Source organism: Aquimarina mycalae, assembly GCF_029906345.1.
Taxonomy (GTDB): Bacteria; Bacteroidota; Bacteroidia; order Flavobacteriales; family Flavobacteriaceae; genus Aquimarina.
The window spans coordinates 98,851-156,521 of record NZ_JARYGY010000001.1 but is presented as its reverse complement, the minus strand read 5'-3'; the positions used below and the strand labels follow the sequence as shown (position 1 = coordinate 156,521).

Genomic DNA, 57,671 nt, shown 5'->3' with positions numbered 1-57,671 from the left:
GCAAAAAATTCACATTCAAAAGGAATGAGCATTAATAAATACAGTAAACAAGTAACACAAGACGATACACAACCAGCAGCGCAAGCAATGCTTCATGCGATTGGTTTAACAGATGAAGATTTTAAAAAACCATTAGTAGGTATTGCAAGTACAGGTTATGAAGGTAATCCTTGTAATATGCATCTTAATGATTTGGCAAAGTTAGTAAAGCAAGGAACAAAAGAAGAGGATGTTGTAGGTCTTATTTTTAATACAATTGGTGTAAGTGATGGTATTTCTATGGGAACACCAGGAATGCGTTTTTCATTACCATCTAGAGATGTGATTGCAGATTCAATGGAAACTGTAGTCCAGGCTATGTCTTATGATGGAATGGTAACTGTGGTGGGATGTGATAAGAATATGCCAGGAGCATTAATGGCAATGATACGATTAAATCGACCTTCAATTTTGGTATATGGAGGAACAATTGCTTCAGGATGTCACGAAGGAAAAAAATTAGATGTAGTTTCTGCTTTCGAAGCTTGGGGAGAAAAAGTAGCAGGATCTATTACTCAGAAAGAATATAAAAGTGTAATAGAAAAAGCATGTCCTGGAGCAGGTGCTTGTGGTGGTATGTATACTGCCAATACCATGGCTTCTGCAATAGAAGCTTTAGGAATGTCTTTACCTTATAATTCATCAAACCCTGCAATTAGTAAAAATAAAGAAGAAGAAAGTATTGCAGCGGGTAGAGCGATGAGAACACTTTTAGAAAAAGATATTAAACCACTGGATATTGTAACCAAAAAATCATTAGAAAATGCAATTCGATTGGTAACAGTGTTAGGCGGTTCTACGAATGCAGTATTACACTTTCTGGCAATTGCAAGAGCAGCTGATGTAGAGTTTACGCTTGCAGATTTTCAGAGAGTAAGTGATGAAACACCTTTTTTGGCAGATTTAAAACCTAGCGGAAAATACTTGATGGAAGATGTACATGAAGTAGGAGGTATTCCAGCAGTGCTAAAATATTTATTAAAGAAAGGATTGCTTCACGGAGATTGTTTGACTGTTACAGGAAAAACACTTGCAGAAAATTTACTGGATGTGCCAGATCTTACAGAAGGACAAGATGTAATTAAATCTCTAGAAAATCCGATTAAGCCAACGGGACACCTTAGAATATTGTTTGGCAATCTCGCAGAAGAAGGGTGTGTTGCCAAGATAACAGGTAAAGAAGGGCTTCGTTTTCAAGGAAAAGCAAAAGTATTTAATAGTGAATATGATGCAAACGACGGAATAAGAGATGGTAAAGTAGAAAAAGGGAATGTAGTCGTCATTCGGTACGAAGGCCCTAAAGGAGGTCCTGGAATGCCAGAAATGTTAAAACCTACAGCGGCAATCATGGGAGCGGGTCTTGGTAAGGATGTAGCACTTATAACAGATGGAAGATTCTCGGGAGGAACACATGGATTTGTAGTAGGACATATAACTCCAGAGGCACAAGAAGGTGGTTTAATAGCATTGGTTGAAGATGGAGATGTTATTACTATCGATGCAGAAACTAATGCAATTACAGTTGCTATAGAGGATGAAGAAATCAAAAGAAGAAAAGCTTCTTGGGTGCAACCACCATTGAAGTTCAAAAAAGGAGTTTTATATAAATATGCCAATACAGTTTCATCTGCATCACAAGGCTGTGTGACAGATGAATTCTAAAAACATTCTGGGATAAAAACTAGAATCTAAAAAGATATAGCGTAATGGAGACACAAACGCAAATAGAAAAAAAAGAAACTAAAGTAACTACTGGTCACATGACGGGAGCAGAAGCTGTAATACATTGCCTGCTTGCAGAAGGTGTGGATTTGATTTATGGATATCCTGGTGGTGCCATCATGCCAGTGTATGATGAGTTGTATAAGTTTCAGGACAAATTACATCACGTACTTACCAGGCATGAACAGGGAGCAACGCATGCAGCTCAAGGATATGCCAGAACCAGTGGAAAGGTAGGAGTAGCCATTGCTACATCAGGTCCTGGAGCTACAAACTTTGTTACAGGAATAGCAGATGCTCAAATAGATTCTACACCAATGGTTTGTATCACTGGTCAAGTAGGTTCTCATTTATTGGGGTCTGATGCTTTTCAAGAAACAGATATTATTGGAATTTCTACTCCAATCACCAAATGGAATCATCAGGTAACTAAGGCAGAAGATATTCCTTCTGTATTAGCTAAAGCTTTTTATATAGCACGTTCTGGAAGGCCAGGACCAGTTTTAATTGATATTACCAAAGATGCTCAGTTTGGAGAACTGGATTTTAAATATTCAACGTGTAAGGGAGTACGCAGTTATAAACCAGTTCCAGAAACTGATCCTACAACATTAAATCAGGCAGCTGACTTAATCAATAAAGCTAAAAAGCCTCTTATCGTTTTTGGACAAGGAGTAATTCTTGGAGAAGCAGAGGAAGAGTTAAAGAATTTTATAGAAAAATCTGGAATCCCAGCAGCTTGGACAATTTTGGGATTGTCTGCGTTACCAACAAAACATCCACTTAATGTGGGTATGGTAGGTATGCACGGTAATTACGGACCTAATAAACTTACGAATGAATGCGATCTGTTATTGGCTGTAGGAATGCGTTTTGATGATAGAGTAACAGGTAATTTAGAAACGTATGCTAAACAAGCAAAAGTTATTCATTTCGAAATTGATCCAGCAGAAATAAATAAAAATGTGAAAGCCGATGTTGCAGTAATGGGTAATGTGAAAAATACCCTTGCAGAAATACTTCCGATGGTAAAACCTGGTATTCATGATGCTTGGTTGCAAGAATTTAAAGATTATGACTCCATAGAGTATGATAAAGTCATCAAAGAAGAACTGTATCCTTCTAAAGATGGACTTTCTATGGGAGAGGTCTTAAGAGGGATCAATGAAGAAACTAAAGGAGATGCGGTTATAGTGTCGGATGTGGGGCAACACCAAATGATTGCTTGTAGATATGCAGAGTTTGTAAAATCCAAAAGTAATGTTACTTCTGGAGGTTTGGGTACAATGGGATTTGCATTACCAGCAGCTATCGGAGCCAAAATGGGAGCTCCAGAAAGAGAAGTTGTAGCAATTATCGGAGATGGAGGATATCAAATGACAATACAAGAATTGGGAACCATTTTTCAAACTAAAGTTCCAGTGAAAATTGTGGTGCTTAATAATGATTTCCTTGGAATGGTGCGTCAATGGCAACAATTGTTTTTTGATAAACGATACGCATCTACAGAAATGGTTAATCCAGATTTCATAACAATCGCTAAAGGATACCATATAGAAGCTAAAAGAGTAACCAAAAGAGAAGATTTGCAATCGGCTATTAAAGATATGATTGCTTCAACAGAGCCTTACTTTTTAGAAGTATGTGTAGAAAAAGAGAATAATGTATTTCCTATGATACCTACTGGTGCATCGGTTTCAGATATAAGATTATGCTAATTATGGAGAGAGAGAGCTATACAATATCAGTGTATACTGAAAATAATATAGGATTGTTGAATAGGATATCAGCAATCTTTTTGAAACGTCATATCAATTTAGATAGCATGACGGCTTCTGTTTCAGAAATAAAAGATGTATTTCGTTTTACTATTGTAGTAAAAATTACAGAAGAACAAGTGAAGAAATTGGTAGGCCAAATAGAAAAGCAAATCGAGGTTATTAAAGCGTTTTATCATAAAGATGATGAAACAATTTATCAAGAAACTGCACTATTTAAGATCGCTTCAAAATTATTGTTTGAAGAGCGACAAATACAAAATGTTATTAAAGAAAGCAATGCCAATATTGTCACTGTAACTCCAGAGTTTTTTGTATTAGAAAAAACAGGAAGACGTAAAGAGGTAGAGAAGTTATATGATAAGTTAGAACCATATGGTTTGATGCAGTTTGTGCGTTCTGGTAGAATAGCAGTAACAAAGGAAAAGATGCATATTTCCAAAATAATAGAAAGTTTCGGAATAGAAGCATTATGATAATTATCAAAGAGTAAACAACTAGAAATCAAAATTAAATAGATTTCCGTACACACGGAAGTAATCACAAATTAAGAAGGAAATGGCAAATTATTTTAATACGCTATCATTAAGAGATCAATTAACCCAATTAGGAAAATGTAGATTTATGGACTCCTCAGAATTTAAGGATGGAGTTGATGCGCTTAAAGGAAAAAAAGTAGTAATAGTAGGATGTGGAGCACAAGGACTAAATCAAGGGCTAAACATGAGAGATTCGGGATTAGATATTTCATATACACTTCGTGAAGCTGCTATCAAAGAAAAAAGACAATCTTATAAGAATGCCACGGATAATGGCTTTGCTGTAGGTACTTATGAAGAACTGGTTCCAAACGCAGATGTAGTGATCAATTTAACACCAGATAAGCAGCATACGCAGGTGGTTAACACGGTAATGCCACTTATGAAAAAAGGAGCTACTTTATCCTATTCTCATGGATTTAATATTGTAGAAGAAGGGATGCAGGTAAGAGAAGATTTAACCGTGATTATGGTAGCGCCAAAATGCCCTGGTTCTGAAGTTAGAGAAGAATATAAAAGAGGATTCGGAGTACCTACTTTGATTGCGGTACACCCTGAAAATGATCCTCAAGGACATGGATTGGCACAAGCTAAGGCATATGCAGTAGGAACAGGTGGTGATAGAGCGGGTGTATTAGAATCTTCTTTTGTTGCAGAGGTGAAATCAGATCTTATGGGTGAGCAAACCATCCTTTGTGGGTTATTACAGACTGGATCTATCCTTTGTTTTGATAAAATGATAGAAAAAGGAATTGATGCTGGGTATGCTTCCAAATTAATTCAATATGGTTGGGAAACTATTACAGAAGGAATGAAGTATGGAGGAATCACCAATATGATGGATAGACTTTCTAATGTTGCTAAAATTAAAGCTTTTGATTTATCAGAAGAGTTAAAAGAAATTATGCGTCCATTATTCGAAAAACATATGGATGATATTATGAAAGGTCATTTTTCTAAAACGATGATGGAAGATTGGAAGAATGATGATAAAAACCTATTGTCCTGGAGAGCTGCGACAGGCGAAACAGCATTCGAGAAAACACCTGCGGGAGATGTTGAGATTTCAGAACAAGAATTTTATGACAATGGAGTATTGATGGTTGCTATGGTTAGAGCAGGAGTGGAGTTAGCATTTGAAGCAATGACATCATCTGGTATTATTGAAGAATCCGCATATTACGAATCGTTACATGAAACTCCACTTATAGCAAATACAATTGCGCGTAAGAAATTGTTCGAGATGAATAGCGTGATATCTGACACAGCAGAATACGGTTGTTATTTATTTGATCATGCCTGTAAACCTTTATTAGCAGATTTTATGAAAAAGATCGATACGGATGTCATAGGTAAAGCATATGATAATGGCAAAAGTAATGAAGTTGATAATGCTAAGCTGATAGAAGTAAACGCTACATTAAGAAACCATCCAATAGAAGTTGTAGGTAATAGATTAAGGGCTTCTATGACGGCTATGAAGCCGATAGTATAGTAAAAAACATAAAAGTTTATAATGAAATTTGAATAGTTTATTTGTTTAGGCTGGGTCTGTCGAAGTTTTTTGAGATGTGTATTGTGTAACCTTTGATGGGCTCAGACTTGCAAATATTTGAAATAACATTTTAGAATTAGTGAACTCAACAGTAACCACATATTTTCCAGAATTAGAAGATATACAAGAAGCAGCTTCTGTAATCAAGGAGGTTTCCATGGTTACACCTCTCATGAATAGTATTCGATATTCTAGAAAATACGATGCTAATGTGCTAATGAAACGAGAAGATCTTCAACGAGTTCGGTCATATAAGATCAGAGGGGCTTTTAATAAGATCAATGCTCTTAATAAAGAACAATTAGCTAAAGGTGTAGTTTGTGCGAGTGCAGGTAATCATGCGCAAGGAGTAGCTTTTGCATGTCATCATTTGAAAATCCAAGGTACCATCTATATGCCTACGGTAACGCCTAAACAAAAGGTTGAGCAAACCCAAATGTTCGGTGGATCTCATGTTACAATTGTGTTAGAAGGTGATACTTTTGATGATGCCTCTAAAGCTGCCAAAGAAGTATGTATTTCTGAAGGTAAAACATTTATACATCCTTTTGATGACCCAAAAACAATCGAAGGGCAAGGCACTATAGGGCTAGAGATTTTTAAACAAGCAGATGTTCCAATTGATTATGTATTTGTAGCTGTAGGTGGTGGTGGTTTGGCCTCTGGTTTATGTGGAGCAATGAAAGCATTATCTCCCAAGACCAAAATTGTAGGTATAGAACCCGAAGGAGCGCCTTCTATGTTAACCTCTATTCAAAATAATAAGAATACAGAGATTTTCGATATTGATAAATTTATTGATGGAGCAGCAGTGCAAAAAGTAGGAGATCTTAACTTTGAGATATGTAAGTCTTATTTGTCGGATATGATAACCATTCCAGAAGGTTATGTATGTCAGACTATTTTGGATCTGTATAATAGAGATGCAATTGTTGTAGAACCTGCAGGAGCGTTGACATTGGCAGCATTAGAATTTTATAAAGATAGAATAAAAGGCAAGAATGTAGTTTGTATTATTAGCGGAAGTAATAATGATATTACCCGTACTGCAGAAATAAAAGAACGTGCATTATTGTTTGCAGATCTTAAGCATTATTTTATTGTACGTTTTCCTCAAAGGGCTGGAGCTCTGAAACAGTTTGTTGGAGAAATTCTAGGACCTAATGATGATATCACACATTTTGAATACTCTAAAAAATCAAGCAGAGAAAACGGACCAGCAGTAGTTGGGATAGAACTTAAAGATAAAAATGATTTACAGCCGTTGATTTCTCGAATGAAGAAGCATAATTTCTTTGGAGATTATCTCAATGACAAACCAGATCTTTTTCAGTTTTTGGTGTAGTTTTCCTATCGTTTACGGAAATAAAAATATTTATAAAAATACTTCTATTGCTCTAAAAGTCCGTCTGCAATCCAATCCTCAACAATATCAATAGTAGCTTGAGGCATTCTTCCTCCTTCATCAGATGGCGGCATTACATTAAATGCATTATTAGTGGCTATAAAACTGAACAAGTTCCTATCGGTCACAGCATTTTTTACTTCCTGAAAAGTTTCAAGCGCCATCGGAGCAGAATTTTGAAGAGGAGTTCCATGACATTCAATACAATTAGTATCAATGATAGTTTTTACATGATCAATATATGTAGAGGTCTGTCCTGGAATTGGATCAGGATCGATTGGAATTTCTGGTATACTAGTAGTGCCATCATCACTGCTTCCACAACTTATTAAAGTAATTAAACATAAGAGCAACAATAATCGAAATGGGGTTTTCATAGCTTTTTATTTTTCTTCAATATAGCAAATTTAAGTATCAAACACTTAAAGTGATATTATAGGATTATAACGTAAAGATTATTGATAAATTATAAGTCTATTTTTACATTGTATTCTTTTAATAATTCTAAATGATCTTCGAGTTTAAATTCTGAAGCTTTAAACCGATCTCGTCTTGCTTTGGCATCATCTTTACGAATAATACTTCTTACGAAACGACGCACTGCTGTTTCGTTTTCCATAATCAAACCTGGAACAGCGATGCTTTTTCCTTCATTATTTTTAGCGACCATGGTAAAATAGCTAGAGTTACAATGTTTCACTTTGCCAGTCATAATATTCTCTGATTCTACTCGAACTCCAACAACCATAGAAGTTTTTCCTACATTGTTTACAGAAGCTTTCATGGTTACAAGCTCACCGACTTCGATAGGTTTTAGAAAATCCACTTTATCTACGCTAGCGGTTACACAATAAGCTTCTGAGTGCTTAGATCCGCAAGCAAAAGCAATTTGATCCATAAGAGATAGGATGTATCCACCGTGAATTTTTCCACTAAAATTTGAGTGAGACGGAAGCATTAATTCCGAAATTACTACTCTGGATTCTCGTGCTGTTTTATATTTTTTCATGAATTAATTTCTTTGATTATTTTCTGAAATGTGGAGATTCTTCTTCTTCCACATCGATAACGAAATATTTTGAATCTCCTAACCAGGAAATGGTAGCAAACCGTTCTTTGTATTTTAGTTTTACATATCTACCTTGAAATTTTTCTAATTTTTTAATAACGGTTTCGTTTTTACCTTCTACAGAAAAACTAAATATCTGTGCACCAGAAATCCCTTGACTGATTTCTCCTTCCCAGGTTTTAAACAGTATGCCTTTATTGCTAAATTTAATCAGTTCACCACTTCTAACACCTTCACTATACGTCGCAAAATATACAGTAGCATACCAAGAGGCAAAAAGAAGAACAATGACTAAAATTATAATTGCTAATATTTTTTTCATAAATATTTACTTAATGATTTTAGAGTGCTTCGTATACTTTAGCAACAAACTCATCAATTTGGCTAGGTTCTAACCATCGTGTTACGATTACTATGTTTTGCTTTTGATCTATAATGATGAAATTACCTCCAAAACCTGCAGCATAAAATAAATGTTCAGGTAAACCTTTCCAATGTCGAGGTCCTTTTTTGTTTAGCCACCACATAAATCCATAATTAGGATTAGCCACCGAAGGTGAAATAGCTTCTTTAATCCAGTTTTTTGAAATTAATTGTTGATCATTCCAGGCACCGTTATTTAGAAATAATAACCCAAAACGTGCGTGATCGGTAGTATTTATAAATAAACCACCTCCAGAATGACCACCACCACTTACAGATTGCATTTTGATTCCATCAATGGGAACCCAAGAATTTTTATATCCATACCATCTCCAAGTTGTAGATCCTCCTATCGGATCCATGATTTTTTCTTTGAGTATTTGCGGTAATGGTTTTCTCCAGATGTTTAACAGGGAGTAGGCTAATACATTTACCCGAACATCGTTATACTCAAAAACGGTTCCTGGCTCGTTTAATTTTCTAAATTTCCAATCATCAATATCTCCTGTTGTTGGTGGGCGATCTGCCCAGTCATAACCACCCCATAATTGACCTGACCAATCAGAGGATTGTGTGAGTAAATGTCTCCAGCTAATTTTTTTGTTATGTATTCCATCATAGGTGTGATCCCATACATAATTGTATGCTAAATCATCTACAGCCTGAATCAACTTTGCATCAATCGCTAATCCAGCCATGGTGGATAAATAGCTTTTGGTAACGCTAAAAGTCATATCTACACGATTTACATCTCCCCATTTAGCAATAATATATCCATCTTTTAGAATCAAACCTGCGGGAGCACCTCTTTTTTTAGTAGGACCTAAGATTTTATGATAAGGCTCTCTTTCAAAACCTTTTAGAATTGCCTGACGTAAATCTTTAGAACCAACATATTCATGGTTCTTAGCATATTGCACGGCTTCAGTAAGTTTTTCTGTATTGATATTAAATACAGATGGGTTTTTCTCTTCCCAATTTCCGCGTTCTGGGAAATATATTTGCTGAGCGATTCCAAATTCTGTAATAAGTACAGTACACAATAGAAGTGTATATGTGAGTATGTTTTTCATTACATTAAAGATTTTGTTTTAATCACTTTTCTTATTAACAGAAACGTTCCAACGACAAACAAAATAGATCCTATGAAAGATAACGCGCTAATGCCAGTGGATAGATAGGAGTATGTTTCACCTTCCCATTTTTGATATACTGCAAGCTGAATAAATAATATTCTACCAAGAACAATAGAAAGAAAAATAATGATGTTGCCGATCAGGATCAAAATTCCGTCGGTTTTAGTTCCTGTTTTTAGTAAGTAATAAATACTAATAACAATAAATGCTATGGTTGGTAATGCATAAAATAACCCAGTTAATAACTGGATTAGTACTTGCGATATATTTGATTCCATATTTCGTGGTATTGAGATTATATGTCGTTATCTTCTTCAGCACGTTTTATAATTGCTTCCGGAAGTGATTTTTTGGCTTTGGCTCCCATTTTCTTCAATTTTTCTACACTAGTAATTAGATTTCCACGTCCGTCCACCAATTTGTTCATAGCAGCTGAGTAATCTTTTTTAGCGTCATCTATCTTTTTACCAACTCCAGTAAGATCTTTAACCAATCCTTCAAATTTATCATACAATGCACCAGCCTGCCTTGCTATTTCAATTGCATTACGCTGCTGTTTTTCATTATTCCACATGGTATCAATGGTTCGTAAAGTGGCCAAAAGTGTGGATGGAGTTACAATTACGATATTCTTTTCAAATGCTTGATTGTATAATTTGCTATCTTCATTAATTGCAATGGCAAAAGCAGGTTCGATAGGAACAAAAAGTAACACGAAATCAGGAGACTCTATATCATAAAGGTCTTGATAGTTTTTTTCAGAAAGTTGATCAATATGACGCCTTAATGATGTGATATGTTCTTTTAGATAGGTTGCTCTAAGGTTTTCATCATCTTCATTCACATAACGTTCATAAGCGGTTAACGTAACTTTAGAATCAATGACCATTTTTTTATTATCTGGCAAATGAATAACAACATCAGGTAATACGCGCTGCCCATCATTTGTAGTAAAGCTTTGCTGTACAAAATATTCTCGATCTTTTTCTAGTCCAGACTTTTCTAATACACGTTCTAAAACCAATTCACCCCAATTTCCTTGCATTTTACTATCACCTTTTAGCGCTTTTGTTAGGTTTGTAGCCTCTTTACTCATCTGTTCGTTGAGATCCTTAAGACCTACTATTTGCTGACGTAAAGCCGCGTGATAGTCTATACTTTCTTTATGTGTTTGTTCTACTTTTTTCTCGAAAGTATTGATTTTCTCTTGCAGAGGATTTAGGATGTTTTTTATGTTTTCTTTATTCTGTTCTGTAAACTTATTAGACTTCTCATCAAGAATTTTATTCGCCAGATTTTCGAATTCTTTGGTGAATTTTTCTTGTAATTTTTCTACTTCATCCTTTTGTTCATTGTTTTTGAGTTGCAAATTTTCGAATTCGGCATTACGACGAGTAAGTTCTGTATTTAGAAAATCTTTTTCTCTACGGATTTCTTCTCGCTCTTTAGATATTTCGGCAAGCTGTTTTTCTAAGGATTGCTTATGTACTTCTTGTTGTTGTTTTGTGTACTCTAATTGCTGATCAGCAGTTTTTTTTGCTTCGTCAAACTGTAATTGTAATTGATTGGCTCTTTCAGTAAGTGTAGTCTGATCACTCTTGTTTTTAAGAGAAGCAACGTATTTACCTATAAAAAAACCAACTATAATCGCGGCAACTGCCACAATGAGCAATATGTATTCTGACATGTAATTTTTTGTTTATCCAAAGATAAAAATTTAGCTAGTATAAGCCGAGAAGAAGTATAGTTAAATAATCAAATTATAATTGTTCTTCTATATCCTTTAAAGTCTTTAAAATATTTACAATATGCCTTTCAGAATGATTACGCATAATAAACTCAAAATACCAAACCGCATCTACTGCACTCGTATTTTGGAACCTCCATTGTACTTCCATCAAATCTTTGATAATATCAGATAAATCATCATTAGCATCACCAAGAATAGTATCTGGTTTCTCTAGATCAAAAGGGTCTGCAACGTTTTGGTAAAATCCTAATTCTGGAAAATTAGATCGAATCGTATTTGAGATTTTTTCGAAGTTAAATTCTGGAGCTTCAGGATAATCGTTCTCATCATCTGTAACCTTTCCTTCTAAGATAAGATATTCCTGATACAATAGTATTAATGATTTTTTTAAAAGAAGCTCTTTGTTTTCAATAGGAAGTTTTGGAGTTATTCCCCATTGAATAATAGATTCGATAATGTTTGGTAGATGATTCAAAGATTAGTTTTTTTGATGCATCTAAAATATTGAATTATTAGGTATATGAAAACTATAGTTTGTAAAAACTTATACATCCGCAAGCAATCCCTATTCCTAATGGTGTTGGAGCACTTCCAGAACCAGTTATAGATCTGGATTGGAATGCGCCTAGAGGACTTGTACTGGTAAATAAATAATTATAGGTTCCATCACCGTTGTTTATAGTATTTAATGTGTGATTTATCAAGCTCAATCCTGGGATTGATGCATAAGGAACATTTTGTATCCATATTTGATAGCTAAATCCAATTGCTGTATTGTTTTGTACTTGAAGTTGATACGGGTTACCAACTCCGTTTTGTCCATCATCGAAAAAGTTAACGATCATATCTGTCGTTAAAGCGCCAGATGGACCAATAACTCCTGAATGTACTCTAAAGGTGATTCTCCTATTAGTAATAACTTTACAAGATTTATTAGATAAAATAACACCTATTCTGCTAATACTAATACATCCTGTTGTTGTATTTCTTGCCTCTGCATAATAACTACCAGCAACTGCGGTTGAATAACTAGTATTACCAGTTAATAAAGGGGTTCCTCCAGAAGCTGTATTATACCAATCTATGGTTTCACCGACATTTACAGTAGCGGTTAAAGTACCAGTAATTCCTCTGCAAACAATTTGGTTGCCATTACTTACTGGTGCATTGGGAGCATTATTAACTATTACATCAATAGTATTCGTATTCGTGTTTCCATTACCATCGCCATCGGTTATGGTTACCGTATATGTGTAGGTTCCACTTATAGTTATACTACTTTCTGTTGGGTTTTGTGCGGTAGCATTAAATGAGTATCCTCCTGGTCCTGTTCCCAACCAACTAAATGTTGCACCAGTACTTCCAGCTCCTGCAGGGTTTGCAAAAAGAGTTAGCGTTTGTCCTGAACATATTGGGGCATTCGAACTCGGAGCAACACTAAGTGTTCCTCCGCCAGTATTAATATCATCAAAATCATAATTTACACCGCCACCGCCACCATTACAGGATGCATAAACAGTACCACCAATAGTTATTGTTTTAGTAGCATTACATGGATTGTCTTCTACTAAATTACCACCATCAATTATTATAGATGCATTAGCAGGAAGCGATAAGTCGGTGTTGTTACTTGTCCATTCTGCTTCACCTCCTGTGATTAGTGTAATTAATGGAGTATCAAGACTAGAATCTGCGCTAACAAATAAAATACCAGGTCCTATAGTAAGCGAAATAAAACTGTTAGGTATATTAGAATTTATAGTTATTTCAGAGTTACCTTCTATTGATACAGCATTAGTACCTGCGATTTGCCCTGGATAGTTCGTTGCAGCTACCCAAACTGTTCCATTATATACTTCCCAAATAGATACGTTTGTCCAATTACCATTACTTCCATTCGTTCTGTAATCATTTACCGATTGTGCAGATAATGTTAAAAATGATAAAGAAAAAATAACAGCACAAAGTAAAAATCTAAGCATATTATATTTATAGGTATTGGTTGTTATTATAACAACTAACTTTTAATAAATCCTTTAAAATAATTAATTTGTGAGGTAGAGAAATACTAGTATTAATATTACTTTTTATGATGTAAATATATATATAAGTTTTAAGTATTTGTTATGATAAAACATCATTTTTTCAAGGGTTTTTTTGTGATTTTTTTCTATGATTTATTGAATTAGTCTTGATGTTTTTTTTCTTTATTGATATTTCATCCATAATTTTCACTGTAATTGATGGGTATTGTTTTTCTAGTTCTTTTTTAATTCCTAATACGTGACCAGCACCTACAATTACAATTGAATTTTGATGGTTGTGTTGTAATACCTGTTCACCAATGTTTTTTGCCATTCCTGCATTTCTGCGATCCCATACTGCTGCGGCTTCTATACAAGGAGTGCAATCTGTTTTCCTGAAAGTAAAACGATTAGAAATCTCATAATTTTTAATGGTCTTTTGTTTATTGGTATAAAACCCAAGTCTTCCAAAAAGAGCTGGTAAGATGGCACTTTGGTAATCTCTTTTATTACGTTTTTTTAGATATCGTACTTGATCATCTTCTTGACTTTGCTTAATACAGGCTTTGGAAAGCTTCGTGTATTGTTGTGTTTCATGTTGATAATCCATCGCATGGATATAATTCAGATTCATCGTAATGGCTAGTTTAGCTGTAAGATCACCATTTTCATTTCTTACAGGTTTTTTGCTACCCTTTATTCCGTATTTGTATAAATACGCATAATAATACCAATTCGCTTTATCTCTTATTGTAGCATAGTATTGTTTTAGATATTTAAAATCATCTGATTTCATAGAATGTACACTCAGGTCTTGTAATCGCAACGTGCGCTTAACATCATTTTTGAAAATAGTAGCAATACTATCCCCATAAGGTATAAACCAACTACTTTCATAATTTTTTAAACTCAATGTGTCATTAGGCCTTTGACGCTCTACATAAATTGCATCAGGCTTGTATGATTTTGCAATTTTAAGAAGTGGACGATAGCTGTGTTTTACAATTTTAGGTACGTTGTGCATAGTGCCTATTATAAATATTTCAGGCTGTTTTTTCGGTTGTGAAAATATCGTGCCAACACATATACTAAAAAGTACTATTATTGAAATTAAGGTTTTCATATCTGAATAAGATTTTGACATTTATTGAATGTCAAAACTATGAAGTGAACACGATTCAAGTGTATAGAAATAGGTGCTTGTGGCGAGTTGTAACTATTTTGTGGTAGAATGCAGGTGCTCTTTTACTTGTGTTTGAAAAGTCCTGGAAATTGGTATTGCTATATCAAAAGCTAAAATGATTATAAGTTTACTTTTTTCGGTTTTCCATTGTTTAAAATGATATGGGTTTATGAGAAAAGAACGATGTGTTTGTAGCAATTGCGGAAAACTAGCACCTATAGTTGAAAGAGTATTGCGAATTAAATGTTTTTTTAACTGTCCATTATCCAAATAAGAAACCTCTACATAGTTATCCGAGGATTGAATACAGAGAATATCATTAAAAAAAAGCCTTAAGTTTTCGTAAGTTCCTACTCCTTTAATTTCGACTTTTTGATCTTCCAGTTTCTTATTATTATATTTTCCGAAAGACCATCTTCCAATAATTACAATAGGTAAAATTGTTAGTATTGCTGGAGCGTAAATATTCTTAATATAGTACCCTAAAGTATATGGATTAGGTTCTCCTTTCATAACAATGTAGAGATAAAAACTTCTACTTAGTAGCAAGCCTAATAACATAAATAGTAAAAGGAAAATAGTCTCGGTTGTAAAATACCATTGCTTTTTATTTTTTGTATACAAGAAACTTTGTACTGGAAGCATGGAGATATAACACATAGCGCCAACCAAACCATAGATAGGAAGATACATGAGTTTTTCTGTATTGGTAAGCTCATTAACATCCAGAGGTTCCGTAAAGTATAAAAAGATAAATATCCAAACTGCTAGTCCTAACCCAACAAATAGGTGATGTTTTTTAGAAGGATCAAAAGAATACTTTACGGGCATTAGGAATATAGATTTCAGTGGTCTAAAGTAGATAAAGCATAGCAAAAGATCAATTCCTTGTTTTATTTTTTGTAGAATAAGTATTTGAAACAAAAAATGCTACCTTTTTTCTATAAATTGTAGAGTTATTCAATCCATGATAAATAGAAGCGGGGCATTTAATCAAAAAAGCTTTGAAAAAGACCTTAGCTTCGCACTCTATAACTTTTGGTTGCTTCATCAAAGATGATAAGGTCTTCCGGAAATAAAGAAGAAAAAGCGCGACATTGGATCAATTCTTTAGGACGACCAAATTCAAAACCATCTTCATTCATAACTATCATTTTATCACATAATTGAATTGCAAAATCAATTTCATGCGTAGAGAATAAAATAGTTTTTTGAGTTTCGAAGGCTAAACGTTTTAATAGTTTTAAGATATATGCTTTATGATATACATCTAAATGTGTGGTAGGCTCGTCTAACATTATAAAAGGTGTATCCTGAGCAATGGCGCGGGCAATTAGAACCTTTTGTAGTTGCCCATCACTTAATTCATAACATCGTCGTTCTACCAATTCAGTAATATGTGTAACTTCTATAGCTTTACGTACTTTTTCAATATCTTCTTCAGCTAATTTACCAACCCAATTGGTATATGGTTGTCTTCCTAATGCAACTAACTCCTGCACTGTTAGGTTTTTAGTAGCAATTTGTTCTGTTAGCACAATACTTAATTGAGAAGCTAATTCAGAAGTTTTATATGTCTTAAGTTCTTTGTCTGATAAATATATGTCACCATGAAGTGCAGGTTGAACCTTAGACAAGGTACGAAGCAAGGTAGATTTGCCGATACCATTAGCACCTACTAAACCTACTAACTCTCCTTCATAAAGCTTTAGATTAATATCTGCAGCAACTACCTCCAAATTGTTTTTATGGCGATAACCGATTGAAAGATCTTCAGTTTTAAGGACGATATTTTGATTTTCAGGATTCAATGAATCTATTGTAATTGTTTTTTGATTTTTTAGTGCTAAAATAGCATCTTTCGTTTTCGAACTAATAACCATATTACTACTGGAGCTCCGATTAATGATGTAATAGCATTTATGGGTAACGTATATTCTGTTCCTGGTAATTGGGCAATAGCATCACATACTAACATAATAATACTACCAAATAACATAACGGCTGGAATTAGTGTTTTGTGATCAGATGTATGAAATAATTGCCTTGTTAAGTGAGGTACCGCTAATCCAATAAATGCAATGGGTCCAGCAAAAGCGGTAATACTTCCTGCTAATAATCCTGTAGCAATAATAACTAAAAAACGACTTTTTTTGATGTTTAGTCCAAGACTACGAGCATAATTTTCACCTAGTAGTAATGTGTTTAATGGTTTTATTGCTATAATAGCTAATACCATTCCTATAATTCCTATTGCAGAGAAAATTAATAGGTCCAACCAGGATAAATTACCCAGACTACCAAAACCCCAAAAGATATATCTTTGTAATTGTTCTGCAGGAGCAAAGTAGGAGAGTACACTAACAATTGCAGCAGTGATACTTCCAAACATTAATCCAATGATCAGAATTGCCATGGTATCCCGAACTCTCATCGAAACGAGCATTACAATAAATAGGACTAATATACTTCCAAGACTTGCTGCGGCAACTAATCCCCAGTTTGATACTAAAAATAATCCTGCAGAACCTCCGATAAAAGCACTTCCTAAGATTAACAAAGCCACACCAAGACTAGCTCCAGAACTAATACCTAAAACAAATGGTCCAGCTAAAGGATTTCTAAATAGCGTTTGCATCAATAATCCAGAGACTCCTAATCCACTTCCTACAATTACAGCAGTTATTGCTTTAGGAAGTCGATAATCTATAATAATATGTCTCCAGGATTCTTTTTCTACTGTGCCACCTATTAAGCTATGTAAGGTATCCAACCAAGGAATAAGTACAGAGCCTAAACTAATATTAGTCACAAAACACAGTAATAATACTATGATTATGATACTAAAAACACCTTTATATGATTTGTTTGGGGTCAACTAGTTCAGTTTTTCGAAAAAATAAGGTTCGTAATCTGTTAATAGTTCAGGATGTGCTATTTGGATAATATCCTTAAGAATTAAATCTGGCCGCATTGGGCCTAATTCGTAATATACCAATCCTCCTTTTGCGCCTGTTTTTAACGTTGAAGAATATACGGCTTTATTTTTAAACGCTTCAAAAAAAGTATATCGATTGTTCTTTTCCTGAAGTTCTGCCAATGATCTAGAAGTTCCCGAACCTATCCATATTGCTGCATTTTGAGCTTTTTCTAATACACTTTCAAAATTGAGTGCTATGCTTCCTGTTTTTTGTGTTTCTGCCCACAAATAGTTCGTGTTTGCATCTTTTAAGAATTTAGCTACATAACTATTTCCTCCAGGAACATGCCAAACATCTTTAAACATATTACCAGACAAGACAGTAGGAGAACCTGAAGCATTTTTAGCTAAGGTAACGGCTTCTTTATAGTCTTTTTCAATATTTCTAAAAATTGAGTCCGCCTCTTTTTCTTTATTATAAAAAGCAGCTACAAATTTTATCCATTCTGCTCGACCAAGAGGGTGTTGTTCCATCCAAGAACCATTCATTACCACAGGAATCCCTGTTTTTTCTAATAGATCATACGCCTTAGTATCTCCAGTGGCAGAATATCCTATGACAAGCTCTGGAGCTAGTTCTAAAGTGAGTTCAGTATTTAAATGACCATTGTTTCCTAATTCTACAATACTGTCTTTCTCAACTAAACTTCTTGTTTTTTCTGAAGAAATATAATCAGTATGGGGAAAACCTATTAATTTATTTTCTAATTCTAAATACTCTAGCATAGGTATGTCGGTAGTAGATGTCACAATTGTTTTATCTACTGGGATTTCGATAAATTTAGCTTCTTTATTTACAGACAGTTTTGGTTTTTCGGTTCCTTTGGTATAAAGAATATAGGTAAATGTGCCTTTAGCATCTGGCCAAGGCGAAGTAATATTTATTTCTTTGTAATTGTCGTGATTCTGAATTGTAAAACCAGTTGCATATCCGATTTCTTGTTCAATCAGTTCTTGAACAATATTACTGGTAGGTGTTTTCTGTTCTTTTTTGCAGGATAAAAAAGAAAGAATTAAAAAAAGTAAGGTTATATAATGCTTCATTTGATGTGTAAATATTTGTCAAACTTCGATATTTTTTTGAAAATCTTACTATGATTTACCGTTAATTTGTGTTTTAAAATATAAAAATATGTCATTTGTATGCTCTTGGAGTGGAGGAAAGGATAGTTGTTATGCAATGCATAAGGCAATTGAAAAAGGAAATACGGCATCTGTTTTATTTAATGTATTAAATGAATATGGAGATCGATCTAGATCTCACGGCATTCCAAAAGAAATATTAGAAGCTCAAGCAAGATCTCTTCATTTACCTATTCATTTTTTTGAGAGTACTTGGAACGATTATGAGCGATTATATATTGATAACCTAAAATCATTAACCGATACCTATAAATTAGAATCAGCGGTTTTTGGAGATATAGATATAGTGTCACATAGACAATGGGAAGAAAAAGTATCTGGTGCTGCAAATTTAAAAGCAATATTACCAATATGGCAACAACCCAGAAAACAATTAGTATTAGATATGATTGATTTTGGTGTTGAAGCGATGATAGTATCCTGCAATAAAGATTTAGGCCCCAATTTCTTGGGAAGAATTATCGATAAGGAACTGATTAAAGAATTAGAAACTTTATCTGTGGATGTTTGCGGTGAAAATGGAGAATATCATACACTGGTTACCAATGCACCTCTTTTTAAAGAAAAACTACAAGTAAAAGTAGTAGATAAGGAAATATCGTCTAATTACAACTTTGCAAAATTAGTATTGGATTAGATTTTAATAACATCGCCATAGTTTATTTTAATGCTAAAAGAATCTTTAAGTGCTATTTGCTGAATATATGCAAGTAAAGCTCTCATTGGACCTGCATGGGTAACAATAACTATTTTTTCTGTAGAAGTATGATTTAAAGAATTATAAAACGCAAGTATCCTTTCCTGAAGCATAATATATGATTCTCCATTGGGCACTTTTACATTTACAAAATCTTCCATCCAAGGATTAATTTCTGAAGGTGAAATACTATCCCAAGGTTGTAGTTCCCAATCACCAAAATCCAATTCTTTAAGTCGGTTATCAAAAATCGTTGGGATATCAAATGTCTTAGCTAATAATTTACAACGCTGTAACGGGCTAGCGTAGATATTTGAAATTTCCTTAATCGGAATTTGCTGATGAATTGTTAGCGCTTCGGCGTCAAAAGATTCTGTTACACCCAGATCGCTTTGACCATAACAAATTCCTTTTTCGATATTAGGAGTGGTATGCCTTACCAAATATATTTCCATAGCGCTATTACAGTAAGATAAAAAATCACTTCGCTAAGCTGTTGTGCAGCTCCTGCACAATCTCCAGTTTGTCCTCCAATCCACTTCTTAAACTTTGAAGCCAGAAACATTTTGGATAGATACATCGGTATCAATGTTACAAATATAAAAGGATTAAAAAACAGTAGTAATGGAGCTATTCCAAAAAAACCACTGATAAAAAGCATAGGTATACTCATACTTTTTGCAGCAGGTTTAGCTTTACTATCTTCAGTATCTCTTACATATGGATGTGTAAAAATCAATGTTGTTGCAATAAAACGACTTAAACTGTGTCCAGAAATTAACAGTAACGGAATATGATAATCTTCTAGAACTCTTAAGGCAGAAAACTTTATCCCTAAGATTAGAAGAATTCCAATAGTACCATAGGTTCCTAATCTAGAATCTTTCATAATCAAAAGAATCTTATCCTTAGTCCAACCACCACCAAAACCATCACAAACATCAGCAAATCCATCCTCATGAAAAGCTCCTGTAGCATATATTGTAGCAAACATAGAAAGGAGGATAGAAATTTCTTTAGGAAAAATAAAAGAAGTACCATAAAAAACTATCCCTCCAATGGCTCCAACAATGATACCGACTAAAGGAAAGTATTTAGAGCTTTTACGTAAATATTCAGGATCGTGATTTACCCATTTAGGGCAAGGAATCCTTGTAAAAAACATAAGAGCAGTAAAAAAAATATGAATCTCTTTTTTCATTCTACTACTGAAAATTTATATCGCTAAGATATGCTTCTACTGCATATTCTAAAAACGGAAATACGCATGATAATAGTAAGGTTAATGCTAAAATAATTCCTATAAGCCCAATTTTGTGTTTTTTTAAAAAGGAAATAATAGCAAAGTATAAACTTAGCAGTCCTAAACTAAATACAATAATTTTATAAGTCTTTTTAAAAACTGATAGGTCTGATATGATTTCAGAATTTGTTCCTTGTTGTGTTATGGTTAGGTTTTCATGATACAATTGTACATTAAATCTATAAATACAGTAAAAACCGATTATAGCCACGACTATTGATAAAACACCTTTTTTCATATGTTAGGCAATACTATTCATTAGTAGAAACTTCAGCTTCTTCAAAACTAGCCATATTATTTAAGAAAGTTACTGCAGATTGTATGATTGGGTATGCTACCGCCACTCCAGTACCTTCACCTAATCTCATATTAAGAGAGATTAAAGGTTTTTTTCCTAAAAAACGCAACATTTTTTCATGCCCTTGTTCATTAGAAGTGTGAGCAAAAATACAATAGTCTAATACATTTTGATTCAGTGCATAAGCAACTAATAATGCAGCTGTTGCAATAAAACCATCGATAACAATTGTCATTTTTAATTCAGCAGCTTTTAGTATAGCTCCTGTAATCATTGCAATTTCAAAACCACCAAAAGTAGCAAGAGCTTCAATAGGAGAAGTTGGAGCATATTTTTTAAAAACTTCTTCTAGAATAGTTCTTTTAAGCTTCATAGCTTCCATCTGGAGACCTGTGCCAGCTCCAACACATTCTTTTACTGGAATTTCACAAAAATATGACATGAGTAATGCTGCTGCAGAAGAATTACTAATACCCATTTCCCCAAAACCAATAATATTACTACCATTCTCATAAGTTTCAGAAACGATCGCAGCGCCATTATGAATAGCAGTACTACATTGATCAGCAGACATAGCAGGTTCTATCTGATAGTTTTTTGTACCATATGCTACTTTAGCGTGTATAAGGCCAGAGATGTTATCGAAATTATGATTGACTCCAGCGTCAATTATTTTTAAATCGATATTATTTTGATTGCAAAAGGAATTAATAGCAGCACCTCCATTAAGAAAGTTATAGACCATTTGTTGGGTTACTGCCTGCGGATATGGATTGACTTCTCCTTTTTCTGCAATTCCATGATCTCCAGCAAAAACTAATATCGTTGGCTTTTCTAAAGAAGGGCTTTTAGTACTTTGGATCAAACTTATTTGTAGAGCAATACGTTCCAATATGCCTAAAGAACCTACTGGTTTGGTTTTTAGGTTAATTTTATGCTGAATACTATTTTCTAGAGATTTGTCTAAAGGTGAGATGTTGAAATTCATTTATTTAATTGTTACTGGTATTCCAGACACCATTAGTATTGCTTTATCTGCGTGTTTAGCTATATGTTGATTCATCCAGCCTTGTAATTCTGTAAATTTTCTTCCTATTTCTGTTGAAGCATGAACACCCATACCGATTTCATTGGATATCATTATAATAGTCGTATTAATCTTTAAAAGCTTATCAAATTCTGTTTTTGCTTGGGATAAAGATAATTCTATATCGTTTTTGGTATCAACAAAAAAATTAGTTAGCCAGAGTGTTACACAATCAATTACTACAACAGTATCTTCGGTAATTACTTTGGAGAGTTGTTTTTCTTCTTCTATAGAAGTCCATCGTTCATCTCGATCGGCAATATGCCTATCAATTCGTTCGCGATGATTACCATCCCAAACTCTTGATGTAGCAAGGTATATTGGAGTGTTTGAGAGTTCTAAAGCTAGGTTTTGAGCATAACTACTTTTGCCTGAACGCTCTCCACCTGTGATGTAATACAACATTTAATTCGGTTTTTAGAGAGCGCAAAGGTAATGGTAATACTAATTTATTTTACAAATTGAAGGCATTTTCAAAGAAATATAATACATTCGCGCAGAATTTTGGTTCTGATACCTTATGCATAAGGTTGATGATTAAAAGGGAATCAGGTGAAATAAAGTACAGTAGTACGGTTATGAATTAGGATTTTTTAAACCCTGAATCTAGTATCTAATATTGTATATTAATATTCCTGAGCTGTTCCCGCAACTGTAAGCTTTGCCGAGTCGATATTGAAAAATGATGTTTTCAGATCGTAGTAGGTGTTTGTTGTTAATTCTTTATAACCACTGCTTGTGTCGAACTTGTTTCGACATCTTTTAAAATTATTTTAAAAAGAAACTGAAAGAAGTTCAGTTCAGGTGGGAAGGTAAACAACAAGACGCAAGCCAGGAGACCTGCCTAAATTCGTAATGTCAAACTTTCGGGATAGAAGTTTAGGTATGGGTAAACTGCATACTTTTTTCCGGTAATTGTAAAATTAAGTCATTTAGGAAATGAACAAAAAAATGTTTTTTGGGGCAGCATTATTAATGCTTGGATCTCAGGTTGTTTCAGCGCAAGAAATAACTCCAGACGAAAAAGTCAATGAATTAGAAGAAGTGATAATTTCTGATTCTAAATTTAAACTAAAAAGAGAACAGAGTGGTAAGGTAATTACTAAAATCACTTCAAAAGAATTAGAACGTAGCCAAGGACAATCGGTTGCAACTGTATTGAGCAGAGTTGCAGGTGTGTATGTAAACGGTAGTAACAATGCTGCTGGAGAACCATTAGGAGTATATATTCGTGGAGGTCGTAACCGTCAGGTTGTAATAAGAGTTGATGGTGTGACAGTTAGTGATCCATCTTCTTCGGCTGGGGATTTTGATTTAAGATTGTTATCTGTAAATCAGATAGAATCAATAGAAATCCTTAAAGGGGCATCGAGTACATTATATGGTTCTGGTGCAGCAACTGCAGTGATCAATATTACTACAAAATCAGAAAGTAAAAAGAAAATAGCAGCACAGTTTTCTTCCAGTATCGGAACCAATCAATCTCAGGATGATCAGGATTATGATATTAATGAGTTTGTAAACCTGGCATCTATAAATGGTACGATAGGTAAGGTAAGTTATGTAGGTAGTTTTTCTAATCAGTTTACAGATGGATTATCTGCTGCAGAGGCAGAAGGAGCAGAAAGTGATGCTTATTCTAAGTTTAATGTATATGCTAAACTTGGATACCAGTGGAGTAAGAATTTTAAATTTCACTTTTTTGGAAATCTGGATCAGTATAAAACGGATTTTGATGGTGGAGCAGGATTTGATGCAGATAATCAATTTGATAGCCGTCAATTACGTGGAGGTACGTTTTGGGAAGCAAAATACCCTAATGGTAGCTTTACCTTTGTAGATAGTTATTCTTTATTAGAACGAGAATTTACATCTAGTTTCCCTTCGAGATATGAGAGTAAGATATATACTTTTGATGCCTATAATAAATATAATTTCAATAATACCTTATATACAGTAATCGGAGCAAATGGTTCTTATAGTGATTTTAACCTTTTTAGTGTTCCATTCGGAAGCAATGATCTAGAGCAAACAATAAATGATAATGAGGCAGATTTTGATATTATTGATCCTTATGTAAACTTGGTGTATGTATCAAAATTTGGATTGAACGTTAATGCAGGAGCGCGATTAAATATCCATAGTACCTATGGAAATCATTTAGTATATAGTGTTAATCCATCTTTTACGCATACTTTTGGTAGTAATTATATTAAAGGATTAGCATCGTATAGTACAGCCTATATCACACCATCATTGTTTCAATTATTTGATACTGCATTTTTTACAGGAAACCCTGATCTAGAACCAGAAGAAAGTACTACAATAGAAGCAGGAGTTGAATTCTCGCATGAAAAAAGAGCTACTATGAGTGTGGTTTACTTTAATCGTACTTCTGAAAATTTCATCACTTTTGATCCTAATACCTTTGTGAATTTTAACTCACCTAATGATATTGAAGTTGATGGATTGGAAGTAGAGGTTGGGGCAAAACTTATAGATGATAAGTTGTCTGTAAATGCAAACTATACGTATACTAATATATCGAAGTTAGAAAATGATATTCGTATTCCAGAACATGCATTACAGGCTAGTATAGGATATCAATTAAGTGGTAAAACATATACTTCTTTGAGTTATCAATTTAACGGAGAAAGAACAGATACTAACTTTGATCCAGTAACATTTGCTCCAACACCAGTACCATTAGATAGTTATGGGATATTGGATTTTTATATAAGTCATCAGCTTTTAGATAATATGAGTGTCTTTGCGGCGATGAATAATATTACGAATGAAGAGTATCAAGAGATTTTTGGGTTTAGTACCAGAGGTAGAAACGCCAGAATAGGATTTAATCTTACGTTTTAAAAATTACATTTTAAGGCATAAAAAAAAACCTCAAGCCAATAAGCTTGAGGTTTTTTAATATTTATATCAGATATTAGTCGAAACTTGTTGTTCTGTGTTTTGGGGCTTCAATATTTTTATACATTCTCTGAAAAGTAGGAAGTACCATTTTACTTTCTCCTACGGTTTCTAATTGTAATCCATTGTATTTGGAAGAAGATTTATTACCTAATATATCATCAATTGCAGCTTTTAATAATGGTTCATTAGGATCACCTAATACACCTAGATTAGAGAAATCCTCGTCTATCTCTATTTCTGGAGTAAATCCACCAAAATAATCTGTAAAACCAACAGAATTTATAGATCTAAGCACTAAAGGTTGCATGGCATACGTATGTCCAGGATTTGCACCAGTACGACCAAAGTTATCAGAATCATATAGTGTTACAGATGCCTGAAATTTACCTCTACTGGCAGATCCAACCTGTATTACGTTAATATATGGGTCGAGACCATTAATCACTAACTCACTTGCAGAAGCAGAACTTCTGGTGGTTAATATGTATACTCTATTAAGATTGAGGCTATTAATGCCAGCGCCTGTTCTTATTTGGTTATCAAAAAGATTAGTATCACCGAATTGCGCTTGTCGATCCTCATTCCATTCTTCTGTAGTAAATACTTGCCCATTAAACTGGCCTGTAATCATACTGGATAAATCGATTGCAGATGTAACAGAACCACCTCCATTATAACGTAAGTCTAATATTAGATCGGTTACGTTATCAGAAGCAAATTGTCCAAATGCTGCGTTTAATTGAGCATCAAAATCTGCAGTAAATGAATTGTACATTAAATACCCAACTGGATTACCACCAACATCAATGGTACTAGAAAGAAAAACCGGGTTTTCTGTGTATTGTACTTTAGTAAGTGGGATTGAAGTTCCTGTTGGAGTGACATCATTACCATCAAACGTTGCAAGACCAATGGTGTATGTGTCTGGAGCCAGTAGGCTGCTGAAATTTTGATCCGTAATTTGGGTGCCATCGATGGTATTAAAAATATTTCCTCTTAAAACTCCTTTGGTTTCTGCATCGGTTCCAGGTAACACATAACGAACATATCCGAACACATTAGAGGCGTCATTTGGATATCGCACTAATCCAAACTCCATTCCATTATTTCTGGTAATGCCATCAAAAGCTTGTTCTAAGGCGATATAGTCATCTACTAAAAAACTAAATTCATCTACATCCAGTCCGCTTGCAGGATCAACTTCTTTTGTTCGAAGTGCAAGAAAAATAGATTCTGGAGATGAAAAGTCATTTAAGAAATCATTATATTCCTGATCAGAAGAAAATCGATCATTTGCTAAATCCGCTACATCAGCTTTGTAAACATAAAAAGCATTCATACCTTTCCATATAAAATCATTAATCTCTAATACGCTAGCAACACTAGGGACATCATCATTATCATTAAAACAACTGGTAAGAATACTTCCCGAAAAAAGAAGTAGGGCAAAATACTTTAGAAATTTCATAGATTTTTTTATTTATATAACCCTAAAAATAGGGACTTTATTATAATTTCAAAAAAATGTGTAACAAATTATAGGTATAGTCGTCTCCCTTATATAAAGCTAACAAGTTTAGATTTATACCAACCAACCAAAGAATATGAAAGAAAGAGCATTTATAACGCTAACCAATGGATTTAAGGATAAGCTATATAGGTTGGCTAAGAGATTACTGGTAAGTAATGAAGAAGCAGAAGATGCGACACAAGAAGTGTTATTAAAGTTATGGAGAAACAAAGCCAAAATGGCAGAGTATAAAAATGTAGAAGCTTTTGCAATGACAATGACAAAGAATTACTGCTATGATAAGTTAAAAGCTAAAGAAACTGGGAACTTAAAAATAGTACACAGTAATTATAAAGATGAAAGACCTTCTTTGCAGAGAGAAGTAGAAGCAAAGGATAGTTTGGAGTGGGTAGGTAAAATTATGGATGGATTACCAGAACAACAACGAATGATTATCCAGCTTAGAGATATAGAACAATACGATAATGCAGAGATAGCAGAAATGTTAGAAATGAACGAGACAGCAGTGCGAGTTGCATTATCAAGAGGAAGAAAAACAATACGACAAGAATTATTAAAAAAACACAATTATGGAGTTGTCTAACATAGAAAAATTACTGGAGAAGTATTTTGAAGGAGAAACGACCCTTTCTGAAGAAAAAGAATTAAAGGTTTATTTTACCGGAGAAAGCGTGCCGTCACACCTGGAGAGATACAAAGATCTATTTCAGTTTTTTTCTAATGAAAGCCACGTAACCGCTGCTTCAGAAGTTAAATTAAGTACCAATCGAGTGCCTTGGTATACCTGGATAGGTGTAGCTGCATCAATAGCTTTAATTGTGGGGCTGTTTATAAAAGATGTTCCTCTAGGAGCTGATCCAGAAGGAGTGTATGGTACTTACGATGACCCTGAAATAGCATTACAAAAAACCAAAGAAGCCCTTGATTTGGTTGCTAGATTAATGAATGAGGGCAAAAAGGACTTGGTGTACCTGAATGAGTTTGATACCGCAAAAAAAGAACTAGTGTATCTTAATGAATTCGAAAACGCTAAAAACAAATTGATAAAATAAATACGAATACTATTTCCTATATATAGGAATACTTAAAATGAGTTAATTATGAAAAAGTTTGCAATCATACTATTAATAGCATTAGTACCATACTTATCTGTTGCACAAAGCAATTTTGATAAATACGAAGATATGAATGATGTATCATCTGTAGTGGTGACTAGTAAAATGTTTAAACTGCTAAGCAAGTTAGATTTAGAAAGTAGTGATCCTGAAGTGAAGGAATATATTAATCTGGTAGAAAATATTAAAAACATTAAAGTGTTTGCTACAGAAAATAAGGATATCGGTCAGAAAATGAAATCTGATGTACAAAAGTATCTTAGTAACACATCATTAGATGAATTAATGCGTGTAAAAAGTGATGGAAAAAACGTAAAGTTTTATTCTAAACCAGGTAAGAACGATAATTTTGTAACAGAGTTGTTTATGTTTATGGAAGGAATGGAAAATGATGGAGGACCTAATACAGTTGTGCTAACAATTACAGGTGATATCGATCTAAGACAAGTATCTAAAATAGCAGATCACTTGAATGTTCCAGGAGGCGAAGAGCTTAAAAAAGTGAAAAAGAAAAATTAAGCTTATATATTTAGTTTAAGTTACACCCAAGCTTCTTCAGGATGTGATGTCTTGAAGAAGCTTATCATCATCAATCAATCAACCTTATCCGTTTTTCACGGATTAAAAACCAATTAAAATGAAACATATAATTAAAATAGTAAGTGTTGCATGTGTAATGCTACTCATGAGTTGTAATAGCGGGACTTCATTGCAACGATATTTTGTAGATCATCAAGGAGATGCAGACTTTGTGGCTGTAGATCTTGCTACTAGTTTGTTAGATACTGATAAGATAGAGTTTAGCGAAGAAGAAAAAGAGGCACTGGAGAGTATTAAGAAAGTTAATTTTTTAGCGTTACCACTTAAAGAAAAAACCAAAACCAGATATGAAGAAGAAAAGGCAGTTATTAAGACTATTCTAAGTGAGGATAAGTACGAAACCTTGATGAGGTTTGGTTCTAATGGTACAAAAGCAGTGTTAAAATATCAAGGTGATGGTAGTAATATCGATGAAGTTATTGTATTTGCATCTAATCAGGAAAAAGGATTAGCTTTAGTACGAGTTTTAGGCGATGATATGAAACCAAAAAACATAGCCAAATTAATGAACGCAATTGATAAAGGAGATGTGGATATGGATGTGTTTAAGAATTTAATAGGCGATATTGATATAGATTAATGCTTCTATATTTATAAAAATAAAAAAGCTTCGGTTATTTAATAGTCGAAGCTTTTTTATTCTCTGGATTTTAAAAATATTCTATAACAATAGCAGCCTGATCATATCAAACTGCTATTATATATTATTTCTGTTTAATCTCTAATTTACCTTGGTTAAAGTCATTAAATATGGTGTCTTATATGGATACACCAAAACACCATTTTCATTGGGTTCCATAGCTGCACTGACATACCATTTTAATTTTTGGGTTACTGGATTATAGGTAAGCTCTAGATAGTTTGAACCTGTAAACCTAATATCAGGTTCATCAAATTGCAATTGTATTTTATTTAAATCAGATTTTTTAATCTTACTTCCAAAAACATTATAATTAGGGTATGAATCTGCTTGCTGCAACATAGCCATCGTATCATAAATTACCTCTCCATTTTTAATATATTTGTAACGACTGGTTAATTGATCTTCATAATAATTTCCGCTATCTTCTTTAGTAATTTTAGTAAAGGTAATTTCAAATAATTCATTAGATGTTTGATATCTCCAAGTACCAATAAACTTATTAAATACACCGTTTACATCTTTATAATAAGGTTTGTCTTCTCTAGATAGGTCAAGATGGCCTATCATGTTTTCTATAGGTATGATTTCTTGACCATAACTTTGTATCGCAAAAAGTACCAATAATATCTTTAGTATTGCTTTCATTTGCTATAACAATAGCAGGCTGATCATATCAAACTGCTATTATATATTATTCCTGTTTAATCTCTAATTTATTTTAGTCAGAATCATTTTATAAGGAATCTTATAACCAGAAGTAAGTTCTCCAGGATTATCTGGATCATCATACAATACTGCATCCACATACCAATCTAATTTTTGAATACCAGAAATATATTTTAGATATAATAATTGTCCATAATCTCCATAATCTCCTGGTTCATCGTATGTTAAAACAATACTATTAAAATCGGTTTTTTTTATTGCTCTACCTGAAATATATTGTAAGGTTGCACTACCTGAAGGCTGTATAGGTGAATAGGTGTCAAATATTATCTCTCCATTTTCTATATATTTATAACGACTATTAAGCTCATCTATATAGTAACCCATTCCTGTTCTAATTCTCTCTACTTTTGTAAATGTAATCTCGAATAACTCATTAGAAGTCTGATATCTCCAAGTCCCTAAAAACTTATCGAGTAATCCATTTGTATCTTTATAATAGTAATCACTTGTTGTATTCTCTCCCGAAACTAACTCCTCTAATGGGATAATTGTTTGCGAATATGTTTGTACAACAAAAAGTACAAACAATAATTTTATTATTATTTTCATTGATTTAGCTTTTACGGTTTAACCCAATTCGTTATTTCTCCAAAAGTTTCAATAGCTACGTAAATACTAATACCAAAACCCTTGCCATTATCATAATTTTCTAAAAAATCTGCAAATTCTCCTAGGTAACAACCATTGTCACCAAATGAACAAACAGAATTTAAAATTTGTTCAAAATATAGTTTTTTAAAAGCTGCTAACTCTGTTTCAGTATTAAATCTTTCCTTTAATTCTTTTACACGATCTGGGTCACTAATTTTTAATGCATATATACCAGATGTTTGTATGTTTTCTTCTTCATTTAATATTGCTGGTTCTGCAACAAGAATAGAACTAATATCTTCATTATTTACTCTTTCTTCATTTGTAATATTTAAAGCTTCTCTTCTATTAAAAAAACCAATAAAAGATGCAATATCGTCACTAGAAAACAAAGGTACTGTAATTTTAGTTTGTTTTACTGCTCCAGATTGTTCTCTTCTATTATTAAACTTATTATGTAAATGTACCTTTATCAAGGTGTTAAAGTCTATTGGAGGAAATTTGACACTCTTTTTGCGTATACTTTGGGGCATAATTTCTGTCGCGTTTAATGTCCTTGTTCCGTTGTTGGTAGTAATATCCACATTATACATTCGTCCATCTTCCTTAAATCGATTAGTAACTTCATTTTTTAGATCCTTAATCAAATCCTTTACTTCTGGTATACGTACTTGTTCCATCAATGTCTCCACATTATAGTCAACATCTTGACTAGGAGGTATAAACGGGATCACACCGATCTGACCGATATTATCATCTGTAAGATCTGGGTCACTTGGGTCATTTGGAGTACCTGATCCTCCTGTTCCGCCTGTACCAGTTTGATCAGACCCATCACCACCACTGCTACTATCTCCCGCATCTAAACAATTGGTAACCCATCCACCAACACAAATTGTTGTAGGACCATATTGTGTGCCTAATTCATCTAATGAACAACTATCCGTTTGTGATGATCCTGAGTGTTGTCCTGATCCACATTCATAATCCACACAATCTTCTGACCAACTTGTAATAGGAATTTGACTCGCTCCACAGGTATTCTTTTGCACTAATGCTTCGCCAGTAATTTGTGTAGCAATGGCATTATCGATATCATAGGTAACCGTTTCTTCATCTACCAATATTGGATAGCTTACATACATCTGATGAAAACTGTCATCATTATAGATCGTTAGTACATAGTTATCCAGATAGTTTTCATCTACTGGATTGCGATTAGCCTTAAAGGTATAACTAACATATCGTTCTGCCTCTAAAATCTGCACGATACTGGTATCGATCACAAAGGTGTGATCTTCCGTGCCCGATTTGGCCATAATAGCATTACGAGATTGCATCTTCTGTACCTGATCTTGCAGCGTTTTACTTTTGTGTAGTTTGTGAAAATTGTGATACGAATATCCTTTTAAGGTAGACGCTGGTGGTAGTTCTAAGTCGTCATCCTTAGAACAACTGCTCATTAATACACCGCCAATGAGTAGGCAAACGAGCCATCGTATAGCATGTTGTAATCTGTGTTTCATAAATTCTCTCTTTTTTTTGTTTCCGAAAGCAAATGTAGGAGAATTCCCCAGTGCGTAATTACGTAAATGTGTAATTGTTTAAAAAAAGGATGCTAAGAGTTTATTTTTTTTTTTCTTTATCAATATTTTTCCTATTTGTATTCTTTTTAGGAGATTGTAAGTTTACATAAAAAAGTCCAATAATAAAGAACAAGAATAAACCGCCTAAAATAATTTGTATCAAAAGATATTTTAGAATACCTAGAATTCCACATAGGATAAAACCAATGCAGATAATACCCGATAGGGTAATCATTAGCTTGTTATTTAGCATATAAGCTAAGGTATTATAATTCTAATTAAATCCCAGTATAATTAGATGGAGTAATGGCTTTTAGTTCTGATTTTATATCCTCAGAAACTTCTAATGTTTCTATAAAATCGGCAATAGAATTTTGGTTAATCGCAGCATTCGTTCTGGTTAATCCTTTTAAGGCTTCATAAGGATTAGGATATCCTTCTCTTCTTAGAATCGTTTGTATGGCCTCTGCCACAACAGCCCAATTGTTTTCGAGATCCTGAGCGAATTTCTCTTCGTTTAATAATAACTTGTTTAGTCCTTTTAAGGTAGCCTGAAATGCGATTACAGTATGTCCAAAAGGAACTCCTACATTTCTAAGTACTGTACTATCTGTAAGATCACGTTGCAGTCGACTTACTGGTAACTTTGCCGATAAATGTTCAAAAATAGCATTGGCAATACCAATATTACCTTCACTATTTTCAAAATCAATTGGATTTACTTTATGTGGCATAGCTGAAGATCCAACTTCTCCTTTTTTGATCTTTTGCTTAAAGTAATCCATAGATACATAGGTCCATACATCACGATCTAAGTCCAGGATGATAGTATTAATACGCTTCAGTCCATCAAACAGAGCCGCCATATGATCATAGTGCTCAATCTGAGTGGTTGGAAAAGAATGATGTAATCCTAGTTTTTCTTGTACAAAACGAGTTCCAAAAGCTTTCCAGTCAATAGAAGGATAAGCAACTTTATGTGCATTATAATTTCCTGTAGCTCCACCAAACTTAGCAGCACTTGGGATGTCATTTAATAAGTCGAACTGAGCTTCGAGTCTGGTAACGTATACCTGAAACTCTTTTCCTAATCGAGTAGGAGAAGCTGGTTGTCCATGCGTACGAGCTAACATAGAAACATCAGACCATTCAGTAACTAATGATTTTAGTTTGTCTTTTAAAGCTAAGTATTCGGGAATATACACGTCACCAATAGCTTCTTTAATACTAAGTGGTATTGCGGTGTTATTAATATCCTGAGATGTCAATCCAAAATGAATAAACTCCTTATATGCTTGTAAGCCAAGATTATCAAACTTTTCTTTGATAAAGTACTCAACCGCTTTTACATCGTGATTGGTAACTTTTTCTATGTCTTTTATAGCTTGTGCATCTTCTGTAGAGAATTGTGTATAGATCTCTCGTAACTTTTCAAAAATAGCTACATCAATATCTTGTAACTGTGGTAATGGTATTTCGCATAAAGCGATAAAATACTCGATTTCTACCAATACACGATACCTTATTAATGCTTCTTCACTAAAATAAGTACTTAATGATTGTGTTTTAGACGCATAACGACCATCGATAGGAGAGATGGCTTGCAAAGGAGATAATGACATAACATTGTTTTTTTGAAAGGTGCAAAGATAATTTATTTAATCCCTAATTACGAAGTACTAAGAATGATTTTTTGATGGATATTGATGATGTATAAAAAGAAAAGATTTTCTGAGGATTTAATAATGTATTGGCTGTGTATTCTGAATAGTTTACAGTTTCTTCAAAATCATTCGCGATCTTGCTTTGTAAGCAGCACTACCAATACTATAATTGTTTTCTAATGTGATTTTAAGTTCTGGATGTACCCAGTCAAACTCTGTGCCTAATAAGTATAAGCTGGTCATAGAATATGCTTTGGGTGCAACTTTTTGATCAGAGATAAGCCAATCAAAGCAGGCTTCGGTAATTTTTTCTCTGTGTGTAGAGGTGAGCTGTTTTCTTACTTCAGGGTTTTTACTTTTGTAATAAGCAAGCGTCAGGTATTCACATATTTTTGCAATAGGCCTCACGGCAGGATCCTGATATACTGTAGGTAAAATAGGCATTAAAGAATCCAGATATGGAAGTATTGCTTCAATGTTATTTTTAGATAAAAATTCTAATCCCCAAGAGGCTTTACAGGATATTTCATCATCTACTTGACTACAAATCTCTAACAATTGAGGAAGTAATTTTGGATTTTGTAGAATAAGGTTAGCAAATTCGTTTCGTTTTTCCCGAGAATGATTGGTTCTTTTTATTTCCTCTTTCAGATTGATCATGATATATGTTATATTTTTTTGAAAAGAAAAACTACGATAGCAAAGATTGTGTTTTTAATTAGTATTTTGAACCCTATAAATGTAATAGATACAAAATGATTAAAAAAATTGGAATCTCGTTGATAGTACTTTTAGTAATTGCACAGTTTTTTAGACCTGATAAAAATGAATCTGGATATGAAACTGTTGTTGCTTTTGAATCAGAAACATCACCTTCACCAGAAATCAAGGCAATGTTGCGTGCTAATTGTTATGATTGTCATAGTGCACAGACACAATATCCGTGGTATGCAGCGATTACACCTGTGTCATATTGGTTAGCGGATCATATCGAACACGGAAAAGGACATTTTGATGTTTCGGTTTGGGATACCTATACTAATAAAAAGAAAGATCACAAGTTAGAAGAGCTTATAGAGATGGTTGAAGATAAAACAATGCCATTGGATTCATACACCTGGATTCATGGAGATTTATCAGAAGAGGATGCTCAAAAATTGATTGATTGGGCAAAGAAAGTTAGAAGTACTTTGAAGTAAGTACTATGGGTGTATCTTTTTTATTACAAAATAGCTTCCATGAGTTCTTGTACTATTTCAGGAACACCCACTGTTGCTTTTTCTGCTAGGATCGTTAGGTTTTCCTGAGGAGCGATTGCAGGTTTAGGGTCTATAAAATATATAGGAGTATTATGTGGGGCAAATTGTAACAAGCTAGCAGCAGGATATACTTGCATAGAGGTTCCTATAATCATGAGTATATCTGCTTGCTCTGTAATTTGTATTGCCTGTTCGAGCATAGGTACTTCTTCTCCAAACCAAACAATATGAGGGCGCAACTGCGAATTGTGCTCACAGAAATCCCCAATAATAAGATCCGTTTTCCAATCTAATACTAAATTTTCATCAAATTGACTTCTTACCTTTAGTAATTCTCCGTGTAAATGTACCACGTGACTGCTGCCAGCACGTTCATGTAGGTCATCCACGTTTTGAGTAACAATAGTAACCTGATGTGTTTTTTCTAGATCTACCAATGCTTTGTGGGCCTGGTTAGGAGTTACCTGTTGTAATTGACTACGTCTTTTGTTGTAGAAATCTAATACCAACGATGGATTCTTATCCCACCCAATAGGAGAAGCAACTTCCATGATATCATGACCTTCCCATAATCCATCGGCGTCCCTAAAAGTTTTGATGCCGCTTTCTGCACTGATTCCTGCTCCTGTAAGTACTACAACTTTTTTCATGGATTGGTGTTTTCTTGACGTAATGATATTGATAACTCAGGTTAAAACTATCAAAAATGGTTTAATTAACTTGAATTCGTTGTGAGAAAATTTACATCTATCAGAGTAATTTTCAATAGAACATTGTAACATGGATAAGTTAATTTTTGATCAAAAGCCCTGTCATCCTGATCTTGTCGAAGGATCAATGCAATTTTTTTTGTTTCGATATGAAAATCAATTTAGCAGTTTTTTTAACCAAATAGTTATATCCAACAGAGGTTATTTAATAAATAAGTGACTAACAGTTTCTTTTTTGATTGGCCTTCCTTTATTGTTTTAAAAAGGTTTTGTAACAGATTTACTTGCCTAGCCGTTTTTATAGCTTTAAAAGTGCCGTAAACTGTTAATTTTTTTAAAGGACATACTAAAATATGCTGTTTTTCGTTTTAGAGAATCTAAACCCCAAAAACCGATGACATGCATATTATCCCGATCAATGATACATTGCAAACCCCTGTAAATAGTACATCTCCGTATTAATATTGTGGTTTTACCGTAACCAGATTATTACTAAAAAACATACCTTGTAGTCAGTAAATGTGTACAATTTTTTTTTTGAATACTAATAGTATTTAATAACCAACGCTAACCTTTAATTGTTTACCTCATGAAATACCCTTATATCATTATTGATAATGATCAGAATTCTGCACGCACGATTCAGATCGCATTAGAAGATCACAATGATTATATCTGTACAGGAATTGCTTCAAATGAGCAAGAGGCGTTGGACTTGATTCTAGAAAGAAAACCCCGTTTAGTTTTTCTAGAACCCGAAGTGCCGGGAACTCAATCGTCCAAAACCCAGTATAGTTTATTATCAGAACTCCCTAAGTACATGGTTAACCTGCCAGAATTTGTAATTATTACTAAAACAACTGACTATGCCATAGAAGGTATACGTAATAGTGTATTAGATTACATTCTTAAGCCGTTGTCAAAAAGCCAACTAATCAAGACACTTCATAGATTCGAAAGAGACTTTGATGAAGTTATGGACAATACTTTATGTTTTAAGTCTTATGGAGATTATCGTTTTGTTAATATCGATGAAGTATTGTATCTAAAAGCAGACAATAATACTACAGATTTTATCATGAGTAACGGTAATAAAGTAGAAGCTTTTAAGACATTAAAACATTTCCAGAACTTGTTGCCAGATCACTTTGTACGTATTCATAACAGCTACATTATCAACACTAAATATGTGTCTAGAATACATTTTGGTAAAGCAAAATGTGCGATTAAGAATACTACAGATATGATTCCGTTTTCTAAATCATACAAAACAAACGTAGAAGAAATTAAAGATACGTTGGCAAAAAATAGCTTCTTGTATGTATAAATATATATGTAGTGTTTAAAAGTTGTTATGATTAGGTTCAGATAATATATTGTACTGTTTTTCAGAGCTGTATCTGTGCTTTTGTTAACACTATATGTGATGATCATGTTTTAAAAAAGAAACACTTGTGTAATAGTTTCTAAAGATAACCGATAAACATATCATACAAAATATATGATTACTATTTTTCCTTTCACACAGGTCATTAATAGATATGTTGCAAATCCCTCTGATTTTTCAGGGGGATTTTGTTTTGATATAGGGTGTTGGATTTTGTTATATATATAAGGAGTGTTTTTTCCCTTTTTAATTACAGTGTTCTTGTGTGTGGGTATCCATTATATCTTTTTTAAAATCACATGCTTATTTGTAATATTTACATAAGATGTAAAATTCCCCGTAATAATATTTCAACTTTTTGGGCAATGTATTGATAGGTTATATGTTATATATGGTATAATGAAATAAATATTTTATGCTATCGACAAAAAGAAGTATTAAATCTTTGTAAGTTATTTTTCCCCGTTTTGCAGGATAGCGTGTAGATGATTTGACGATGTAGATCACAGGGATTTTTGCTAATTGCTGTATAATGAAATGTTTACAGTTGTTACAGGGAATTTTTTTATTAATATTTGGGGAATATTTATTATTCTGTATTATTGGCTGTCACAGGCCGCAATGACACAAAAGAGTTTGTAGGAGGTTTTTTGTACGATTTTTATTTTTTTTTAAGTTTTTTTTATGGTTTATTTACGGTAAATGCTCAAGTAATCTAATTCCTACGAAAATAGCTGTTTTTTAAAATCGGTCCATCCACTCGTATAACCCACCCATCCACCTCTTATAGGTATCCATCTACTAAACGCACCTTAATATATTAGGCGCGAGGGTACAATCTGGCTACATTTGTAGTGTACAATTAAGGTTATCAACCTATTACACATTTACTAAAGGATATACAAAGAGCAATCGGAGTATTCTTGCTGGCCAGCAAAAATCCTTACAATGAGAAACTGGATAAACGAATGTTTATGCATACTGGACAAAAAAAGTCTTGAAAAAGGAAAATTATAATAAAAAAACATAATACAATACAACCAAAATAATAAAAAGATATAATCAAAAAAATATACCGTTATGAAAGCTATAAAAACTATTTTCGCAATATTATTCGTAAGTTCAATGTTTATCGCTTGTGAGGCTGATACAATTAATGAAGAAGTAGGATTAGAGGAAGAGATTGAATTGTTAGGTGAAGAAGATGATACTGAAGAAGTGGAACGTCCAGAATAAAATAACAAGAAATAACAAAAAAAAACCGTCTAATACAATAGACGGTTTTTTTTTGTTATTTCTTTATACTTATAGATCTATTTACTAAATTAGAGTTGTAAATTATATTAGTAAAATGCTAAATTATCATAATAATAAAATATTCTTTTTTGTTATTTCAGCCTTGATTATGATAGGTTGTGATAAACAGGATACTGTGCCCGATAATATTGAACTGAAGTATAGTCTTATCGATGATCATATAAAAGATTCCAAAGATAAAAATAAATCAAAAGACGAAAGAAGAAAAAGTGTTGACAAAGCCTATAGCTTGTATTCAACATTAAGTCAGGATAATAAATCAAAATTAAAACGAATTCAAGAAATTTCTGGAAGTTATTATGATTTAGGAGAGTATGAGATTTCTTCTGATATGGATAGTAAAATGCTATTTTTAGCAATTTCGATAAAAGATTCATTAGGAATGGCTAAATCTTACGGGTATAGAGGACTTTATTTTAGAGATAGGATAATTGATAGTGCGTACAAAAATTTTTATGAAGCGGACAAGTTATATAGAGCTTTGGAAAAGAGGGATAATTATAGTATTAGTGAAAACGCATTTGTTCATGGGACAGTTCTGATTGATTTAGCAAAACTTTCTCTTAAGGTTAAAGATTATAGTGAAAGCGAACATCTAGTAATAAGAGCTATTGAAAAATTTGAATTATCTGATGATTTAACATATTTACCTTTATGCTATTCTACTTTAGGTACGGTTGCTAAATATTTGGAAAGATATGATGATGCTATTACCTATCATGAAAAAGCAATTGAGAATGCTAAAAATACAAGCAAAGAAATTCTTTATGCGGTAATTAGTAATAATAATATAGGTACTGTTTATAAATCGAAAAAAGATTATAAAAAAGCTAATGAATATTATACCAAAGCTTTATCTTATAAAGATTTTTTGAGCAAAAGACCCAAAAGATATGCACGCTACCTTGATAATCTTGCATATGTTAACTTTTTAGAAAATAAGGATAATGAAGAGACTTTTAAATTGTTTAATAAAGCGCTTCGGATTCGAGATAGTGTAAATGATGTTGTTGGACTATCCACGAATAATCTTCATTTAGCGGAATATTTTAAGGCAAAAGGAGAAGATAGTCTTGCTAAATTATATGCATTAAAAGTTAAGGAAGCTGCTCCTCTAGTTAATAGTAATGTAGAATTACTGCAATCATATCAATTGTTGTCTGAAGTTTCAGATAGTGAAACTGGACTAGCTTATGCACAAAACTATATTAAACTAAATGATAGTTTGATAAAAGAAGAGAGAGCTTATGTAAATAAATTTGCTCGTATCCAATTTGAAACCGAAGAAAAAGAAGAGCAGATTACCCAAATCAGTCGTGAAAAACAATATTTGATGTTTGCCATACTGGGGCTATCGGTCTTGTTTTTATTAGGATATGTGATTTTTAGACAGCAACAGAGTAATAAAGAGTTATTATTCGAGCAAAAACAACAGCAATCCAATCAAGAAATCTATCGATTACTATTAAGTCAGCAACTTAAGCTGGAAGAAGGTCGTAAACTAGAACAACATCGTATGTCTGAAGAATTGCATGATGGTGTGCTAGGTAGATTGTTTGGGGTACGATTAAGTCTGGATGGTATCAACCAGCGCGCTAATGATGGATTTACAGATGCTCGTAATAAATATATAGATGAGCTTAAATCCATAGAAAAAGAAATCAGATTGATATCGCATGATCTGGGTACAGAAACCTTATCACCAGATATTGCCTATGTAGATGTAGTAGAAAGTTTGGTAAGTGATCTATGCACTGTACATAAAGTAGATTTTGCATTTACTAATGATGAAAACATCGATTGGGAGACCATTGATGATCAGAAAAAAGTAAACTTGTTCCGTATTATACAAGAATCCTTACAGAATATATTTAAACACGCACAGGCAAAAAGCGTAAAAATAAACTTCGATTATGTGGATGATAAAATAAATCTTACTATTTTAGATGATGGAATAGGATTTAAAAGTAGTAAGGTAAAAAGAGGAATTGGATTAAAAAATATTACATCAAGAGTTACCCAAATGGATGGTGTAGTAGATTTTATTAGTAATCAGGATGCAGGTACGAAGGTATCTGTTGGTATACCAATTTAATAAATGTAAAAAGTTGTCAAATTCGTTCCTTATTATAATAAATATACAATCCTTATAGTTATTATGGTAGAATGATATGATAACAACCGAACCACACAAATTTTAAAAAATGAAGAAAAAGCTAAAAGTTCTTATGATTGATGATCATCCAATGATTATTGAAGGATACAAGAACACCTTATTAGGAGAAAATCAAAAAGAATACCAGATTAAGATTGATATTGCATCTAATTGCGATGATGCATATGAGAGTATTCAAAAATCTTCTAAGACCACTCCTTATGATATGCTTTTTGTAGATATTAAACTGCCACCTTCTTCTGATGGTACAATTACTTCTGGAGAGGATTTGGCAAAGCATGCAAAGGAACTATTGCCTAAGGCTAAGATTATTATCCTTACAATGCATAGAGAAGATCATAGAATCCATAATATATTAAAGAATATCAATCCATCAGGATTTTTAATAAAAAGTGACCTTACTTCTAGCGAGTTATTGTTAGCGTTTAATAATATTGTGAGTGGTACTCCGTATTATAGTGCTACGGTAAATAATCATTTTAGAAAAATGATGACAAATAACTTCTCACTAGATGAAAAAAATCTAAAGATTTTATATCACTTATCCAGAGGTGTAAAAACTAAGAATTTACCTAATTATGTGAGCTTATCACTAAGTGCGATTGAGAAGCGTAAGAACCAGATCAAGGAGATGTTTTCTATCGCTAAGGCAGATGATCAAAAATTATTAGAAGAAGCTCGTAAAAGAGGTTTTGTATAGGATATAATTTTATCTCGATATATATTAAAAAAAGATGGCAAATGACCATCTTTTTTTTTACCTAAAAATCAGTTTTTGAGAACCTTAAAAATCTATTAAATAATATCTTACATATTTTAAAAATTTACACATACGGCATAACAATAATTATGTTACGGGGAAAATTACGTCTTTTTTTTAAATCTGTTTTTTGTCTCAAAAATGTTAAATTGTAATGATTTTACTAAATTTTTATAGATTTCTACATGAATTAGTGTTCATTTTTTTTACATTATTCTTAAAGCGTGAAGTTGTAAATAGTGTTTGGTTATGATATTCTTGGTAAAATTAGTTATATGCTAAGAATTGTGCCGTTTTATTGCATTCAGTGTATTACAAAAAATACACTACGGTTTAACCATAATAATTATATGTTTTTAACACGTTGTTTGTCAGTGGTTTATGTGTATATTTATAATGTTTTAAAAACATAACGTAAATAATAATAATTAAATAGCCGATTTATAGAACAAAAATACTTTTAGACTTCCTGATATAATACTCCACAAAATTAGTCTTTCTGTTTTAGAATGTTTTTGGCTATGTATGCTTTCCTAAAGAAGCCAATTTATTAAAATTGTCACTATTGAGCAGTTGATCTTCATATGCCCTATGAAGATGCAAATTGATAAACTGATTGTTTAATTAAAAATACCTGCTTATGAGTAATTTTACTTTCTCTTTTTTACTGAACCTAGTAAAAAAACTATTCTTATTACCTACTATTTTTATTGTACTTATATCCTCGACAAGTTTTGATGCTACATTTTTTGTTGGCGTCATATTTAAATCGATGGGTTAAGACATGATATTTTTCAATAACAAAATATAAACTAAAAATAAACAACGCTGTATTTGTACAACTTTGGCGAGCTAGCAAATATAGCGTGTGAATAATGATTAATTTTTTAATAACTAAATCAACCAACTATGAAAATGTCTTCTAACGAATGGAGGAGAGTACATGTGCTTACCAAAATGTTGTTACCTCAAATTCGCATACCAAATTCTTTTTTTCAATTTTCAAATACTTCATGAATCAACTTTCAAGCGCGATGTAGGCTTTTATGTAGCTGTTTGTATGTGAGATAAAAGAGACTATGTCGTATAGGTTTATAATTATAAATTTTAAAAAACTTAATACCATATATATGAAAAAGAATACTCAAATATTACTATTACTTCTTGCAGTTGTAATCAGTAGTACAATGTATGCTCAATCACCCAATGTTGTGGTGATTATAGCAGATGATATGGGATGGTCTCAGACCAGTTCTAATGAAACCAGTATGAACAATCCCAGTGATTTTTACGAAACTCCACGAATAGCTACTCTGGCAGCAGAAGGAATTGCTTTTCCTAATTCTTATGTAAACGGAGCAAATTGTGCTCCTACAAGAGCAGCAATTCTGAGTGGACAATGGGCATCCAGACCTACCAATAATGTATTTGCGGTAAATGGGTTAAATAGAGGAGATAGTAATTCCTTATTGGTTGGACCGAGTCAAGGACTTTCTAACGGAGAGGATGAAATTCCAGCCAGTGCCATTACTATTGCAGAAACCGTAAAAACAGCAGGATATACCACAGCTCATTTTGGTAAATATCATTCTGGAGGGAGTTTGAACAATGGCCCTTTAGATCAAGGTTTTGATGTAAATTTTGGAGGAGACTCTGATGGAGCACCAGGTTCTTATTTTGCTGCCTTATCAGGAGGTAATTGGGAGTTTCATCCCAGAATAGGCCCAGAATTGGATATTTATGCCAGTCCATATACAGCAGCAGAATCTCTGGCGCTTGCAGGTGATAATTCATTAGAAGGGACTACCAAACATGTTACAGATGCATTAGGGGATGCGGCTATAGATTTTATGAATGCTAATAATAATACACCGTTTTTTATGCATTTTAGTAATTATGCAATACACGGTCCTTGGGGTCAGGCCAATGCGCGGCCTGACTTATATGCTAAGTATGTAGTTAAAAATAATACGAACCCAAGTCAAATAGGGCACGATAACGTATCTCAGGCAGCTATATTAGAAGGTATGGATCAAACCATAGGAAGAATTATTGATTACCTGAAAACGACGCCAGATCCACGTAATCCTGGCAATATGTTATCGGCAAATACCTTGGTGTATTTCATTTCGGATAATGGAGGCGCCAATGGACCAGAAGATAATGTGCCGCTTAAAGGAATGAAAGGAGAGTATACAGAAGGAGGAATCCGTTCGGTTACTTTTGCTTGGTCTGAGGGATTATTGGCCAATATGGGTACGGTAAATAATACACCTATTCAGGCTTTCGATCTATATCCAACATTAGCTGAAATTTCAGGAGCTTCACTACCATCTGGTTATGATATCGATGGAGTGAGTCAGTGGGATATGCTTACTGGAGTGAATCCAAACCTTGGGCGAGATGCTTTATACTGGCATTTTCCTGGATATATAGCAAACAGCCAAAGAGATCAAAGACCAGTTTCAATTATCAGAAAAGGAGATTATAAATTGATTCATTATTATGAAACCGCTTCTTATGATTTATATAATCTAACAACAGATATTAGTGAAACTACCAATTTATTAGCAGGTTCACCAGATACGGCAACTTTAACCATTGCCAATGATATGAGTACAGACCTAAGAAATTACTTGATTAATGTGTCGGCACCGCTTCCAACCTTTAGAAGCAATGGAAACACAGTTCCGTTACCCGAAATTATTGAGGTTACACAACCTCCTGTCGATCCTTCTTGTGTGGCGCCTGATACATACGCTGCATTATGGAATTTTGATTCTGGAGTAGGAACAGACGATTATTCTGCAAATAGTAACAATGCGATTACTGTTACAGGAACGGTATCGTATGATGCAGTAGATTTTAAAGAAGGCGATCAATCCATTGTTTTTGATGGAGCAACTAAAGTACAGTACAGCCAAAATCCTGGGCCATTTATGATAGCCGCAATGACACAAAGATCCATAGCAATGTGGGTAAAACCAACTGGATTATCAGGAGTACAAGAACTTTTTGAAGAAGGAGGAGGTTCTAACGGAATTGCCATTAGATTAAATGGAGCTACTCTAGAATCTGTAGTACGAAGTAGTGCAAGTCCGATAAATCAATTGAGTACAGCTTTCCCAAATGACGGAGATTGGCATCATGTAGCCGTTACGTATAATGGTAGTATTACAAATCACTCTTTATATGTAGATGGTTTATTGGCTTCATCCAGTAACGCAGCTCCTACATCTATTCCATCACATATTGGATCAGGAGGAATTGCAGGAGTACAGACTACGGATAGTTTTGGGGTAACGGCGGATAGTTTTTTTACAGGAAAAATGGATGCGGTAGCTGTTTATAGTACAGAATTAAAGGCTGCAGATGTAAGGAGCGCTGGTTGTATAGAAGGTGTTGACCCACCAACAGAGTGTACATATTCAGTAATCAACACAGAAGGTTTCGAATCTGGATGGGGAATCTGGAATGATGGAGGATCAGATGCCAGAAGAAGTGCAAATGATGCTGCATATGCCAATACAGGAACCTATTGTATACGATTACGTGATAATACTTCAACTTCTGTAATGACAACAGATACCATGGATTTATCAGCTTATGAAGAATTAACAATTGATTTCTCATATTACTGTCGTAGTATGGATAATGTAAATGAAGACTTTTGGTTTCAAATCTCAACCGATGGGGGAGCTAACTTTAGCACGGTTGAGGAATGGAACTTAAATGATGAGTTTGTAAATGATCAAAGGTATAATGATCAGGTAATCATAACAGGGCCATTTACAGCAAATACGCAATTGAGATTTAGAGCAGATGCTTCAGGTAATTCTGACTGGGTATATATTGATGATGTAGTAATAAATGGTTGCTCAATTCCAGCGAGTGCAAAAGGAAATACACAATTAACCAATAAAGAAAATACCAAACCAATGCAACAAGAACTGATCACCCAGAATTATATTATTTCATTATACCCAAATCCGTTTACCGATCAAATACAGATTTCTGTTAAAGGCGGTGAATACGAACGTGCAGAAGTCAGAATATTTAATAGTTTAGGACAATCTGTGTTTTTAAGATCTTATAATAATAAGTCAGAAATTAATGTTTCTGATCTTCAGTTACCTGTTGGGCAGTATTTTATGAAAATTAATATTGATAATCAAGTAACTACCAAACAATTAATAAAATTATAGTGATTTTTTATGTATTCAACTGGGTCCATAAATGTGGGTCCCATAATCCCAGTTGAATATGATTAAGAGATTGTCTGAGAAGTGGAAAAGCAATGTGTCTATTTGATAATTGTAAACTACTTTTTGGGCAATCTTTTTTTATTGTAATAATAAAAAGGTTAAACTTGTTTTTAAATCTTAAAACCAACAGATGAAAAAAAAGAGTACTTGTTACCAAAATAATAAAATGAGTATCGGTTTCTACAATATAATTTCTGCTCAAAATAGATTTTTGATGATATTTCTTTTAATGATAACATTAGTGATTTCATCATGTAATAGAGAAGGTAAGATAAAAATTGATCATAAAGAAGAACATAAGAATACAGATACAATTCCTGAGGGAATGGTTTGGATCCCAAAAGGTGTTTTTTATCAAGGAGCAAAGGAGTCAGATTCATGGGCGATGTCACATGAAAAACCAAGACATGTAGTAAGCGTAGATAGTTTTTTAATAGATATTACAGAAGTCACCAATGCAAAATTTACCAGGTTTGTACAAGAAACAGGATATATCACATTAGCCGAAAGGCCAGTAGATTGGGATGAGATCAAAAAACAATTGCCTCCAGGAACGCCCAAACCTCATGATTCTTTGTTACAACCAGGATCTTTGATTTTTAAAGAGAGATCCAATGGAGTAACAAACCTCTATGATTTTTCTCAATGGTGGTTATGGAAAATCGGAGCTAATTGGAGACAACCTCAAGGTCCAGGCAGTTCAATTAAAGATAAAGAGAATCATTCAGTGGTACATATTGCTTATGAAGACGCTTTGGCTTACTGCAAGTGGGCTGGAAGAGAATTGCCAACAGAAGCTCAATGGGAGTATGCAGCTACAGGAGGTCAGGAATTAACAATATTTACTTGGGGAAACGACCCAGATATATTGAATAAGTCTGCAAATACCTATACGGGCAATTTTCCAATAAAAAATGATAAGATAGATGGATTCTTTGGATCTGCACCAGTAGCATCCTATGTACACAATGCTTTTGGTATTTATGATATGGCTGGTAATGTATGGGAGTGGACATCAGATTGGTATGTGCCAGAATATTATACCACCATAAAAAAGGATACACTTTATAATCCTAAAGGTGCTGCAGGTGGATCAAAAGAAAAAGTAATAAAAGGAGGCTCTTTTTTATGTAATGCTTCTTATTGTGCAAGTTATAGAATTTCGTCAAGAATGGGTAATAGTTTAGATTCTTCTTCAGAACATAAAGGATTCAGAACCGTAATTAATAAGTAAAAGCATAATCTGGTCTTGTTTTCATTAAACTAGTTTTACGTTAATTATTAATGATTTCTGATGCTGTTTATAGTGGTAATTATGGCATTGTTTTACAATATATTGTGGTGAATAATACGTTGCATATTAGTTTTTTATGTAAGAAAAAAAAGATATTCAATACGATTAACTTATTGTTTTTACGGTTAAAGTACACATGGTGAATTGATTCTGATTAGACTTTTATATTTTTTTTTTAACATAATAGAAATGTTAATTTATTAAATAAATGGTATTAAATTAAATTTATTCGGAAAATTCCCCAAATATTTCGTTGAATCATTGTTATTAATTCGGGGAAATTTACCTCATTTCATGAAATATTCTTATCGAATTACCTGATTAGCTGACATTAATTTAATTTCAAGACATAAACAAGAGTTAATTTTTAAAATAAGGTTTTACCATAATTAATTTGAGGTTATAACGGGTTAAAAATCAATGAATTATGCATAAATTTATAATGTTAAAAAAAACTAAACGTAATTTTTATTTAATAATAAATAGCGAGCATATTTATAAACTTTACTTAAGACATTCATTTTCTCACCCCACCTTAGTCCTAAGTATAGTATATATTGAATAATATGTTTTAATAAGCTACCAATTACTTTATAAGATCAATTTGTCATAATTCATTTGAATAATATTGTGTGCCCCATGATATCTATTTATGAATTTATGTACCTAATGTATTTGCTTATGAGAGAAATTACTTTTACTACATTAATCCAAAAATTAACAAGCTGTTTCTTATTGCCTGTTTCTTTCTTCCTTATAATTATAATATGTACTGGTATATGCAAAGCTGCTGTACCCGAATTACCTATATATAAGGTAGTGATTCATAATACAGAATATATTGAAGTGTGTAACGATAAAATGTCTCAAAATATACAAGCGATAAACAAGAATACATTACATAAAAAATCAAAAATCTTATATGTAATAACATAAGACTGATATATAAAAAACAACCCCGCAATTGTACAACTTTGGCGAGCTAACAAGAGCAGGGTCTGAATAACGATTAATTTAAAAGTAAATCAACCATTATGATTAAATATTCCTTTATATCTTTTTTCTCTAAGGTTAAGGAAAGTATACCTTTTGTAAAGCAAAATTACATATCTAAGGATACTGATTATTTTTCTAATAGGAAATATAATAATAAACCAACAAAATTATATGGTTTTGCCATATTAATTTTACTATTTTCTATTTTATGTATTGAACACATTGCTACCTACTCTTCTCAATACGAATTTTTTCATAATACTACATCCAAATCTATTAATGATCAATTGCCAATTGATCAAGCGAACCTACATGTTCTAAATACTTCTTTTAGAACAAAGGTTCTTTATGAAAATACCCAAAAAAAAATGCTATGAAAAAGACACTGAAAATCTCAAATAAAAATAAATATTTCAGAAAAAAAAGAACTCAGCACGTTGTGTGGTTTGTTGTTATATGTATATACATCAATACAATACCTTCCAGCTTTGCGCAGAATAATGTGGTTTCATTCTCAAATGAGAATGTAGATCTATTCCAGGACCATACTATTTGTGACTATGAAGATTTTGGTTCTGATATGTTAAGCTTCGACATTCAGAGTTTACGGACTAATTCTAAAATAATACACGCAAAAACGAATGCTAAAACTTCTGCAACACTAAATAAAAAGGTAGAGGTTCAAAAATCGAATATATCATCTGGAGCTTCTTTTGACATAAAAAAAGTAGATGAAATCATATTGAATAAAAATACAGTATTAAAAGAAATTACAACAATGGTCTTAGGATATCGTATAGTCTTCCATAAGTATTTTTTCGGATGGACTTTATCAGCGATATGCCTCATTGTATAATGAATAGCTTTTAATGATAAGATCAAATCTTTTGCAGAAAGATGGATACAATTAATAAAATACTCAAGCAATTGCTTATGAAATTTTTTACCCAACTACACAATAAAATACAGACAGTAAATGACTTCATTTTTGAGTTTAAAAAAGCCTCAAAAAAAGGTCAACTTTTACAACAAGTAAAAAGTCATTTTGTAATCATGTTTGTGCTGATCTCGTTAATCAGTACTATAGGATATAGCCAGGCAACAACACCGTTTACTTGTCCGAGTACATTTTATCAAGTAATTAATGGAGAGTTACGTCCATATAGCCCAGCTGATGGGACTTATGGTACAGCCTTAAGTACCTTAGAAGTGTACAATGCAGGTGGCTATAATACCACAGATAATTACTTGTATGCAATTATAGAAAATACCGAACCTTCTGCTAATCATTTAATTCGTATAGATAGTAATGGTAATTTTGATGATTTAGGAGTGTTAGACGTAACTTCCCCTTTTATCGCTGGTGATGTAGATGCTAATGATGATCTATATCTTAGAAGCGGAGAAAGGCTACGTAGAATAGATAATGTATCGACACTACCAGCCAATCCCGCAGCGACTATAACTACAACCAATTTGGCCAATCCATTTTTTGGAGGAACAGCACCTGGATCTATGACTCCATTAGATATAGTATTTATTAATGGTGCTTTTTATGGAGTAGATGGCACTAGTTTATATATTTGGGAAATTACACCAACACCAGGCAGACGAATTGAAGCAATTACAGGGCTTCCTGCCACTGGTAGTCAAAATTATGGAGCAGTATTTTCTGATGATGGAGATAGATTATATGTATCCAACAATGATGGAGGATTATATCTTATAGAGGATTACACAACCAATGCTCCCTTTGCAACCTATTTGTCAAGTACTGATAATGTAACACGTAATGACGGTTTCGCTTGTGCTAATGCACCTTCCTCTATAGATCAAGATGAAGATAATTTATTAGATCCTTTTGATTTAGATTTGGACGGTGATGGAATGACCAATATAGATGAATCTCCTTCTGATCCTTTTGCAGATGGCGATGGTGATTTAATATTTGCGTATTTAGATGATAATGATACTACTGGAGCTATTGGTAACGTAGATGGAGCGGTAGAGGCTGCTTTTGATACCGATGGTGATGGAGTACCTGACTTTTTTGACCTAGATAGTGATAATGATGGTATTTATGATGTGGTAGAAGCTGGTCATGGATTACCGCATACTAATGGTAGAATCACAGGTCAGGATACAGGATCGGGCGCCAATGGACTTTTTGATGGAGTGGAAACTCCTGCGGATTCTGGAACCATAAATTATACAATAACCGATACGGATATAGCTGGTAATCCCGATTTTCAGGATACAGATGCAGATGGTGATACTTGTCCTGATGCAATTGAAGGAGCAGGAACTTTTGTTGCTGGCGATTTAGATGGAGATGATAGTTTAGGAGATGTGGTTGATGTAGATGGAGTACCTACAGTATCTGGAAGTCCACAAAATACTACTGCGGCAGTAACTAATAATGGAGATGCTACAGCTTGTACTGTTGATGATGGAGATAATATTGCAGATGTTATTGAAGACGCAGGTCCGAATGGAGGAGATGGTAACGATGACGGAACCTTAGATTCTCTGCAAGGTAATGTGGGTTCGATACCAGATGCTACAGGAACGACCTATGTAACCTTAGAAATTACTTCGGGGACATGTGCTCAGATCACTAATATGGAATCCTTAACAGAAGGAGAAGTAGGAGTGCTGGACCCAGCATTTAATTATCCAGTAGGATTAATAGATTTTACATTACAATGTGGTGCTCCAGGAGATATAGCCAGTATTACATATTATTGGCATGGGATATCTACTATAGATTTCTTTAGAAAATATGGGTCCTCAGCTCCAGGAGCTATGGATGCAACTTATGGGGCTTTTACAGTAACTACAGGTTCTGCTACAGTAGGTGCAGCTACTGTGCCAACAACAACATATACACTTACAGATGGGTTGCCAGGAGATGAAAGTGCAACGGGAGCAGAGATCGTAGATCCTTCTGGACCAGCAGTTGCAGCGCTTGCGAGCACATTAACACCTTTTAATTGCCCTAGTGTATTTTATCAGATCATCGCAGGAGACTTGAGAAGTTATAACCCTGTATCAGGAGAATATTCAACTCCGATAGGTGCGATTAACCAAGTATATAACGCTACAGGATATAATCGACTTGATGATTATGTATATGCTATAGGAAAAGCTTCATTGAATAGACACCTACTTCGTGTGGGTGCTGATGGTGCTTTTGAAGACCTGGGATTGATCTCTGGTTTTACTAGTGGAGGAATATCTGGTGATGTAGATAACGCAGATAATTTATGGATTAATATTGGAGAGGAATATCACAGAATTAATAATGTATCTACAATAGCAGTAGGTGATCCTCCTCCAGTTTTGGTACCTGTAACTTTTACGGGTCCAGGAGGTACAGCAATCCCAGTTACAACCGTAAATGATGTAACTTTTATTAATGGAAATTTATATGGTGTAAATGATGCACAACAAGTCGTTATTTGGGATCTTACAATATTAGAAAAATCAACAGTAGGAGGATTAACTACTCCCACAGCGACTAATTTTGGAGCAGCTTTTACGGATGCTCAAGACCGATTATATGTATCCTACAATGATGGAGGTATGTATCTGATTAATGATTATGATACAGGCGCTCCTTTTGAATCTTTACTTAATAGTACAGCGGTAACCACAAGTAATGATGGATTCGCTTGTCCTTTAGCACCATCTGCCATAGATGACGATAATGATGTAACCTTAGATCCATTAGACCTAGATGTAGATGGTGATGGTATTACCAATACCGATGAATCTCCTTCAGATCCATATGGTGATGGCGATGCAGATGGAGTATTTACGTATTTAGATGATAATGATACCACAGGAGCTATTGGTAATGTAGATGGATCGATCGAAGCTGCCTTTGATACCGATGGTGATGGAGTACCAGATTTCCTTGATCTGGATAGTGATAATGATGGTATATATGATGTGATTGAAGCTGGACATGGATTACCACAAACCAATGGTAGAATTACGGGTCAGGATACAGGATCAGGAACCAATGGACTTTTTGATGGAGTCGAAACTCCAGCAGATTCAGGAACAATAAACTATACGATAACAGATACCGACATACCAGGAAGTCCTGATTTTCAAGTAACCGATAGTGATGGAGATGGTTGTAGTGATGCTAATGAAGCATATAGTGATGCCAATGCTGATGGGGTGATGGAGGAGTTTATAATCCAGGTAATACTGCAGCAGAACCATTAACCGTAACAGCAGGAACTGTCAATGCCGATGGTGCCGTAGTAGCAGCTACGTATACTACAGGAGCTGTGGCAGCGGTTACGGATAGCGGAGATACCTCTGGTTGTGCAGTTAATGCGGATCCTGTGATTACTAATAACGGAAGTGCCACTACCAATACAGCAACTTTTACGGCGGGAGCTACAGGAACTGTAGTAGATATGGATGCCACTGATACGGATGGGGATGTAGAAGGAACAGGCGATGGAGATCAATTAGATTGGTCATTAACTGGAGGGGCTGATGTAGCATCATTTTCCATAGATGATTCAGGAATACTAACCTTTAATACACCTCCAGTAGCGGCTATATATGTTGTTGAAATAACAGTAACAGATAGTGCTTCTGGAACTGATGTGCAAACATTAACGGTTACGGTCACTGCAACAGGACCAGACTCAGATAATGACGGAGAACCAGATTCTTCTGATCTTGATAATGATAATGACGGAATTTTAGATAGTGTAGAATGTAATGGAACCTTACAACCTGGAGTATTTACTGCAACAAACGATGGAAATGTAGATGGTAACGAGTCAGGAACCATAACGCTGCCTTCAGGTACAGCAGCTACCTGGAATATTACTCATAGTTTTACCAATGGACAATTAGAGCAGTTTGGACTTTCTACAAATAATGAATTATATTTTTACTACAATAGAGTAGCGGCTGGTAATTGGGATTTGGATGCTGCTAACTTCTCGGTAGCCGCAGGAGCTGCAGATATTCAATTAGCATTGTTTGGATATGTAGATGCTGATGCTCAAATACCAGAACCACCTGGACCAGATTTTGGATCACGTTTTGGAACCTATACAATTAGTTGGGTAGGTGGTACAGGTGATGCCATTATCAATGACCCAATAAATCAAACAGACCAAGCAGATGGAGCAACTATAACAAACGGAGGAAATTTTACCCAAACAGGAGGAAGTGCCATTGATAATAATCTATTACAATGGAATGTAGTATTCCCTATTGGAGCAACCTCCTTTACGATTTCTGCAACGGGAGGAGCATCGGCAGAAGGATTTAGATTTACAGCATTAGAAAATGTATGTATAGATACAGATGGTGATGGGATACAAGATTTCTTAGACCTGGATAGTGATAACGATGGTATCTATGATGTGGTAGAAGCGGGAGGAACCGCAAGTACATTCCCAGGTCAGGAAGGACGACAAATTGATGACGATAATAATGCAGATAATACAGCAACCACAGGTATACCAAGTACAGTGTCACCAACAGGAACGACTCCTGCAGATACTACACCAGGGACTCCAGATTATATAAACTTAAATAGTGATGGAGATATATGTAGCGATGCTAATGAAGGAGCAGATAATAATATTGCAGAAGGTAATGATGGAGGACAATATGGTGATAATGATCCACAAACAGTAGTTGATGGAGAAGTAGATGCTAATGGATTGATTATAGCGGCAACTTATAGTAACACGGCAGTAGCTGCAGTAACCGATAATACCGTATTTACGGCCTGTGATGATGGAGATGGAGTGCCTACTGCAGAAGAAGATGCAGGTCCTAATGGTGGTGATGGTAACAATGATGGAATACCAGATTCTCAGCAACCTAATGTAACATCTATTGTAGATGCTACAGGACTCGGATATGTAACCGTAGAAGTTGTAATTACAGGAGATTGTGCACAGATAACTAATATGGATCCATTATTAGAGACAGAATTGGCGTCCCTCGATGATGATTTTGATTATCCAGTTGGTTTGATGGATTTTACTTTACAGTGTGGTGGAGCAGGACAATCGGCTGATGTAATTATTTATTGGCATAATATCAATGCGATAGATGTATTTAGAAAATATGGTTCTACAGTTCCAGGAGCGAATAATGCAACCTATAATAATTTTGTTACTACACAGGGAACAACGACAATAAATGGGATAGTTGTTCCTACTACATCGTATACAATAACAGATGGCCAGCCTGGTGATGAAAGTGCAACTCCAGCAGTAATTGTAGATCCAGTAGGTCCTGCAATGCCAAATTTCGACTCTGATGGGGATGGATTGGCAAATGGCGTAGATCAGGATGATGATAATGACGGAATTTTAGATATCGATGAATGTACGATTGGAGGAGGCTCATTCGGAACAGAATTGGTAGATGATGCAGATACTATATTTGAGATTACAGCAGAAAGTAATCCAAGTACTTTGGCAGCGTTATTATTTGCAGAAAACACTGATGTTACTCTGATATCTTCGAGTATTAATGTAGGAAGTGGTTTAGTCCCTCAGATTGGTACTTTCGATGACGCAGATCAGATAACAGATAGTGGCGGTAGCCCTAATGCTTTTGCTGGATTTAGCACGGGAGTTATTTTCTCTTCGGGTAATGTATTAGAGTTGGACGATAATCTATCCAATCAGTTTTTCGAGAACGAACCAGGACTTCCTCCGTTTGCTACATTCGGGCCAGCTTTTGGGTTTAATGGAAATGGAACTGGTGTTGCTGGAGGTGGTACAGATCCAGATTTTGCAGGAGGTAGTTCAGAATTTGATGTAGCGAGCTTAGAATTTGTAATTAATGTTCCTGCAGAAACTAGCATTACTGGACAATTTGTTTTTGCTTCAGAAGAATATAATGATTTTGTAAATCAAGGAGTTAATGATGCAGCTAAAGTAATAATAAATAATACGAATGTTGCACTAACACCTTCAGGATCGTTTCTAAGTATTGATACTGTAAATAACAATACAGATAGTGCTTTTTATATAGATAACGAAACAGACCCTACAGCAGTAAATATCGAGGCAGATGGGTTTACAACTACCATAACATTTTCTGCCGTATTAATAGCAGGAAATAATACGATTAAGATTGGTGTGGCTGATAATGGGGATAATGTTTTTGATTCCTGGTTATTGTTTAGGGCTAACTCTTTTGTATTGTGTTTTGATAAAGATACCGATGGTGATAACATTGCGGATCGTTTAGATTTAGATTCTGATAATGATGGTATTTATGATGCTATAGAGGCAGGCGGTACATTAAGTGGAGCAACAGGACAGGAAGGACGTCACGACGATGATAACAACAATACAGATAATACAGCTACTAGTGGGGTTCCGTCTTTAGCAAATGGTGGTGCAGGAAATACACCAACAGATACAGGTAGTGATGGTAGTTTAGATTACCTTACTTTAGATAGTGATGGTGACGGATGTAGTGATGCCAATGAAGCATATGCAGATGCCAATGCCGATGGAGGTGATGGAGGTGTGTACAACCCTGGAAATACCGCAGCAGAGCCATTAACCGATATTGCAGGTACCGTAGATGCCAATGGATTGGTAGTGGCGGCAACCTATACAGATCCAGTAGATGGCGATACAGATGGAACAGATGATTACCAACAAATTGGAGGCCCTGATGCAGATAATGATGGAATTGCTGATGCCTGTGATCTTACTTTTGATAATAATGATAATGATAGTGTTGGGGACGTATTAGACCTAGATGATGATAATGATGGGATTCCTGATACTGCAGAAAATAGCTTGGGAGTTGATCCCTCAGCAGATGCTGACGGAGATGGGATTCCTAATTACCAGGATTTTGATGATAATGGCAGTGCAACGACACCAGTATGTTTAGATGGTGACCTCAATGGTGTCTGTGATGCATTGGATCCAGTATTTGATTTCGATGGAGATGGTATACCAAATCATTTTGATCTAGATAGCGATAATGACGGAATTGTAGATGTCCTAGAAGCTGGTGGAACTGATGTAAATCAAGATGGGCAAAATGATACCGTTGCAGATGCAGATAATGATGGTATTCCAGATAGTGTCGACGTGAATGTAACTGGAGGATTTGATATTGATCTGGATGGTATTGACGATGCTTTTGATATTGATTTTGCAGGAACTTTAGATAGTGATGGCGATGGTATTGAAGATGGCAGTGATCCAGATGCGGATGGTGATGGATTAGCTGATGATGTTGATACTATTGATAACGGAAGTGGTGCAGGAGAAATAATTACAGGAGCAGCATTGCCAGCACCGAATTCTGATTCCAATCCAGGAGATGGACCAAATTTCTTGGATATAGATGCCGATGATGATGGTATTGTAGATAATATAGAAGGACAATCTACCTCAGTATACCTTCCTCTAGTGGGTAATGATACAGATGGAGATGGTATTGATGATCAGTATGATGCAGATTGCTCAGTAGCAACCTGTGGATTAGTTGGAACACCAATTACTCCTGAAAACACAGATGGATTAACTGATGGAGCTGATTATATTGATACTGACTCAGATGAAGATGGAGAGAGTGATACTATTGAAGCCTACGATAGCAATGATGATGGAGTGGTTGATGGTACAGATACCATTGGGACCACACCTGACCTCACAAATCTAGGTACAGATAGTGATGGTGATGGCCTAGATGATGAGTTTGATACTGACGGAACAAGTGTTACAGATGCAGGTGGTCCAACTAATGGAGGACAGACCGCTGATAATCCATTTCCTGATACTGACAGCCCAGGAGCAGAACCAGATTGGAGAGATCCAGTAGTAAATGATCTTGAAATTACCAAAGTTGATACTTATGTAGATACGAACGCTAATGGTATTATAGATGCAGGAGATACGATCAACTATGTATTTACGGTAACGAATAATGGTACTGCTGATATTACTAATGTTACAGTAAGTGATCCTGTTGTAACAGTTTCTGGAGGCCCGTTAGCTACTTTGTTAGCTGGAAATTCAGATAATTCAACCTTTACGGCTACTTATACAATTATAGCAGCTGATATAACCGCTGGCAGTTTTAGTAATACAGCTACTGTAAGTGCTGAAGATGCAAACGGAAATACAATTACTAGTTTATCAGATGATCCAGATGATGCTGCAGATGCTACGGATGATGATGGGGATGGAAATCCAGATGATCCAACAGTCACCGACCTTAGACAAGGTTTACTGGATATCACCAAGACGGATAGTTATGTAGATACAAACGCTAATGGTATTATAGATGCAGGAGATACGATCAACTATGTATTTACTGTGAGCAATACAGGAAATATCGATCTTACAGGAATCAGTGTTACGGATGCCTTAGTGACTGTTACTCCAGCCACTACGATTGATTTAGTAGTAGGCGCGAGTGATAACAGTACCTATACAGCTACGTACACCATCACCACGGGAGACATTACAGCGGGTAGTTTTAGCAATACCGCTACTGCCACTGCTACCGATCCATTAGGTGGTCCAGACATCACGGATGATTCAGATGATCCAGACAATCCTACGGATGTTGATCCAGACAATGATGGTAGTCCAGATGATCCAACGGTTACAGATTTAAGTCAACCATTATTGGATATCACTAAGACGGATAGTTATGTAGATACGAACGCTAATGGTATTATTGATGCAGGAGATACGATCAACTATGTGTTTACTGTGAGCAATACAGGAAATATCGATCTGTTTAATATTCAGGTAGACGATCCAACCGTTACCGTTACTCCAGCTACTACGATTGACTTGGTAGTAGGCGCAAGTGACAACAGCACCTATACCGCGAGTTATGTGATCACCGCAGCAGATATAACCGCAGGTAGCTTTAGCAATACCGCTGTCGCGAGTGCACCTAACCCATTAGATCCAACAGCACCACCAGTGAGTGATGAT

The 57,671-nt window shown here is 34.2% G+C and carries 48 protein-coding genes and 1 riboswitch; of the genes, 22 read left to right on the top strand and 26 right to left on the bottom strand.

The window, feature by feature from the left end; genetic code table 11:
- The first annotated feature begins 24 nt into the window (after nt 1–24).
- The 5 genes from ilvD to ilvA all read left to right on the top strand — a co-directional run bounded on the left by ilvD (nt 25) and on the right by ilvA (nt 6,978).
- Complete coding sequence (gene ilvD / locus QBK95_RS00650) at nt 25–1,701, top strand: dihydroxy-acid dehydratase (protein WP_280929468.1); 1,677 nt, start codon at nt 25–27, stop codon at nt 1,699–1,701.
- Between the two features lie 44 nt (nt 1,702–1,745).
- Entirely contained in the window at nt 1,746–3,479 is a 1,734-nt protein-coding gene (gene ilvB, locus QBK95_RS00645) for a biosynthetic-type acetolactate synthase large subunit (RefSeq protein ID WP_280929466.1), read from the top strand.
- 2 nt (nt 3,480–3,481) lie between these two features.
- Nucleotides 3,482–4,015, top strand: a complete 534-nt coding sequence (gene ilvN, locus QBK95_RS00640; RefSeq protein WP_280929464.1) for an acetolactate synthase small subunit — start codon at nt 3,482–3,484, stop codon at nt 4,013–4,015.
- 82 nt (nt 4,016–4,097) lie between these two features.
- Nucleotides 4,098–5,573 carry a ketol-acid reductoisomerase gene (gene ilvC, locus QBK95_RS00635; protein WP_280929462.1) on the top strand — a complete coding sequence of 492 codons (1,476 nt, stop codon included), beginning with the start codon at nt 4,098–4,100 and terminating at the stop codon, nt 5,571–5,573.
- Nucleotides 5,574–5,712: 139 nt separating this feature from the next.
- The gene (gene ilvA / locus QBK95_RS00630; protein ID WP_280929460.1) at nt 5,713–6,978 is read left to right on the top strand and encodes a threonine ammonia-lyase IlvA; all 1,266 of its coding nucleotides are present in this window, start codon (nt 5,713–5,715) and stop codon (nt 6,976–6,978) included.
- Nucleotides 6,979–7,022: 44 nt separating this feature from the next.
- On the opposite strand, the gene QBK95_RS00625 is transcribed toward ilvA, so the two are convergent.
- From QBK95_RS00625 to QBK95_RS00565, 13 genes are all read right to left on the bottom strand, one after another.
- On the bottom strand, nt 7,023–7,415 hold the full coding sequence (locus tag QBK95_RS00625; RefSeq protein WP_280929458.1) for a hypothetical protein: 393 nt from the start codon (nt 7,413–7,415) through the stop codon (nt 7,023–7,025).
- Nucleotides 7,416–7,504: 89 nt separating this feature from the next.
- On the bottom strand, nt 7,505–8,047 hold the full coding sequence (locus QBK95_RS00620; protein WP_280929456.1) for an acyl-CoA thioesterase: 543 nt from the start codon (nt 8,045–8,047) through the stop codon (nt 7,505–7,507).
- A 16-nt stretch (nt 8,048–8,063) separates the two neighbouring features.
- Entirely contained in the window at nt 8,064–8,429 is a 366-nt protein-coding gene (locus QBK95_RS00615; protein ID WP_280929454.1) for a DUF8785 domain-containing protein, read from the bottom strand.
- A gap of 19 nt (nt 8,430–8,448) precedes the next feature.
- The gene (locus QBK95_RS00610) at nt 8,449–9,603 is read right to left on the bottom strand and encodes a serine hydrolase domain-containing protein (protein ID WP_280929452.1); all 1,155 of its coding nucleotides are present in this window, start codon (nt 9,601–9,603) and stop codon (nt 8,449–8,451) included.
- The gene (locus tag QBK95_RS00605; protein ID WP_280929450.1) at nt 9,603–9,944 is read right to left on the bottom strand and encodes a hypothetical protein; all 342 of its coding nucleotides are present in this window, start codon (nt 9,942–9,944) and stop codon (nt 9,603–9,605) included. Before QBK95_RS00605 ends, QBK95_RS00610 begins: the two co-directional genes overlap by 1 nt.
- A 17-nt stretch (nt 9,945–9,961) precedes the next feature.
- A complete protein-coding gene (locus tag QBK95_RS00600) occupies nt 9,962–11,353 on the bottom strand; it encodes a DNA recombination protein RmuC (RefSeq protein WP_280929448.1) in 1,392 nt (463 codons plus the stop codon).
- Nucleotides 11,354–11,426: 73 nt separating this feature from the next.
- Nucleotides 11,427–11,891, bottom strand: a complete 465-nt coding sequence (locus QBK95_RS00595; RefSeq protein ID WP_280929446.1) for a DUF5063 domain-containing protein — start codon at nt 11,889–11,891, stop codon at nt 11,427–11,429.
- A gap of 52 nt (nt 11,892–11,943) precedes the next feature.
- Nucleotides 11,944–13,398, bottom strand: coding sequence for an immunoglobulin domain-containing protein (locus QBK95_RS00590; protein ID WP_280929444.1), 1,455 nt, complete (start codon nt 13,396–13,398; stop codon nt 11,944–11,946).
- Nucleotides 13,399–13,561: 163 nt separating this feature from the next.
- The gene (locus QBK95_RS00585; protein WP_280929441.1) at nt 13,562–14,464 is read right to left on the bottom strand and encodes a DUF5694 domain-containing protein; all 903 of its coding nucleotides are present in this window, start codon (nt 14,462–14,464) and stop codon (nt 13,562–13,564) included.
- 192 nt (nt 14,465–14,656) lie between these two features.
- Complete coding sequence (locus QBK95_RS00580) at nt 14,657–15,454, bottom strand: LytTR family DNA-binding domain-containing protein (RefSeq protein ID WP_280929439.1); 798 nt, start codon at nt 15,452–15,454, stop codon at nt 14,657–14,659.
- Between the two features lie 185 nt (nt 15,455–15,639).
- On the bottom strand, nt 15,640–16,506 hold the full coding sequence (locus QBK95_RS00575; protein WP_445012613.1) for an ABC transporter ATP-binding protein: 867 nt from the start codon (nt 16,504–16,506) through the stop codon (nt 15,640–15,642).
- Nucleotides 16,470–17,501, bottom strand: a complete 1,032-nt coding sequence (locus QBK95_RS00570) for a FecCD family ABC transporter permease (RefSeq protein WP_280929437.1) — start codon at nt 17,499–17,501, stop codon at nt 16,470–16,472. The genes QBK95_RS00575 and QBK95_RS00570 overlap by 37 nt, the downstream gene beginning before the upstream one ends.
- Nucleotides 17,502–18,647: an ABC transporter substrate-binding protein gene (locus QBK95_RS00565; protein WP_280929436.1), complete on the bottom strand. Its 1,146-nt coding sequence runs from the start codon at nt 18,645–18,647 to the stop codon at nt 17,502–17,504.
- An 88-nt stretch (nt 18,648–18,735) separates the two neighbouring features.
- Between QBK95_RS00565 and QBK95_RS00560 the strand changes: the two genes are divergently transcribed.
- Nucleotides 18,736–19,383: a Dph6-related ATP pyrophosphatase gene (locus QBK95_RS00560; RefSeq protein ID WP_280929433.1), complete on the top strand. Its 648-nt coding sequence runs from the start codon at nt 18,736–18,738 to the stop codon at nt 19,381–19,383.
- Here QBK95_RS00560 and cobC read toward each other — a convergent pair.
- From cobC to QBK95_RS00535, 5 genes are read right to left on the bottom strand one after another with little or no spacing between them, the layout of a single operon-like run.
- Nucleotides 19,380–19,898 carry an alpha-ribazole phosphatase gene (cobC, locus tag QBK95_RS00555; RefSeq protein WP_280929431.1) on the bottom strand — a complete coding sequence of 173 codons (519 nt, stop codon included), beginning with the start codon at nt 19,896–19,898 and terminating at the stop codon, nt 19,380–19,382. The two genes, QBK95_RS00560 and cobC, sit on opposite strands and share 4 nt — an antisense overlap.
- Nucleotides 19,880–20,644 (bottom strand): adenosylcobinamide-GDP ribazoletransferase, encoded by a 765-nt coding sequence (locus QBK95_RS00550; RefSeq protein ID WP_280929429.1) that lies wholly within the window; start codon nt 20,642–20,644, stop codon nt 19,880–19,882. The genes cobC and QBK95_RS00550 overlap by 19 nt, the downstream gene beginning before the upstream one ends.
- 4 nt (nt 20,645–20,648) lie before the next feature.
- Nucleotides 20,649–20,984, bottom strand: coding sequence for a hypothetical protein (locus QBK95_RS00545; RefSeq protein ID WP_280929427.1), 336 nt, complete (start codon nt 20,982–20,984; stop codon nt 20,649–20,651).
- Nucleotides 20,985–20,997: 13 nt separating this feature from the next.
- A complete protein-coding gene (gene cobT, locus QBK95_RS00540) occupies nt 20,998–22,032 on the bottom strand; it encodes a nicotinate-nucleotide--dimethylbenzimidazole phosphoribosyltransferase (protein WP_280929425.1) in 1,035 nt (344 codons plus the stop codon).
- Nucleotides 22,033–22,536 carry a bifunctional adenosylcobinamide kinase/adenosylcobinamide-phosphate guanylyltransferase gene (locus QBK95_RS00535; protein ID WP_280929423.1) on the bottom strand — a complete coding sequence of 168 codons (504 nt, stop codon included), beginning with the start codon at nt 22,534–22,536 and terminating at the stop codon, nt 22,033–22,035.
- Between the two features lie 83 nt (nt 22,537–22,619).
- Nucleotides 22,620–22,993: riboswitch (cobalamin riboswitch) on the top strand.
- Between the two features lie 77 nt (nt 22,994–23,070).
- Here QBK95_RS00535 and QBK95_RS00530 point away from each other — a divergent pair.
- Nucleotides 23,071–25,002 (top strand): TonB-dependent receptor plug domain-containing protein, encoded by a 1,932-nt coding sequence (locus QBK95_RS00530; protein ID WP_280929421.1) that lies wholly within the window; start codon nt 23,071–23,073, stop codon nt 25,000–25,002.
- 73 nt (nt 25,003–25,075) lie between these two features.
- On the opposite strand, the gene QBK95_RS00525 is transcribed toward QBK95_RS00530, so the two are convergent.
- The gene (locus QBK95_RS00525; RefSeq protein ID WP_280929419.1) at nt 25,076–26,530 is read right to left on the bottom strand and encodes a GFO_1087 family putative carboxy terminal peptidase; all 1,455 of its coding nucleotides are present in this window, start codon (nt 26,528–26,530) and stop codon (nt 25,076–25,078) included.
- A gap of 136 nt (nt 26,531–26,666) precedes the next feature.
- On the opposite strand from QBK95_RS00525, the gene QBK95_RS00520 reads away from it, so the two are divergent.
- The 4 genes from QBK95_RS00520 (at nt 26,667) to QBK95_RS00505 (ending at nt 28,888) form a co-directional block, all read left to right on the top strand.
- On the top strand, nt 26,667–27,176 hold the full coding sequence (locus tag QBK95_RS00520) for a GFO_1088 family ECF-type sigma factor (RefSeq protein WP_280929417.1): 510 nt from the start codon (nt 26,667–26,669) through the stop codon (nt 27,174–27,176).
- Nucleotides 27,163–27,645: a PG0215 family putative anti-sigma factor gene (locus tag QBK95_RS00515; RefSeq protein ID WP_280929415.1), complete on the top strand. Its 483-nt coding sequence runs from the start codon at nt 27,163–27,165 to the stop codon at nt 27,643–27,645. The genes QBK95_RS00520 and QBK95_RS00515 overlap by 14 nt, the downstream gene beginning before the upstream one ends.
- 48 nt (nt 27,646–27,693) lie before the next feature.
- Nucleotides 27,694–28,227, top strand: a complete 534-nt coding sequence (locus tag QBK95_RS00510; protein WP_280929413.1) for a GFO_1090 family protein — start codon at nt 27,694–27,696, stop codon at nt 28,225–28,227.
- Nucleotides 28,228–28,345: 118 nt separating this feature from the next.
- Nucleotides 28,346–28,888: a GFO_1091 family lipoprotein gene (locus QBK95_RS00505; RefSeq protein WP_280929411.1), complete on the top strand. Its 543-nt coding sequence runs from the start codon at nt 28,346–28,348 to the stop codon at nt 28,886–28,888.
- A 141-nt stretch (nt 28,889–29,029) separates the two neighbouring features.
- On the opposite strand, the gene QBK95_RS00500 is transcribed toward QBK95_RS00505, so the two are convergent.
- From QBK95_RS00500 to QBK95_RS00480, 5 genes are all read right to left on the bottom strand, one after another.
- Nucleotides 29,030–29,596, bottom strand: a complete 567-nt coding sequence (locus QBK95_RS00500; RefSeq protein WP_280929409.1) for a DUF6705 family protein — start codon at nt 29,594–29,596, stop codon at nt 29,030–29,032.
- Between the two features lie 63 nt (nt 29,597–29,659).
- Nucleotides 29,660–30,229 carry a DUF6705 family protein gene (locus QBK95_RS00495; protein WP_280929406.1) on the bottom strand — a complete coding sequence of 190 codons (570 nt, stop codon included), beginning with the start codon at nt 30,227–30,229 and terminating at the stop codon, nt 29,660–29,662.
- Between the two features lie 11 nt (nt 30,230–30,240).
- Nucleotides 30,241–31,797 carry a hypothetical protein gene (locus QBK95_RS00490; protein ID WP_280929404.1) on the bottom strand — a complete coding sequence of 519 codons (1,557 nt, stop codon included), beginning with the start codon at nt 31,795–31,797 and terminating at the stop codon, nt 30,241–30,243.
- 338 nt (nt 31,798–32,135) lie between these two features.
- Nucleotides 32,136–33,479, bottom strand: a complete 1,344-nt coding sequence (gene purB, locus QBK95_RS00485) for an adenylosuccinate lyase (protein ID WP_280929402.1) — start codon at nt 33,477–33,479, stop codon at nt 32,136–32,138.
- 150 nt (nt 33,480–33,629) lie between these two features.
- On the bottom strand, nt 33,630–34,181 hold the full coding sequence (locus QBK95_RS00480; protein WP_280929400.1) for an adenylosuccinate lyase: 552 nt from the start codon (nt 34,179–34,181) through the stop codon (nt 33,630–33,632).
- A gap of 95 nt (nt 34,182–34,276) precedes the next feature.
- Between QBK95_RS00480 and QBK95_RS00475 the strand changes: the two genes are divergently transcribed.
- Nucleotides 34,277–34,720 carry a heme-binding domain-containing protein gene (locus tag QBK95_RS00475; RefSeq protein WP_280929399.1) on the top strand — a complete coding sequence of 148 codons (444 nt, stop codon included), beginning with the start codon at nt 34,277–34,279 and terminating at the stop codon, nt 34,718–34,720.
- A gap of 23 nt (nt 34,721–34,743) precedes the next feature.
- Here the strand turns inward: QBK95_RS00475 and QBK95_RS00470 are convergent, their stop codons facing one another.
- Nucleotides 34,744–35,430: an SIR2 family NAD-dependent protein deacylase gene (locus QBK95_RS00470; RefSeq protein ID WP_280929397.1), complete on the bottom strand. Its 687-nt coding sequence runs from the start codon at nt 35,428–35,430 to the stop codon at nt 34,744–34,746.
- Between the two features lie 649 nt (nt 35,431–36,079).
- On the opposite strand from QBK95_RS00470, the gene QBK95_RS00465 reads away from it, so the two are divergent.
- From QBK95_RS00465 to QBK95_RS00425, 9 genes are all read left to right on the top strand, one after another.
- On the top strand, nt 36,080–36,817 hold the full coding sequence (locus QBK95_RS00465; protein WP_280929395.1) for a LytR/AlgR family response regulator transcription factor: 738 nt from the start codon (nt 36,080–36,082) through the stop codon (nt 36,815–36,817).
- 1,140 nt (nt 36,818–37,957) lie between these two features.
- On the top strand, nt 37,958–38,113 hold the full coding sequence (locus tag QBK95_RS00460) for a hypothetical protein (RefSeq protein ID WP_280929394.1): 156 nt from the start codon (nt 37,958–37,960) through the stop codon (nt 38,111–38,113).
- Nucleotides 38,114–38,228: 115 nt separating this feature from the next.
- Nucleotides 38,229–40,289 (top strand): tetratricopeptide repeat-containing sensor histidine kinase, encoded by a 2,061-nt coding sequence (locus QBK95_RS00455; RefSeq protein WP_280929392.1) that lies wholly within the window; start codon nt 38,229–38,231, stop codon nt 40,287–40,289.
- Nucleotides 40,290–40,398: 109 nt separating this feature from the next.
- The gene (locus QBK95_RS00450) at nt 40,399–41,070 is read left to right on the top strand and encodes a response regulator (RefSeq protein ID WP_280929389.1); all 672 of its coding nucleotides are present in this window, start codon (nt 40,399–40,401) and stop codon (nt 41,068–41,070) included.
- A gap of 1,190 nt (nt 41,071–42,260) precedes the next feature.
- Entirely contained in the window at nt 42,261–45,335 is a 3,075-nt protein-coding gene (locus QBK95_RS00445; protein ID WP_280929387.1) for a sulfatase-like hydrolase/transferase, read from the top strand.
- Between the two features lie 190 nt (nt 45,336–45,525).
- Entirely contained in the window at nt 45,526–46,629 is a 1,104-nt protein-coding gene (locus QBK95_RS00440) for a formylglycine-generating enzyme family protein (RefSeq protein WP_280929385.1), read from the top strand.
- Between the two features lie 1,094 nt (nt 46,630–47,723).
- Nucleotides 47,724–48,062 carry a hypothetical protein gene (locus QBK95_RS00435; RefSeq protein ID WP_280929383.1) on the top strand — a complete coding sequence of 113 codons (339 nt, stop codon included), beginning with the start codon at nt 47,724–47,726 and terminating at the stop codon, nt 48,060–48,062.
- On the top strand, nt 48,059–48,541 hold the full coding sequence (locus QBK95_RS00430; RefSeq protein WP_280929381.1) for a hypothetical protein: 483 nt from the start codon (nt 48,059–48,061) through the stop codon (nt 48,539–48,541). The genes QBK95_RS00435 and QBK95_RS00430 overlap by 4 nt, the downstream gene beginning before the upstream one ends.
- A gap of 77 nt (nt 48,542–48,618) precedes the next feature.
- Nucleotides 48,619–51,924: a DUF6923 family protein gene (locus QBK95_RS00425; RefSeq protein ID WP_280929379.1), complete on the top strand. Its 3,306-nt coding sequence runs from the start codon at nt 48,619–48,621 to the stop codon at nt 51,922–51,924.
- On the opposite strand, the gene QBK95_RS00420 is transcribed toward QBK95_RS00425, so the two are convergent.
- Nucleotides 51,890–52,072 carry a hypothetical protein gene (locus tag QBK95_RS00420; RefSeq protein WP_280929377.1) on the bottom strand — a complete coding sequence of 61 codons (183 nt, stop codon included), beginning with the start codon at nt 52,070–52,072 and terminating at the stop codon, nt 51,890–51,892. The genes QBK95_RS00425 and QBK95_RS00420 overlap by 35 nt on opposite strands.
- Here QBK95_RS00420 and QBK95_RS00415 point away from each other — a divergent pair.
- Nucleotides 52,047–57,671, top strand: a 5,625-nt coding sequence (locus QBK95_RS00415; protein WP_280929374.1) for a CLIPPER-2 domain-containing protein, incomplete at its 3' end; no start/stop codon positions are given. The two genes, QBK95_RS00420 and QBK95_RS00415, sit on opposite strands and share 26 nt — an antisense overlap.

What these genes read in the sequence shown, in the direction of transcription:
- ilvD (WP_280929468.1), top strand. Translation starts at nt 25, where the DNA reads ATGAGCATTAATAAATACAGTAAACAAGTAACACAAGACGATACACAA.
- ilvB (WP_280929466.1), top strand. Translation starts at nt 1,746, where the DNA reads ATGGAGACACAAACGCAAATAGAAAAAAAAGAAACTAAAGTAACTACT.
- ilvN (WP_280929464.1), top strand. Translation starts at nt 3,482, where the DNA reads ATGGAGAGAGAGAGCTATACAATATCAGTGTATACTGAAAATAATATA.
- ilvC (WP_280929462.1), top strand. Translation starts at nt 4,098, where the DNA reads ATGGCAAATTATTTTAATACGCTATCATTAAGAGATCAATTAACCCAA.
- QBK95_RS00625 (WP_280929458.1), bottom strand. Translation starts at nt 7,415, where the DNA reads ATGAAAACCCCATTTCGATTATTGTTGCTCTTATGTTTAATTACTTTA.
- QBK95_RS00620 (WP_280929456.1), bottom strand. Translation starts at nt 8,047, where the DNA reads ATGAAAAAATATAAAACAGCACGAGAATCCAGAGTAGTAATTTCGGAA.
- QBK95_RS00615 (WP_280929454.1), bottom strand. Translation starts at nt 8,429, where the DNA reads ATGAAAAAAATATTAGCAATTATAATTTTAGTCATTGTTCTTCTTTTT.
- QBK95_RS00610 (WP_280929452.1), bottom strand. Translation starts at nt 9,603, where the DNA reads ATGAAAAACATACTCACATATACACTTCTATTGTGTACTGTACTTATT.
- QBK95_RS00605 (WP_280929450.1), bottom strand. Translation starts at nt 9,944, where the DNA reads ATGGAATCAAATATATCGCAAGTACTAATCCAGTTATTAACTGGGTTA.
- QBK95_RS00600 (WP_280929448.1), bottom strand. Translation starts at nt 11,353, where the DNA reads ATGTCAGAATACATATTGCTCATTGTGGCAGTTGCCGCGATTATAGTT.
- QBK95_RS00590 (WP_280929444.1), bottom strand. Translation starts at nt 13,398, where the DNA reads ATGCTTAGATTTTTACTTTGTGCTGTTATTTTTTCTTTATCATTTTTA.
- QBK95_RS00585 (WP_280929441.1), bottom strand. Translation starts at nt 14,464, where the DNA reads ATGCACAACGTACCTAAAATTGTAAAACACAGCTATCGTCCACTTCTT.
- QBK95_RS00580 (WP_280929439.1), bottom strand. Translation starts at nt 15,454, where the DNA reads ATGCCCGTAAAGTATTCTTTTGATCCTTCTAAAAAACATCACCTATTT.
- QBK95_RS00575 (WP_445012613.1), bottom strand. Translation starts at nt 16,506, where the DNA reads ATGGTTATTAGTTCGAAAACGAAAGATGCTATTTTAGCACTAAAAAAT.
- QBK95_RS00565 (WP_280929436.1), bottom strand. Translation starts at nt 18,647, where the DNA reads ATGAAGCATTATATAACCTTACTTTTTTTAATTCTTTCTTTTTTATCC.
- QBK95_RS00560 (WP_280929433.1), top strand. Translation starts at nt 18,736, where the DNA reads ATGTCATTTGTATGCTCTTGGAGTGGAGGAAAGGATAGTTGTTATGCA.
- cobC (WP_280929431.1), bottom strand. Translation starts at nt 19,898, where the DNA reads ATGGAAATATATTTGGTAAGGCATACCACTCCTAATATCGAAAAAGGA.
- QBK95_RS00550 (WP_280929429.1), bottom strand. Translation starts at nt 20,644, where the DNA reads ATGAAAAAAGAGATTCATATTTTTTTTACTGCTCTTATGTTTTTTACA.
- QBK95_RS00545 (WP_280929427.1), bottom strand. Translation starts at nt 20,984, where the DNA reads ATGAAAAAAGGTGTTTTATCAATAGTCGTGGCTATAATCGGTTTTTAC.
- cobT (WP_280929425.1), bottom strand. Translation starts at nt 22,032, where the DNA reads ATGAATTTCAACATCTCACCTTTAGACAAATCTCTAGAAAATAGTATT.
- QBK95_RS00535 (WP_280929423.1), bottom strand. Translation starts at nt 22,536, where the DNA reads ATGTTGTATTACATCACAGGTGGAGAGCGTTCAGGCAAAAGTAGTTAT.
- QBK95_RS00530 (WP_280929421.1), top strand. Translation starts at nt 23,071, where the DNA reads ATGAACAAAAAAATGTTTTTTGGGGCAGCATTATTAATGCTTGGATCT.
- QBK95_RS00525 (WP_280929419.1), bottom strand. Translation starts at nt 26,530, where the DNA reads ATGAAATTTCTAAAGTATTTTGCCCTACTTCTTTTTTCGGGAAGTATT.
- QBK95_RS00520 (WP_280929417.1), top strand. Translation starts at nt 26,667, where the DNA reads ATGAAAGAAAGAGCATTTATAACGCTAACCAATGGATTTAAGGATAAG.
- QBK95_RS00515 (WP_280929415.1), top strand. Translation starts at nt 27,163, where the DNA reads ATGGAGTTGTCTAACATAGAAAAATTACTGGAGAAGTATTTTGAAGGA.
- QBK95_RS00510 (WP_280929413.1), top strand. Translation starts at nt 27,694, where the DNA reads ATGAAAAAGTTTGCAATCATACTATTAATAGCATTAGTACCATACTTA.
- QBK95_RS00505 (WP_280929411.1), top strand. Translation starts at nt 28,346, where the DNA reads ATGAAACATATAATTAAAATAGTAAGTGTTGCATGTGTAATGCTACTC.
- QBK95_RS00500 (WP_280929409.1), bottom strand. Translation starts at nt 29,596, where the DNA reads ATGAAAGCAATACTAAAGATATTATTGGTACTTTTTGCGATACAAAGT.
- QBK95_RS00495 (WP_280929406.1), bottom strand. Translation starts at nt 30,229, where the DNA reads ATGAAAATAATAATAAAATTATTGTTTGTACTTTTTGTTGTACAAACA.
- QBK95_RS00490 (WP_280929404.1), bottom strand. Translation starts at nt 31,797, where the DNA reads ATGAAACACAGATTACAACATGCTATACGATGGCTCGTTTGCCTACTC.
- purB (WP_280929402.1), bottom strand. Translation starts at nt 33,479, where the DNA reads ATGTCATTATCTCCTTTGCAAGCCATCTCTCCTATCGATGGTCGTTAT.
- QBK95_RS00480 (WP_280929400.1), bottom strand. Translation starts at nt 34,181, where the DNA reads ATGATCAATCTGAAAGAGGAAATAAAAAGAACCAATCATTCTCGGGAA.
- QBK95_RS00475 (WP_280929399.1), top strand. Translation starts at nt 34,277, where the DNA reads ATGATTAAAAAAATTGGAATCTCGTTGATAGTACTTTTAGTAATTGCA.
- QBK95_RS00470 (WP_280929397.1), bottom strand. Translation starts at nt 35,430, where the DNA reads ATGAAAAAAGTTGTAGTACTTACAGGAGCAGGAATCAGTGCAGAAAGC.
- QBK95_RS00465 (WP_280929395.1), top strand. Translation starts at nt 36,080, where the DNA reads ATGAAATACCCTTATATCATTATTGATAATGATCAGAATTCTGCACGC.
- QBK95_RS00460 (WP_280929394.1), top strand. Translation starts at nt 37,958, where the DNA reads ATGAAAGCTATAAAAACTATTTTCGCAATATTATTCGTAAGTTCAATG.
- QBK95_RS00455 (WP_280929392.1), top strand. Translation starts at nt 38,229, where the DNA reads ATGCTAAATTATCATAATAATAAAATATTCTTTTTTGTTATTTCAGCC.
- QBK95_RS00450 (WP_280929389.1), top strand. Translation starts at nt 40,399, where the DNA reads ATGAAGAAAAAGCTAAAAGTTCTTATGATTGATGATCATCCAATGATT.
- QBK95_RS00445 (WP_280929387.1), top strand. Translation starts at nt 42,261, where the DNA reads ATGAAAAAGAATACTCAAATATTACTATTACTTCTTGCAGTTGTAATC.
- QBK95_RS00440 (WP_280929385.1), top strand. Translation starts at nt 45,526, where the DNA reads ATGAAAAAAAAGAGTACTTGTTACCAAAATAATAAAATGAGTATCGGT.
- QBK95_RS00435 (WP_280929383.1), top strand. Translation starts at nt 47,724, where the DNA reads ATGATTAAATATTCCTTTATATCTTTTTTCTCTAAGGTTAAGGAAAGT.
- QBK95_RS00430 (WP_280929381.1), top strand. Translation starts at nt 48,059, where the DNA reads ATGAAAAAGACACTGAAAATCTCAAATAAAAATAAATATTTCAGAAAA.
- QBK95_RS00425 (WP_280929379.1), top strand. Translation starts at nt 48,619, where the DNA reads ATGAAATTTTTTACCCAACTACACAATAAAATACAGACAGTAAATGAC.